The sequence below is a fragment of the Humiphilus diazotrophicus genome (genome assembly GCF_059726315.1).
Genome location: NZ_AP040870.1, coordinates 6,844,699 through 6,902,369 on the forward strand (window position 1 = coordinate 6,844,699; position 57,671 = coordinate 6,902,369).

At 54.0% G+C, this 57,671-nt stretch carries 39 protein-coding genes (2 of these 39 only partly in view); 26 read left to right on the forward strand and 13 right to left on the reverse strand.

Annotation, left to right across the window (positions count from 1 at the left end; translation table 11 throughout):
• On the reverse strand, positions 1 to 487 hold the 5' portion of the coding sequence (gene pal, locus AC6I7T_RS27460; protein WP_497791008.1) for a peptidoglycan-associated lipoprotein Pal. It extends 254 nt beyond the left edge of the window; 487 of the gene's 741 nt are visible here — the first part of the coding sequence; its start codon is at positions 485 to 487; its stop codon lies off the left edge, out of view.
• 986 nt (positions 488 to 1,473) lie between these two features.
• Here pal and AC6I7T_RS27465 point away from each other — a divergent pair.
• The 4 genes from AC6I7T_RS27465 to AC6I7T_RS27480 all read left to right on the forward strand — a co-directional run bounded on the left by AC6I7T_RS27465 (position 1,474) and on the right by AC6I7T_RS27480 (position 6,395).
• Positions 1,474 to 1,935 (forward strand): DUF2628 domain-containing protein, encoded by a 462-nt coding sequence (locus AC6I7T_RS27465; RefSeq protein ID WP_497791009.1) that lies wholly within the window; start codon positions 1,474 to 1,476, stop codon positions 1,933 to 1,935.
• A gap of 30 nt (positions 1,936 to 1,965) precedes the next feature.
• Positions 1,966 to 2,718, forward strand: coding sequence for a hypothetical protein (locus AC6I7T_RS27470; protein WP_497791010.1), 753 nt, complete (start codon positions 1,966 to 1,968; stop codon positions 2,716 to 2,718).
• A gap of 23 nt (positions 2,719 to 2,741) precedes the next feature.
• Positions 2,742 to 3,746, forward strand: a complete 1,005-nt coding sequence (locus AC6I7T_RS27475; protein WP_497791011.1) for an SPFH domain-containing protein — start codon at positions 2,742 to 2,744, stop codon at positions 3,744 to 3,746.
• Between the two features lie 921 nt (positions 3,747 to 4,667).
• On the forward strand, positions 4,668 to 6,395 hold the full coding sequence (locus AC6I7T_RS27480; RefSeq protein ID WP_497791012.1) for a methyl-accepting chemotaxis protein: 1,728 nt from the start codon (positions 4,668 to 4,670) through the stop codon (positions 6,393 to 6,395).
• Between the two features lie 183 nt (positions 6,396 to 6,578).
• Here the strand turns inward: AC6I7T_RS27480 and AC6I7T_RS27485 are convergent, their stop codons facing one another.
• On the reverse strand, positions 6,579 to 6,800 hold the full coding sequence (locus tag AC6I7T_RS27485; RefSeq protein WP_497791013.1) for a hypothetical protein: 222 nt from the start codon (positions 6,798 to 6,800) through the stop codon (positions 6,579 to 6,581).
• Positions 6,801 to 7,278: 478 nt separating this feature from the next.
• Here AC6I7T_RS27485 and AC6I7T_RS27490 point away from each other — a divergent pair, with 478 nt between their 5' ends.
• Positions 7,279 to 11,247 (forward strand): Ig-like domain repeat protein, encoded by a 3,969-nt coding sequence (locus AC6I7T_RS27490; RefSeq protein ID WP_497791014.1) that lies wholly within the window; start codon positions 7,279 to 7,281, stop codon positions 11,245 to 11,247.
• Between the two features lie 162 nt (positions 11,248 to 11,409).
• Here AC6I7T_RS27490 and AC6I7T_RS27495 read toward each other — a convergent pair whose 3' ends face one another.
• Together AC6I7T_RS27495 and AC6I7T_RS27500 are read right to left on the reverse strand one after the other, a co-directional pair.
• Positions 11,410 to 11,994: an REP-associated tyrosine transposase gene (locus AC6I7T_RS27495; protein ID WP_497791015.1), complete on the reverse strand. Its 585-nt coding sequence runs from the start codon at positions 11,992 to 11,994 to the stop codon at positions 11,410 to 11,412.
• A gap of 143 nt (positions 11,995 to 12,137) precedes the next feature.
• Entirely contained in the window at positions 12,138 to 12,266 is a 129-nt protein-coding gene (locus tag AC6I7T_RS27500) for a hypothetical protein (RefSeq protein WP_497791016.1), read from the reverse strand.
• 440 nt (positions 12,267 to 12,706) lie between these two features.
• Here AC6I7T_RS27500 and AC6I7T_RS27505 point away from each other — a divergent pair, with 440 nt between their 5' ends.
• A complete protein-coding gene (locus AC6I7T_RS27505) occupies positions 12,707 to 14,434 on the forward strand; it encodes a methyl-accepting chemotaxis protein (RefSeq protein WP_497791017.1) in 1,728 nt (575 codons plus the stop codon).
• Positions 14,435 to 14,724: 290 nt separating this feature from the next.
• Here the strand turns inward: AC6I7T_RS27505 and AC6I7T_RS27510 are convergent, their stop codons facing one another.
• On the reverse strand, positions 14,725 to 15,162 hold the full coding sequence (locus tag AC6I7T_RS27510; protein ID WP_497791018.1) for a maleylpyruvate isomerase N-terminal domain-containing protein: 438 nt from the start codon (positions 15,160 to 15,162) through the stop codon (positions 14,725 to 14,727).
• A gap of 768 nt (positions 15,163 to 15,930) precedes the next feature.
• Here AC6I7T_RS27510 and AC6I7T_RS27515 point away from each other — a divergent pair.
• Positions 15,931 to 17,409 carry a GH1 family beta-glucosidase gene (locus AC6I7T_RS27515; RefSeq protein ID WP_497791019.1) on the forward strand — a complete coding sequence of 493 codons (1,479 nt, stop codon included), beginning with the start codon at positions 15,931 to 15,933 and terminating at the stop codon, positions 17,407 to 17,409.
• Between the two features lie 665 nt (positions 17,410 to 18,074).
• Here the strand turns inward: AC6I7T_RS27515 and AC6I7T_RS27520 are convergent.
• A complete protein-coding gene (locus tag AC6I7T_RS27520) occupies positions 18,075 to 19,547 on the reverse strand; it encodes a serine hydrolase (RefSeq protein ID WP_497791021.1) in 1,473 nt (490 codons plus the stop codon).
• 202 nt (positions 19,548 to 19,749) lie between these two features.
• Positions 19,750 to 20,022: a hypothetical protein gene (locus tag AC6I7T_RS27525; RefSeq protein WP_497791022.1), complete on the reverse strand. Its 273-nt coding sequence runs from the start codon at positions 20,020 to 20,022 to the stop codon at positions 19,750 to 19,752.
• A 252-nt stretch (positions 20,023 to 20,274) separates the two neighbouring features.
• On the opposite strand from AC6I7T_RS27525, the gene AC6I7T_RS27530 reads away from it, so the two are divergent.
• The 6 genes from AC6I7T_RS27530 to AC6I7T_RS27555 all read left to right on the forward strand — a co-directional run bounded on the left by AC6I7T_RS27530 (position 20,275) and on the right by AC6I7T_RS27555 (position 33,483).
• Entirely contained in the window at positions 20,275 to 30,009 is a 9,735-nt protein-coding gene (locus tag AC6I7T_RS27530) for a choice-of-anchor D domain-containing protein (protein ID WP_497791023.1), read from the forward strand.
• Between the two features lie 23 nt (positions 30,010 to 30,032).
• On the forward strand, positions 30,033 to 30,617 hold the full coding sequence (locus AC6I7T_RS27535) for a hypothetical protein (RefSeq protein WP_497791024.1): 585 nt from the start codon (positions 30,033 to 30,035) through the stop codon (positions 30,615 to 30,617).
• Between the two features lie 956 nt (positions 30,618 to 31,573).
• Complete coding sequence (locus AC6I7T_RS27540) at positions 31,574 to 31,924, forward strand: ArsR/SmtB family transcription factor (protein ID WP_497791025.1); 351 nt, start codon at positions 31,574 to 31,576, stop codon at positions 31,922 to 31,924.
• An 80-nt stretch (positions 31,925 to 32,004) separates the two neighbouring features.
• Positions 32,005 to 32,529: an SRPBCC family protein gene (locus tag AC6I7T_RS27545; protein WP_497791026.1), complete on the forward strand. Its 525-nt coding sequence runs from the start codon at positions 32,005 to 32,007 to the stop codon at positions 32,527 to 32,529.
• A gap of 50 nt (positions 32,530 to 32,579) precedes the next feature.
• Complete coding sequence (locus AC6I7T_RS27550) at positions 32,580 to 32,996, forward strand: DoxX family protein (protein WP_497791027.1); 417 nt, start codon at positions 32,580 to 32,582, stop codon at positions 32,994 to 32,996.
• 58 nt (positions 32,997 to 33,054) lie between these two features.
• Complete coding sequence (locus AC6I7T_RS27555; protein WP_497791029.1) at positions 33,055 to 33,483, forward strand: DUF1801 domain-containing protein; 429 nt, start codon at positions 33,055 to 33,057, stop codon at positions 33,481 to 33,483.
• A 413-nt stretch (positions 33,484 to 33,896) separates the two neighbouring features.
• Here AC6I7T_RS27555 and AC6I7T_RS27560 read toward each other — a convergent pair whose 3' ends face one another.
• Entirely contained in the window at positions 33,897 to 34,487 is a 591-nt protein-coding gene (locus AC6I7T_RS27560; protein ID WP_497791030.1) for a methyltransferase family protein, read from the reverse strand.
• A gap of 393 nt (positions 34,488 to 34,880) precedes the next feature.
• On the opposite strand from AC6I7T_RS27560, the gene AC6I7T_RS27565 reads away from it, so the two are divergent.
• Positions 34,881 to 35,696 carry a YcbK family protein gene (locus tag AC6I7T_RS27565; protein WP_497791031.1) on the forward strand — a complete coding sequence of 272 codons (816 nt, stop codon included), beginning with the start codon at positions 34,881 to 34,883 and terminating at the stop codon, positions 35,694 to 35,696.
• Positions 35,697 to 35,987: 291 nt separating this feature from the next.
• Here AC6I7T_RS27565 and AC6I7T_RS27570 read toward each other — a convergent pair whose 3' ends face one another.
• Entirely contained in the window at positions 35,988 to 37,571 is a 1,584-nt protein-coding gene (locus tag AC6I7T_RS27570) for a hypothetical protein (protein ID WP_497791032.1), read from the reverse strand.
• Positions 37,572 to 38,847: 1,276 nt separating this feature from the next.
• Here AC6I7T_RS27570 and AC6I7T_RS27575 point away from each other — a divergent pair.
• From AC6I7T_RS27575 to AC6I7T_RS27595, 5 genes are all read left to right on the forward strand, one after another.
• Positions 38,848 to 39,942, forward strand: coding sequence for a hypothetical protein (locus AC6I7T_RS27575; protein WP_497791033.1), 1,095 nt, complete (start codon positions 38,848 to 38,850; stop codon positions 39,940 to 39,942).
• Positions 39,943 to 40,045: 103 nt separating this feature from the next.
• A complete protein-coding gene (locus tag AC6I7T_RS27580) occupies positions 40,046 to 42,124 on the forward strand; it encodes an NHL domain-containing protein (protein ID WP_497791034.1) in 2,079 nt (692 codons plus the stop codon).
• A gap of 795 nt (positions 42,125 to 42,919) precedes the next feature.
• Entirely contained in the window at positions 42,920 to 43,663 is a 744-nt protein-coding gene (locus AC6I7T_RS27585) for an alpha/beta hydrolase (RefSeq protein ID WP_497791035.1), read from the forward strand.
• Positions 43,664 to 43,793: 130 nt separating this feature from the next.
• A complete protein-coding gene (locus tag AC6I7T_RS27590; protein ID WP_497791036.1) occupies positions 43,794 to 44,789 on the forward strand; it encodes an AI-2E family transporter in 996 nt (331 codons plus the stop codon).
• Positions 44,790 to 45,276: 487 nt separating this feature from the next.
• Complete coding sequence (locus AC6I7T_RS27595; RefSeq protein ID WP_497791037.1) at positions 45,277 to 45,819, forward strand: hypothetical protein; 543 nt, start codon at positions 45,277 to 45,279, stop codon at positions 45,817 to 45,819.
• 358 nt (positions 45,820 to 46,177) lie between these two features.
• Here AC6I7T_RS27595 and AC6I7T_RS27600 read toward each other — a convergent pair whose 3' ends face one another.
• The 4 genes from AC6I7T_RS27600 to AC6I7T_RS27615 form a co-directional block, all read right to left on the reverse strand.
• Positions 46,178 to 49,258, reverse strand: coding sequence for an efflux RND transporter permease subunit (locus AC6I7T_RS27600; protein ID WP_497791038.1), 3,081 nt, complete (start codon positions 49,256 to 49,258; stop codon positions 46,178 to 46,180).
• 2 nt (positions 49,259 to 49,260) lie between these two features.
• Entirely contained in the window at positions 49,261 to 50,367 is a 1,107-nt protein-coding gene (locus AC6I7T_RS27605) for an efflux RND transporter periplasmic adaptor subunit (protein ID WP_497791039.1), read from the reverse strand.
• Positions 50,364 to 51,626: a TolC family protein gene (locus tag AC6I7T_RS27610; RefSeq protein ID WP_497791040.1), complete on the reverse strand. Its 1,263-nt coding sequence runs from the start codon at positions 51,624 to 51,626 to the stop codon at positions 50,364 to 50,366. Before AC6I7T_RS27610 ends, AC6I7T_RS27605 begins: the two co-directional genes overlap by 4 nt.
• A 78-nt stretch (positions 51,627 to 51,704) precedes the next feature.
• Positions 51,705 to 52,100 (reverse strand): hypothetical protein, encoded by a 396-nt coding sequence (locus AC6I7T_RS27615; RefSeq protein ID WP_497791041.1) that lies wholly within the window; start codon positions 52,098 to 52,100, stop codon positions 51,705 to 51,707.
• A gap of 618 nt (positions 52,101 to 52,718) precedes the next feature.
• Between AC6I7T_RS27615 and AC6I7T_RS27620 the strand changes: the two genes are divergently transcribed.
• The 7 genes from AC6I7T_RS27620 to AC6I7T_RS27650 all read left to right on the forward strand — a co-directional run.
• Positions 52,719 to 54,536 (forward strand): MutS-related protein, encoded by a 1,818-nt coding sequence (locus AC6I7T_RS27620; RefSeq protein ID WP_497791042.1) that lies wholly within the window; start codon positions 52,719 to 52,721, stop codon positions 54,534 to 54,536.
• 193 nt (positions 54,537 to 54,729) lie between these two features.
• A complete protein-coding gene (locus AC6I7T_RS27625) occupies positions 54,730 to 55,041 on the forward strand; it encodes a hypothetical protein (RefSeq protein WP_497791043.1) in 312 nt (103 codons plus the stop codon).
• 85 nt (positions 55,042 to 55,126) lie between these two features.
• Entirely contained in the window at positions 55,127 to 55,492 is a 366-nt protein-coding gene (locus AC6I7T_RS27630; protein WP_497791044.1) for a hypothetical protein, read from the forward strand.
• 293 nt (positions 55,493 to 55,785) lie between these two features.
• Entirely contained in the window at positions 55,786 to 56,055 is a 270-nt protein-coding gene (locus tag AC6I7T_RS27635) for a LexA family protein (protein WP_497791045.1), read from the forward strand.
• A 64-nt stretch (positions 56,056 to 56,119) separates the two neighbouring features.
• Positions 56,120 to 56,362, forward strand: coding sequence for a helix-turn-helix domain-containing protein (locus AC6I7T_RS27640; RefSeq protein ID WP_497791046.1), 243 nt, complete (start codon positions 56,120 to 56,122; stop codon positions 56,360 to 56,362).
• Between the two features lie 60 nt (positions 56,363 to 56,422).
• On the forward strand, positions 56,423 to 56,836 hold the full coding sequence (locus AC6I7T_RS27645; RefSeq protein WP_497791047.1) for a helix-turn-helix domain-containing protein: 414 nt from the start codon (positions 56,423 to 56,425) through the stop codon (positions 56,834 to 56,836).
• Positions 56,837 to 57,053: 217 nt separating this feature from the next.
• Positions 57,054 to 57,671: the 5' portion of a hypothetical protein gene (locus AC6I7T_RS27650; protein ID WP_497791048.1), read on the forward strand. It continues 387 nt past the right edge of the window; the window shows 618 of its 1,005 coding nt (coding positions 1-618); the start codon lies at positions 57,054 to 57,056; the stop codon falls past the right edge of the window.

A 57,671-nucleotide genomic window follows, 5' to 3' on the forward strand; every position in this document is an offset into this window, starting at 1 on the left:
CATCGCCCGAAACTGCGGTCTGGTTGTCTCCGGAGATCTTCGAGTCGTCGTAATCGAAGAAGACGTCCTTAACGTTCTTTGCAAACAGTTCGTCATCGGAAGGAGCAGCCTCTGCAGCGGCTGGTGCCGGCAAAGGATTTACGGTGACGCGAACGCTGGCATCCGTTGAGCCTCCAGGGCCCTTGGCTGTCAGGGTGTAGGTCGTCGAGGCATCGGGAGTCACAGTCTTCGTACCCGAGGTGGGAACGGTTCCAACTCCTTCAATGGTGACGTCTGTGGCATCGGTGGTCTTCCAGCTCAAGGTCGTGGTCTGGCCCTGCTGAATCGTTGTGGGATTCGCGGTCAGTGAAGCCGTGGGGGCTGCTGGGGCCGGGGGCGGCGGCGGCGGAGGTGCAGGTGCCACCTTCTTTTTACATGCCGCAGTCATAACAAGGATGCCAGCCAATGCGGCCAGCTGAACGTAGGACTTCAATTGTCGATTTGTCATTCCATCCTCTCTTGCGAACCAAGGACTACAAAACGGTTCGTGAATTCCTTTCTCTCTGCTCCGTTTGAGATGTGTTGATGTGCCGGAAGTAGTTTTCCTTCACTGTCCGTATATAAGAATAAACCCCACTTATGGAAGTTGACTCGTTGGGTTTTCAAAGAGTTGCGTAAGAAGAGCTCAGGGGATACACACAAGCAGTCGCCCAATGTGATTTTGGGCACAAAAAAGGTATTGTTGCTTAGCTCCCGGCTGGGCTTGCCAACAGACCTGCTCTGCACCAACACTTCTTCGTCCTGCAGGAGTGCGAAATGAAATTACACTAACAATCTCTCATTTTAACCCGGTGTTCATCAACTGTCCCCCATCGGACCACCACCAAAAGTAGGAGGAGAATAGCTGCCGAAGTGCTCTTCAGCGCCCTACACGGCGAGAAAATGACAGCGTTGGCCAAAAAAATCGCTGTCAGAAAAATTTTTTACCCCGCCGAAAATTTGGTAACCGGAAATTGTGTAATTATGCCCAAACGGAATTTTCGTTAACACAAACGCAATCCACAAAATTGATTGAAATTCGGACACGAACCGTATGCAGGAAAAGCCGAAGGTCATCTGTGTACCCGATTTTGTGTAATTGGACCAAAGTTGAAATTCCCGGTTTCGGAGTGGGCCCCCTTCTTCTGGTCGTCTCCTTGGCTAATTCCGTTAAGCGCAGCGACTCGAAGCTCTGGTAGTTACGGAATAGTTCTCATGATTAACATATAAGTTAACAGATAGCCTGAGCTATCTCTGCCACTACCATCCATAGGTGGAAAAGACAAGAGAGTGCAGCGAAGAACCTAGTCCGGTCTTGGTCCGGCACTATACCTTCGGCTTCAACTTGAGGGTGACACTTATTTCGACAAGAGTTTTTCTGACGGTAGATCTTTAGCCCTTCCTAAGCTAAGCTGGTTCTACATATTTCACCAGTGATGATGAAGGAGCGAAGGTATGGCACAGTGCCCCACGTGTGGAGCTGGATTAGAAGCCTCTGTTGGACGTTGCCGTAAATGCGGAACACTTATTCAGACCCAGGTTGCGGCAAGTCAGCCAGTCACCTACACAGCGTCTGATCCTGGTGCTTCGATACCGAATCCCGCGGCTGCTCGGCTACAGCAATTTGCACCGGTCTTTGCCAGTCTGGGACCTTATTACAACCAAGAGTTCCAACAGATCATGCAGACCAACGAAGTTTATAAAGGCCGGTGGAACTGGGCTGCCTTCTTCTTTGGTCCTATCTGGGCTATCACTAAGGGGCTGTGGGTAAATGCAATCCTCCTCTTCGTTGTGAGTGTCATTCTCGTTTTTGCGACCTTTGGTGCAGGCAGCCTGGCGATCGCTGTGCTTTACGGGCTACGTGGAAATTACTTCTACTATTCCAAGCTCGTAAACGGGAAAGAACTGGCGTTTTGAAGAGGGACGATCCCAGGGAGCTTCGTTATCATGCAAGAACATTCCGGACTTAGTGCGCGGATGTGGCAGATTATCTCTGCCGTTTTGATTTTGACGACACTGGTTGCAGGCTATTTCGTAACCATGCCTCCGCGCAGTCTTCTGACCTGGGTAGTGATCGTCTTTCTTTGTGTGATCGAACTCACTCTTGGGATCTTTCTTTCACTGCATGCCGAAGCCGGTGCTCGGGGCAAGACCTCGCATCCGATGTCTTCGATCCTGACAACCAGCGTTGTTCTTTACGCTGTGGTTGGATTCGGGACCATCTGGATCCTTACCCGTTATGTTCGGGAGGCTGTCGAGAACTTCGATAGCATTCTGATTTCGGCTCTGGCTGTCGAGACCGTGCTATTCGTGATCGCTGCTGTTCTGCTGCAGCGGACGGATCTCGCTGTTCAGCCCAAGGATGCAGTTGCGAATCAGGCGAACAGCAAGGCAGTCGATAAGGGAGTACGGATTTCGGAGTTTATCGACGTGCTTCGCTCGCTCAAGCCGAAGGATCTGGACGAATCGCAGCGTATCGAGTATCTGGTCAAGAGCTTCGAGAGCTGCGAGTTTCAGCTGCAGCGTTCCTATCAGGTGCTCTCTCCAGAGATGGAGACTGCGCTTGCCGGGGCGGTCTCGCAGTTGGACGTCCTGGCTCCGCAGTTGCTGCGCGAAGGCCTGAATACAGCCACGCTGGAAAGTGTTGAGAACCTATTGAAGGATCTGCAGTCATCCGCCCGCAGGCTTGCCCTGCGATAGAAGAGATGAGTTAGGGAAGAGCAATGGCCATTCTGGATCTGATTGAGTTTTTCGACAACACCGGTGAGATTATTGTCACTCGCGAACCGAACGGAGATGGTTCCGCGCAGATTCGCCTGGGCAGCCAGCTTATCGTTCAAGAAGGCCAGGTGGCAGTTTTCTTTAAAGACGGCCGCGCGCTGGACATCTTCCATGCGGGACGCCACAAGCTGACAACCGAGAATCTGCCCCTGCTGGGCAAACTCATCGGCCTTCCCTTCGGGCGCTCTCCTTTTCGTTCCTATGTCTACTTCATCGCGACGAAGACCTTCACGGACATGGGGTGGGGAACACCTTCTCCGGTGCTCTTCCGTGACTCCGATTTCCGCATGGTTTCGTTGCGGGCGCATGGTAGCTACTCGATTCGTGTCCGCGATCCGCATCTCTTTCTGCACACCATAGTTGGAACGAAGGGCCTGGAGACGACCTTTCATCTGGAGGAGTTTCTTCGCTCGATCATCGTTTCGCGCCTGAATGAAGTTTTGGGCGGCATGATGAAGTCGATTCTCGACCTGCCGGTTCTCTACGGAAAGATTGCGCAGGGGATCAAGGACGCTGTACGTCAGGACTTCGAGCAATACGGCATTCAGCTGGTCGATCTACTGGTGAATGCCATCACGGTTCCGCCTGAAGTTCAGGAGATGATGAATCGGGCAACAGGAATCGCCGCACAGGATGCGGAGAAGTACCGTTCGATTGCCACGTCGGACGCCATGCGCGATGCTGCCCGGAATCCCGGAACACCAGGAACGGCCACAGGTGCAGGCGTTGGACTGGGTGTCGGTCTTGGACTGGCACAACAGATGGCCGAGAGTCTTCGTCCTCAGGTGACGGCTCCGCCGCCGAGTGCTTCTACTTCTGCCGGTCAGCGTCTCACGCCGGAAGAGCTGAGAGCAAAGCTGCAAAGTCTGAAGTCGCTCCGTGATGAAGGACTCATCTCCGACTCGGACTTCGAAGAGCAGAAACACCGCCTTCTGGCCCAGCTATAAGAATTGATAACGCGGTCTGTCCCTACGCAAAGGGCATTCCGTCTGTTCAAGCTAGTGGACAGGCGTTGTGTCAGGGCAGGACTTTAGTCCTGACGCAGCCATTTTCTTGAGAGTGGCTTGACATTCTCGGTAACGAATGCAACGGAGAATTGAGCAGGCCGAATAGTTGCAAGGTACCGTTTGAGGGTATCTTCGCGCTTGGAAGCAATGACCAGAACACGCGAACTGGTATAGGTCCAATGCCTTTGTTCTTTCCTTCACATGAGTTACCGAGAATGCTGCCTCTCTCTCAAAGAAGACTGTTTTCGGCTGGCCTGAAGGCCCAGCCCTAATAAGAAACATCAAGATCCGAGCTCCCGTTTCATTTATCGCGGGTCGGCTACCCCGGTGCAGGACTGACACAGGGCAAAAGCCAATTTGCCTTTGCGATTCCAATTGTGTACACGATTTTCTACTGTTATCGGCTCAGAAAATCTAGAAACTCCAAAGGGCATCCCGTCGGGATGCCAAGAGAATAGCCCAGGGTGAAGCGTAGCGAAACCCTGGGACAGCAACGCCCACAAGATCTCCGCCCCGTATGGGGCGGAACGAACTTTCGCTGTAGGGGAAAGATTTCGCCCCGCCAACTTCCGGGGCGGGCAATATTTAGTTTGTCCGTTACCCCGGGTTCCGCTACGCTTTACCCGGGGCTAATTTCGTAGCATCCCTCCGGGATGCTTTCGCAACGCAGGAACAATGCGAGGAGAAATGGAGACTTCTTTCCTCTCTTCCGCTGCTCCTCGTTTCCTGCCTTCCTGATCGGCAAAATGAAAATACATTAACAATCTCTAATTTTAACGGTCCTTTCTTCATCTGCTCTTCGGCATAGTCGATACCGGAGACATGAGAGAAGACTCTTTTATGGAGAGCAAGTTTTTGCCTATGCAGAAGCTTGCAGCGAAGATGCGCTCTTGGAGCTTGAGTCGAAAGATTCTTGCTACTTGCAGTTTATTGATGGCCTTGAACCTGACCCTGGGAATCGTTGCTCTCGGCAGTATGACGTGGACCCGTTCGATCGTTCGTACTCTGGCTACGCAGACTGTTCCTCAGCTCTCTCGTGCCGGAGAAATGACAGCTCTAGCTAAGGATCAGCAGTCGGAGGTCCTTCTGCATCTGGCAGCCTTCGAAACCGACGAAATGAGTAAGCATTCGGAGCAGATTCAGAAGATCGAAAATCAGCTCACTGAAATGCGCAAGAGCTATCCGGCTCGGAACTCGGAAACGAAAGCTGAGATTGAGCAATTCGCCGCTGCACAGGCACAATTTCTCCAGGCCTGGGGCGAAGTAAAGCAGTTGAGCGAGACGGGACAAAAGCTGACGGCCTGGGAGGCTTACAATCAGAAGCTTCTGCCCGTCATCGATGCCCGCGACAAAATCGGAGACAGGCTTGCCAGCCGGGCCGGGAAGGAAGCGGACAGAAATGCCCTGGCCGCTCAGATCGCCTCCGGCCTCACACCCGTAATCGTTTGTATCGTTATCGCAGCTTCTCTCGTCTGCGGCATCTGGCTTGCGATTATCTTTTCGAAATCCGTCAAGAAGGGAATCGCTCCCTTGCAGGAGGCGATGGAACGTCTCGGGCGTGGAGATCTTTCGGAGCGGGTGACTGTCACATCGATGGATGAGTTTGGGCAGATGTCCATTTTGCTGAACCAGTCGCTTGAGCTTCTGGAAGGCACGCTCGGCCGTGTCCTGGCGCATACGCATCAGCTTGCCGGGACTTCCGTCGAGATGCGATCGATGTCCGAGTCGTCACTGAATCAGAGCCGAAGAGATGTCCATAGTGCAACGCAGCTTGCTGCCACCATGCAGCAGATGGTGGCAACGGTGCATGAGATAGAGAAGAGCGTCTCTTCCGCTGCTCAAGGTGCAACCTCTTCGGAGGAGACGGCGAAGCGCGGTTCCGGCGTGGTGAAAGGAACGGTTACCAAGATTACCGAGGTGGAGCACGCGACGCGCGAGGTAGCTTCGGCAATCCGTTCCTTGAATCTATATTCCGATCAGATTGGTAGCATCGTGAAACTGATTGAGGAGATTGCAGCGCAGACGAATCTGCTTGCCCTGAATGCGTCGATTGAATCGGCGCGAGCCGGAGAGCATGGCCGCGGATTTGCTGTCGTTGCCGGGGAGGTCCGGCGTTTGGCAGAACGGACGGCGCAGGCCACAGGGCAAATCCGCCAGACCATTGACCTGATTCGTTCCGAGAGCAGCAAGGCGAATGGTTCGATGCAGCAGAGCGAACGACTGGTGGAGCAGAGTGTATCGATGGCCCAAGAGGCAGGCTCTGCGCTCATCGATATTGTGGGTACTTCAACCGAGCTGCAGCAGAAGGTGGAGCAGATTGCCTCGGCCAGTGTCGAACAGGGCTCGGCCTCCGAAGAGATCCGTCAGCACATTACGGCCATTGCCGCAAATACAAAGCAGCAGTCAATAGGAATCGAGAAGGTTGCGGAGTACAGCCGCACTCTCTCTGAATTTGCGATGGAGTTGGAGCAGTCGTTACAACAATTCACCTTGAGCGAGAGCAGCCATAAAAACAGCGAAGTGGCTATGATGCCATCGGCATCGGCTGCTTCGAGAACATCTGCACTGGTGTCCGCCGCAGTCCTTTAGGCGTCGTTGCCTACTTCGGACTGCGATTAAGCAGAGATAAAGAAAAGGTGGAGAGTCATAATGTCTCTCTCTCCCGTTAGGGAGAATACGAGAATAGCCCAGGATGAAGCGAGGCGTAAGCGAGCGGAATCCTGGGTTAGTCCGCATAAACAACGTGCCCGTCCCGTAGGGTCGGGGCGAAGCTCAGTCCCATACGAATCGCGGATCGTAGTCTATGTGATGCTTCTCGAGAAAGGCCAAAAACTCTGCTTGGAAATCTCTCTTACGATGGTGGTCTCTCTGGCCGTCGATATGCTTTGCTGTTGTCATCTTCTGAGCCTGTCCGATAGAAAACGCTCCATATCCTTCTTGCCAGGCAAAGTTCGCTAATCCCATATAGGCCCATAATTTGTTCTGAAGTTCCATCGAGATGATCTTGCGGCGCCCCTGTGTCGAAAAAACACAATGAAATAGCGAAGAACAATAGGTGTGCGCCATTCGGTACTTGTATCACACCTTCGTAATCAGTCTTCGCCCCGGCCCTTACGGGACGGGCCTCTATTTCACATCGAATAACCCAGGATTCCGCTCGCTTACGCTTCGCTTCATCCTGGGCTATGGTCGCCTTCTCCCTGCCGGGAGAAGTGGGAACATATGAGCCCTAGTGTCATCATCTGCTGCTTGCCCGGAATTCTGTTTTCCTTTTGGTCTTCGAATTGTAGATATCCCCAGAACCACGTCCCCGGGCTGTCGAATCGGAACGTCGAAATTTGTCAGCCTATCTGGACATTCGTTCTACAATGCTGAAAGCACCATTATTACTATTGAACTTCTATCTCAAGCTAGATAGCTTTCTGCCTGGCCTGGTACATAGGAATCTTCAATATCTCCTTTGGATTACTGTATGGCGAGACGAATGATACGGCCTTTATCTTGGTTAGCGACGCTTTCTTTTGCATCACTTAGCTTGGTTTTTTCCTCCTCCCTGGCAATAGCTCAATCTCAGATACGGCCCAGGGTCACACAGGCTGTCCGGGAGACAGCGCTGGTCACCTTGAAGGGGAATACCCATCCTCTGGCCCTCTCTCGCTACGACCAGGGGCGAGTGCAGGAAGATTTCGCCGTCGATCGTGCTCTTCTGATGCTGAAGCGCTCCGACGAGCAACAGTCTGCTCTGGAGAAATATCTGACTGAGTCGCACACGCCCGGTTCGGAGCAATACCATAAATGGCTGACGCCTGCTCAGTTCGGAGCTCTCTACGGTCCCGCCGACTCCGATGTGCAGGCCGTTGTCGCCTGGCTGCAATCGCATGGGCTCCGCGTGAATCAGATCACAAAAGGGAAGACCGCGATTGAATTCTCCGGAACCGAGGCTCAATTCCAAAGTGCCTTTCATGCGGAGATTCACAGCTACGCCATCAATGGAGAAAGCCATCACGCCAATGCCTCCGATCCCCAGGTGCCGGCAGCTCTGGCTCCCGTAATCGCCGGGCTTGCTCCGATAAGCGATTTTCGCCCCGTTCCGCACCTGCATGTCCAGGGGCAAGCGACCTATTCGCCGGAAACGCATAGCGCAACGCCGCAGTGGACCTATCCGAAATCCGCGACCGATGTAGCCTATCTGCTTTCTCCCGCCGATTTCGCGGTTCAATACAATCTGAATCCTCTCTACTCGTCTGGAGTAGACGGCAGCGGACAGACCATTGGAATCATCAGCGCCTCTAATATCGACATCGGCGTGGCCAGTGCTTATCGCGCTCTCTTTGGCTTGTCTGCCAATCCTCCGCAGGTGGTTATCGATGGCGCTGATCCAGGACAGAATAGCGCTGCTACGGAAGCTTATCTCGATGTCGAGATCGCGGGATCGGTTGCGCCTAAGGCAACGATCAATCTCTATACAGCAGCGAATACCGCATCACAGACGGGTCTCTATCTGGCAGCAATTCGCGCGGTAGAAGATAACGCTGCTTCGGTGCTGAGTCTCAGTTATGGCGAGTGTGAGATGCGGTTGGGTCCGTACGGAAACCAGTTCTGGAATAATCTTTGGCAACAGGCTGCAGCTCAGGGGCAAACGGTTCTCGTCTCTGCCGGTGATGGAGGCGTAGCCGGATGCGATAACTTCAATCTGCTCGGACGTCCAGCCTCGGGTGGATTGGCCGTTAGCGGCTTTGCCTCAACTCCCTGGAATGTCGCCGTCGGCGGCACAGACTTCTATTACAGCTATTACAACCAGCCCGGCTCTACAGCGCTCAACAATCAACTGGCTACGTATTGGAAGACGGCGACATCAACAACCCCGTCCGCATCTCTGCAGCAGGTAATTCCCGAGCAGCCCTGGAATAACAGTAGCTATGGCCTCAATGCGACAGCTCTCTATTCGGGAGCGATAAACATTGTTGCCGGAAGCGGTGGCGCCAGCACTGCTGCCATCTCATCTGTGAGCGGTTCGACTACCTTCCCGATCTTCAGTGGCTATCCAAAGCCGAGTTGGCAGGTTGCCACAGGCGTGCCCAAGGACGGGGTGCGCGACCTGCCCGATGTCTCGCTCTTTGCGGCCAACGGAGCGAACTACAGCTTCTATCCCATTTGCGCGAATGCCGTTGATTGCGTTTCGAATATCAGTCCGAATGGAGCAGTCAAGGTTACATCCGTCGGAGGTACTTCGGCCTCTGCTCCGGCTATGGCTGGAATCATGGCTCTGGTTAATCAGAAGTACGGTGCCCAAGGGCAGGCCAATTACGTTTTGTATCCGATGGCCAGCCAGTTTCCAGCCGTCTTTCACGATGTGACAGTGGGCACGAATGACGTTCCTTGCCGCTCTAGCTCAACCGATTGTAAGTCCGATCCCAGCAATATCTCTTCCTATGGAAAGTACAGCGCGACCGTTGGATACGATTTGGCGACAGGTCTGGGCAGTGTCGATGCCAATCTCCTGGTAACGAACTGGAACAAGATCACCTTCAAGCCCACGGCTACGGCTCTGACGGTCTCTCCCTCGACTCTGACGCACGGCAGCACCGCGACTTTGACAGCTCTTGTTACCTCCACTGCTGGAGGTGCTCCTACCGGTACCGTCGGCTTTACACCTAGTGGAATTGTTCCGGGAAGTTCCACGTCGGGAACCTTCACGGATAGCAAGGGTAATCAATTTTTAGTTTTTGGGGCATCTACTCTGGCCACACTCGACTCATCGGGAAAAGCTCAACTGTCTACCAGTGCACTACCCGGAGGAACCTATCAAATCCAGGCGCAGTATGGTGGAGATGGTACTTACTCTTCCAGTAAATCTTCATCAGCTTCTGTTACTGTGAATCCGGAAAACAGTCAGGTATACCTCTTTACGAACTATTATTCGTCCGGTTTTGCTGGTTCGGAGACCCCCCAGATACGTTATGGCAGTGGTGTAACTTTTCAGGCTCAGCCTGTCAGTTCAAGCCTGTCTCTGCCGGCTAATTCACCAAATGCAATCTCGGGGACAAATGGTAGAGCAACCGGTACAGTCACTTTCTCGGAAAGCGCCAGTGGCCTTTCTGCGACAGTGCCTGTTGGGTCGGACGGCATTGCCTCCTGGAATCCTGGAGCTTTGAGTATTGGCTCACACAGCGTAACGGCCAGTTATAGTGGTGATGCGAGTTTCAATCCGTCAAAGAGCGGAGCGTTTACCTTTACTGTTGGGCAGGGCATCGCATTATTTAGGCCCTATATAACACCTTCTGTAGCTTCAACGAATGGCAGCATCTCCATAACAGCTGTATCTAGTTCTAGTGCCGGGAGCACTCCCCCGACCGGGAATATTGGATTTGAGCTGAAGCCTCTTTATTCTTCTACTTCGACGCCGTATCTTACCTCGGCTCTGTCCTCGGGCATCACTTCGACCGGGCAGCCTTATTCCTATGCTGTGGCAACTTTCCAAAGCTTGCCTGCCGGGACCTATACTCTGATGCTGCACTACGCGGGCGATACAAACTGGCTTGGAATTGTATCGACTACAACGGTAAGTAGCATTCAGGTTCTACCCTCTTCATTGCAGTCGACAACTACTTCGCTTGGTTTGAATCCGACAAGTGTTACCGGCACGGGAACGGTAACGCTGACAGCTAATGTGCAGGGTGGATTAGGTTCGAGCGCATCTCCAACGGGACAAGTGTTATTTGCCATTGATGGGGGAACCCGTACGGTGGGAACGGCGTCGCTGTCTCCTAACGGAATCGGCGCCGCTACGGCTACTCTCAATATTTCAACCAGGGGATTACCCTCGGGAATCTATTCCTTTGTAGCGCGCTATCTTGGTGACCCAACCTATACGCCATCGAGCAGTACGCCTACTACGTTACAGGTTCTGGGGAATGGAGATTTCTCGGTTAACTCGCAAGTGCCAAGCCTCACGCTGAAGTCGGGAAGCAGCGGCACCGTTACGCTGAACCTGCTTCCGTTGAGCGGCTTTGCCGGAACCGTGAATCTGAGCTGCGCACCTTCGTCGAGCAGCATCGCCTGTAAGTTGAGTTCTGCTTCGGCAAGTATCAGCGGTGCAACTACCACGACCCTCACGATCGATACACAGACCCAGGTAACTAAGACGAGCAGCAATAGTTCCAAGACTTGGCCCTTCGGCGTTGCTGCGAGTGTGGCATCGCTTCTGCTGTTAGGCATGCCCGCAAGACGTCGTAGCTGGAGAGCGATGCTGGGTGTTGTGCTATTCCTCGTAGCTATCGGAGGGATGGGGGCTTGCAGCAGTTCTTCGAAGAACTCAGGTGGAACTGGAGGCGGCACCACTACCACGCAGAACGCCCCTGCCGGAAACTATAGCGTCGTAATCACGGGTCAGGCTAACGGCATCACGCATAACGTGAAGGTGAACGTCGTCGTGCAGTAGTTGGATAGTACAACCTAAAAGGGCACACCGGAGGAGGGCCAAGATAACAGCCACGGGTGTAGCGTAGCGAAACCCGTGGTGACTAATCTTGCGAAGGGGATCAATAAAGAAAGCAAATATGGCAGCATTTTCAGTTGTTGCAGCTATTCGTCAGGCCTTGTGTTAGGGCATGACTTTAGTCGTGCCGATGACAGATCCCTTAAGTGTTTCGGGCTTTAGCCCCTGTGCCTTTTTCTTTGCCAAATAGGTATAGCAATAGGGGTATTTCTCTGCTGAATCGACTAGTCCTGCTTTTACGGGGTTTTGGGCAATATATTCTCGAACTCGTTGGTAGCTTTCCTCATCTTTGATTCTCTCGTCGGAAAAACCAGGTTGCCACACTTCCCCGCTGTATCCCAATTCGCTCTTCAGGCGAAAGGGAAAATCGCCTTTGATCAATTGCATGGCCCTCTCAATGGATATTGTTTTATCTACTTCGATGAGAAGGTGCACGTGGTCTGGCATAACTACAAAATCATGTAACAGAAATTTCCGTGCTGCCACATAGGAACGTAGCACCTCGATAAATAGCAAGGCGTTCCGTTCCGATTGCAACAAGCGCTTTGCCATAAGAGTCTTGGTGGTGGTGAAAAATATACGTCGAGAACTGAGTATGGTTTTTCCATCGGCATTTCGATTAGGTCTTGCCATTTCAGGGGCTAAAGCCCAAACCTCTTTTCGCTGTCTTTGTGGCACGGCTAAAGCCATGCCCTAACACAAACCCATATCACATGGTGCAGACCGGGCAGATAAGCAATACTTTTCTGGAGTGTTTGATGATATGCGCATGTGTGGGCGAGGACGCCCACACGACAGCAGGCGAGGACGCCAGCGGTACTCTGTCTATGGCTCTAGGAGTCGTCCCGCTCGGGCTTCCAGCGGTCGTCGGGATAGTGCTCGATCCAGTTGTCGCGGTTTTCTTTCTTTTCCCACTCGCGGCGCTGTTCCTGTTCTTCGCGCTCTTCTCTTCCGTCACTCATCGTTCTCTCCTCATTTCCATTATAAAAGAGCGCTATCGAATCTTATGGCTTCTCCTCTTTATCGCCTTTTCCAGCAAAGTGTTCAGTCGATTCTCAAATTGATACAGTCCGGGAAGACAAAGATTAGAGAATGTTGTAACCGTCTCTCATGCTGAAACTTCTATCTTGCAATGCCGCTTGCCTTCCCCCAAGATGAAAAGTCCGGTACTAAGGTACCGACCTCAGTGAATCGTTTGTCTCAAGGTGTTCCCCTCCTGTAGACACGTTGTTTGCGTGTATTGCTGTGAACCTTCCGTAAAGCGACAACTCGAGCCTGTTTATCGCAACTGAATCCGAGGTTCGGATGATCGTGCAACTTTGCATGCGATTATCCGCTAAGGGACTCAGCACGATGGATTTGTAGCCGATGCGACTGAGTACCGGGCGATAAAAGGAACTGTATGTTCAAAATTAATGATCTGAGCTTCAAAGTAAAGCTTGGCCTCATGATTGGGGCTTTTCTGGTTGGTATCTTTGTTTTCTCCCTATTTGCGTTTTCTACCTTGAAGGAAGTTGAAATCGGAAGCGAGCGTTACACGCTGATTTCTACAGATAAGGAAATGGTGGGCGAGTACACGCCTCCGACTCTGAATCTCACCGAGGTAAGACGAATTCTTCTGCAGATCGAGGGCGCGACTACGCCTTCGGAAACACAAGCTCTAATCGCCAAGGCTCGCGAGCAGGAACAGATCTTCAAAGCTCGCCATGCCTATTATGAGAATCGGGTCCATCATCCCAAGCTGAAGGCTGCTCTTAACGGAGAGGCTTACAGCGTCGGTCTTCACTTCTTCGAGTTGATGGATAACGGATATCTGCCATTGGTAGAGTCCGGACAGATGGAGGCCGCCAAAGATTTTCGCATTCACCAGCTGCGGCCTTTGTATGTTGCCGAGCAGGCCGCTGTCGATGAAGCAATCAGCACGCTAAACGAACTTGTAACCGATCGCGAAGCCGATGCAAGCAAAACAGTCGCTTCGAAGACAGTTCTTATGTTTGTTGTTCTCTTCCTTCTTGCCGGTGCGGCTACAACTCTTGGCATCGTGATGGCGCGGAGTATCACGCATGAGATTGCCCGTCTGAAGGATGCTCTGAAGGCCGTCTCCGAGGGCGATCTGACGACGACAATTAGTGATTGCTCGCAGGATGAGATCGGCCAGATTGGCATGTCGCTCAACGAAACGGTCCGCGCCATGCGCATCATGGTTTCAACGATCGGCACGCATGCAGAAAGCATCGCCAGTGCAGGCGAGGAACTTGCTTCTTCGGCCACACAGATTGCGCAATCGACCGAGACGCAGAAGGATCAGACCAGCCAGGTAGCCACGGCCATGCAGCAGATGTCGGCTGCGGTGAGAGACGTTTCCGAAAGCAGCTCGCGGACGGCGGCTCAGGCGCAGACGGCTGAGGAGCTTGCCGTTGACGGTGGTGAGGTCGTGAAGCAAACCGTCGACATGATCAAGAGCGTTGCTACGTCGACGCACGATACAGCGAAGAAGATGGAGCATCTGGGCAAGGCCAGTGACGAAATCGGCAGGATCATCGGAGTAATCCGCGAGATTGCCGATCAGACCAATCTGCTGGCTCTTAACGCAACCATTGAAGCGGCGCGAGCGGGTGAACAAGGACGCGGCTTTGCCGTGGTTGCCAGTGAGGTGCGGCGTCTTGCCGAGCGTACTTCCAGCGCGACGAAGGAAATCGAAGGAATGATCGCGACCATTCAGCGGGATACCTCCGATGCGGTTGACGCGATGCGCGAAGGAACGGCTCGTGTGAACGAGGGCGTCGATACGGCGGTCAAGGCTGGAGACTCGCTGCAGCAGATCATTGACAGCTCGAAGGGTATGCAGCAGATGATTACGCAGATTGCCTCTGCATCGAATGAAGAAGCTGCTGCAACCGAACAGGTCAACGGCAATATGGAAGAGATTGCGACGATGGTTCAGCAATCCGCCGTTGCTGCCAATGAGTCGGCCCGCGCCTGTAAGGAGCTTTCGAAGCTTGCCTTCGACCTGCAGAAGGTCGTTAGCAAGTTCAAGGTTCTCGACGAACGCAAGGTAAAGACACAGCTCCAGACGGAGAGGAGTCTTCCGGCTGTCCAATGGCAAAGAGCCCTGGGTGAACAGAGCTAGTTCCGTAAAGCAGCTTGTATCAGGGAATGGTAGTTTGCGGTTGAGAAGAGCGACGGGTGCCCCATCTTCGCGGTGCGGAACGAAGTGAAGCCCCCAGCTAAGGTGTGACGAGCGGAGGCTTCCATATCGGTAACCGTGCAATATTTTAGAACTTAGTTCTGTCCGGTTACCGATATCGAAACTTATGTTTGTCCCACCTTAACTCGCTTCGCTCGTGAAGATGGGGCACCCACAGATTCGCTGTAACGACACGTCCCTCAGCGTATTGTTGCCCGCAACAAGTCTTAGGCTTATCTACCAAGAGCTCGTTCGATTTGTTCAAGATGATGTTGCCGGTGGGCAGACCGATCCAGCCAGATTGTCTTTCCGGTGCTTTCAACCTTAGCCAGCATCTCCAGGCTAAGAGACTCGATTGCTTCATCGATCGCTTTCGCAATCTTCAAAGTTATGTTGGCCGCGACTCGTTCCGGAAGTTCGACGAGAAACACGCGTGCTACTTCGTTGACAAGATCGACGTCAAGTTCGGAAGGCCCGACTCCATGTTCCTGCCATCTACGCAGAAGAAGCAGCGCCCGCTGATCCCAAAAGGCCAGATGCGCTAAGTACCCAGCCACGGTCCACCCCTTGTCTCCTACCGCTTGTGACAATTCCTCGTTTGTGAGTTGATTTACCAATGCGGTCAAGCGCTCTCTTAGCGCTCGATTTTTCTCTGCGTATTGTGTGGGCATATTCCTCTCCTACTCAGATCAAGATTGTAACTGTAATTTCTTAGGCGTTGTTGTGCAACTCTCCGCGTTAAGGGATCAGTCATCCTAAAGTCGGATTACTTATGGAACACAGCCGTACTTAAGTTGAAGTTACAGCAACTGTCCGCATTGGCCATAAATGGACACTGCGGACAGTGAAGATAAGAGTACCGACGGCGTCTTCGCCCACACCGGGGATGCAGAGTAGGACTGAAAGCGTTACCGATGTTCCCGGTTCATGCTGTTACCAATCTGCTCGGTTCGTACCGAGGCAGGGCGGAATAAAAGATGAGTCATTGGCTTATGTTGTAGCGCTGAGTCAATGGGGCTCGCTGCGTTGGTTTCTCTCCCGTAGGGAGCAGCCGATAATAGCCCCGGGTGTAGCGAAGCGAAACCCGGGGTAACATACGAAATAAATATTGCCCGCCCCGGAGGTGGCGGGACGAATGCTTGCTTAATCCCGTGAAGTAAGATTCGTTCCACCCCATACGGGGCGGAGATTTTTGTGGGGTAAGCTATCCCCGCGCTCCCGTCCGCGAAGCGGACTCCGCACGGGGCTATTGTATTGGCATCCCTACCGGGACGCCCTTTGCGTGTGGACGCCGGCGGTACAAGGGGAGTCTGCTGTAAGTTACTTTTACTTTGAACATCTCTATGGTTACAAAAAATCGACTAATTGTACTTATTACGGTGCCATTTCTCTTAGTTGCTCTGATATGATTTGTTGCAATTTTGAGGGAGGGTTCTCAGATGGATCGCAGAAAGTTCCTGCGCCGTTCCGTTCTGGCCGCAGGGGGTGCGTGGGCGGCTCGTAATGGCATGGCTCAGCTGGCCTCACCGGCCGCAACAACTAAGATGACAACGGCACCAGCTTTTCCAAAAGACTTTCTCTGGGGAGCAGCCACTTCGGCTTATCAAGTAGAGGGAGCCTGGAATGTCGATGGCAAAGGCGAATCGATCTGGGATCGTTGGGCGCACACGCCCGGCAAGATCAAGGACGGAACCACGGGCGATGTAGCCTGTGACCAATATCATCGTTACAAAGAAGACATCGCGCTGCTCAAGCAGCTCAATCTGAAGACCTATCGCTTTTCCATCAGCTGGCCGCGTGTATTGCCCAAAGGCACCGGTTCGCTGAACGAGAAAGGATTGGACTACTACAAGAGGCTGACGGATGCTTTACACGATGCCGGAGTCCGTCCTTTCTGCACCTTGTATCATTGGGATCTGCCGCAGGTTCTCGAAGACAAGGGAGGCTGGCCGAATCGCGATCTAGCCTCCTATTACGCCGACTATGTTGGTTTGATGGCAAAGCATCTCGGCGACCGCATCCAAGTCTGGGCTCCTTTCAACATGCCCTCCTGGTTTACAGAATTCGGCTACGGACGCGGCTGGACTGCTCCGGGACGCGCTAATACCGGCGATTATCTTCGTGCCATGCACACGGTAGCCTTGGCTCAAGGCATGGGCTATCGAGCCATCAAGGCTGCTTCTTCACGCGCTACCGTGGGCAGTGCCTATGAGATGGAGCCCTGTTATCCGCTTACAGATAGTGAAGCGGATCGTCGCGCAACGGAACGCTTTGATGCGTTACACAATGTCCTCTTCCTTTATGCCTCTCGTCATGGCGACTACCCGAAGGCCTTTCCCGGTGAGATTCCGTATGAGGCAATGGGCTTTCGCTCCGGAGACGAGAAGACGCTCAAGGTCCCGCTTGACTGGTTGGGTGTCCACTATTATGTGCGTCTCTCGGTTGCTGCGGCTGAAGCTGCGGCCCCTGTTGCAGGACAGCCTGTCAATCCAATGTCACAATTCCGTGTGAGCGATTACAAGGAAGGTGCTCGCACGGACACCGGTTCCGAGATATGGCCACAGGCTTTCTACGATATGCTGATGCGTCTGACACGCGACTATGACCGGCCGATTATCGAGATCACCGAAACGGGTGGTGTTTTCAATGACCAGCCGGATAAGGATGGCCGCATCCACGACGAACGTCGTATCGATTTCTACCGCACACATCTTGCGGCGATGTCGCGTGCTATCGCGGACGGTGCCCGCGTGCGTGCCTATCATGCCTGGAGCTTGCTTGATAACTTCGAGTGGGACTCAGGCCTCTCTAGTCGTTACGGCTTGACTTGGGTGGATCATGCGACCCAAAAGCGCATCATCAAGGATTCGGGACACTGGTACAGCAAAGTAGCCGCAACCGGACGCCTGGATACTTAGTGTGTAAGAGTACCGCCGGACTCCAGGCCGGGGTCCCCGGCACGCGCGGTTTTCGCGTGTTGGGGTGGAGGACCGGCTGTCGTGTGGGCGTCCTCGCCCACACAGGCGATGGAGCGTAGGACTGGAATCGTTACCGATGTTCCCGGTTCATTCTGTTACCAATCTGCCCGGTCCGTACCGAGTTAGATTTTCTCCCGGAGGGAGCAGCCGATAATAGCCCCGGGTGAAGCGAAGCGAAACCCGGGGTAACATACAAAATAAATATTGCCCGCCCCATAGGAGCGGGACGAACGATTGCGTAATTCAGTGAAGTGAGATTCGTTCCGCCCCATACGGGGCTGAGGTCTATTAAGATTGGGATACCCCGGGTTTCGCTTCGCTACACCCGGGGCTAGTGTATTGGCATCCCTACCGGGACGCCCTTTGCGTGATGTCGGCCAATTCTCATGATCTATCGAAAACTATCGAAGCCCGATTGTTGCAGAGATATTCTCTGATATCTATCTCTGCAATGTAGAAACTTCAGGGGTGGGCGTCCTCGCCCACACAGGCGATGCAGCATGGGAAACGAGAAGTATAGTTCTATTACTGTCATCCCCGGTGGAGGGCCTGGAGACCCTCCACGACAGCCGGCGAGGACGCCGGCGGTACAAGGGGGAAGTGCCTTACTGACGAATTCCTTTGTGCTCCTGACCGCCTTGATGCAGGATGATGTAACTCGCCTGTTCTTTGCCATCGAAGAAGAACTCTACTTCGGCATCCACTACTTTGAGAAAGAACTTCGTCTGCGACTCCGGATAGACAGGAAACTTTGGCTGGTTAGTCGTCTGAGTCATCAGCTGATCGCCTTCTAGGGTAAAGGTAACTTTGAAGTTAGGGCTGAGCTGGTATGTTCCCACGTACTTCGCCAGAGTTGCGGAGTCTACCTTTACTTGTGTTCGAAGAGTTGGCTGCCAGCCAGGCCAGTTGTACGTCATAGCAATTGCGTGCATCACCTCCGCGGCCAGACGTCCTCCGCCTTGTGTATTCGTCATTACGGCAGCGCCGCTGCCATTGTGATCGAATCCGACGAAGAGGCTCTCATAGCCTGCATTGGAGCCTCCATGGGAGAACCATGCATCGGCAGCTTCTCCACCGAGTTGAAGTCCCAAGCCCCAGTTACCTTTTCCCGGAGTCAACATCTGCTGGGTCATGGACTGGGAAAGCACGTGATTTGCCTTGCCGTCCAACGAATTCTGCACTTCGACAATGTATCGGCAAAGATCTGAAGGTGTAGTCCATAGACCGGCAGCAGCCATTTCCGGATAAGTGTGCGGCCCACCCTTCACGGGAGTTCCATCGTGTTCGTAGGGCATGGCCGCATTTGCGAGAAGCGCCTTCGGAAGAGGCTGTTGATAGGTGCTATGGCTCATTCCACTGGGCGCCAGCACCTCGTCATGAAGAAATAGCGGATATGGCTTCTTAACTGTATCGATCACCAGTTGCTGCATCACAGTGTATCCGCCGCCGGAATATCTCCACTCTTTTCCCGGAGGAGTGTCCAGCCGGATCGGGTCTGTATTTGTGGGAGCTTCTCCATTCAATACCTGAACAAGAGTGGGCACCGGAGCTCCCGAGGCATATCCGGGAAAGCCATGCACGGTAAGTCCCGCGGTGTGAGTAAGTAATTGCCGCAGCGTGACAACTGCGCCCGGCGCGGCTGTGCTCGCGGGAAGCTTCCAGCTTGTGAGGTTTGTATTGATGTCCGTGTCGAGCGAAAGCTTCTTTTCCTGCACCAGCCGAAGCGCACCCATGGCCGCAACCGGTTTGCTGATGGAACCAGCCTGGAAAAGTGTGTCGGGATTGACAGTTTCTCCGCCACTTTGGCGAAGGCCATATCCTTTGGCCCACTCGATTTTGCCGTTATGGAGAACGGCAATGCTAATTCCGACAATGTGCAGATCCGCCATTCGTTTGAATAGGGAAGTGCATTCCTTGGGCTCGCCTTTGACCACAACAGCAGGCGGCAGGCAAGATTCCACCGCTTCTATGTGTTTTTCTATCTCTGAAGCAGTTCCAGCGGTCGTGGCTTGACCATAAATGAGTGCCGGGCTCAAAACTAGCAAGACCGTAAAGACCTTTAACGTTGCTGCTCTCACGCTAGCCTCCATGTGGAGAGCAGTATACGCGGAAATCGCTGCACCTATTAAGGCGCCCTCCTTTATGGTTTGAAGCGAAGTTGAGCAGCCGTTTAGGTGGGACGAGTGAAGACTTCCATAGCGGTAGCCGAACAACATTTGACAAGGATAACTATGTCGGGTTACGGGGTCTAACACTTTCGTGTTATCCAATTTATTTCTCCTAATACCGATATAGCAATATCGATATATCTTCAACGATTTGGGACTTTCGCTGTTGTCGTTGGAGCATCTTGCGGTAATGCATTAACGCGGATGAACCTGCTATCTGCTTGTAAGTACACGAGGTAAGTACGGCATTGCTCGCAGAGTGCGAGACCAATGCTGTTCCGGATCTTTCTTTTCCCATCTTTGAAAAGTGGTTCGCTTCAGGCTGGATGTTTATGCTGCGCTCCCAATCCGGGAATTGCAGATTATCGAAATTTTTACGTTTCATAAGAATGTCTTCACTTTGACCCGATTATGGAAATTGTGATCGTCGACACAATATGAGTCGGATATAGTCCGGAGTGTCTAACTCCAGGACAAGCCTCTCCTGTTGGTTTTGTTTGCAGTAAGTCATAAGCCCCGGCGACACGAGTGATTTTTCTTTGTCCACGCAGATGCAAAGCGAACGATAGCTATGTGCGTGAATCGGTTATCGCAAAGCAATTCTCTGTCAGCTGGATGCTGCCAAATGGAGTTTGTCATGATAAGAAAAGCTGCGGCCCTTGGACTGATGGCGATCTTGTGGTTGGTACTGCCGACTTGTAGCAGCGCGCATACTCTTACCCCGAATCTTGGCGGCAACGTCCATCCATATGTTTTGGGCGGGTCTGCCACCCAAAATAACATCACGATCACGCAGAACTTCAGCAGCGTTTATTACGTCGATACGAAGACGTCGCCCTATCCTACGGGGTTCTATGCGGTTTACAACATTACCAACAATTCCAGTTCCGATCTTTCGGATGTATGGGTAACGTTGGGAAGTTTCACCGGTACCACCATCTATCTCTCGCTGGGTGGGAACGATACGGGAGTTGCGCATCTTGGAACACTTGCTGCCGGAGCCAGTAAGCCCGCTTATTTCTATCTGTCTGTGGATTGTTCCGCCTATACGAGCGGCAATTGCAATATCTCCACGGCGCAAGGCTTCACCGTTGATGTTTATTTAGGACCTCCCGTTGACAACCTGCTTGCATCTCTGACGACGAACGATATCACGGTTTCCGAAACGATCGCCGCGAGTGCCAACAAGGTGACCAGCGGCAGCATTTCTACTACGACGCCGACGGTTGGCAGCACCTTTACCGTAACCGTGAATGGTTCGACGGGAACGATTGGCGGCAGCAATATCTTTGCTTTGAGCCCTGAGACAGACTCTTCGTTTCCAGCGGACAGCTTCCAGCTCATCAATACCAGTCTCACCTTCAGCAATGGCGGGAGTGGGACATATACCAATTATCTGCAGATACCCACTTCGGTAATGTCGGGAATCTCCAGTGCCGACTACTCGGTGACCTATACCTACCGGGTGACGGGGACGACTTCGAGTAACACAACAATACAGCCGATCGCCTATATCAATAGCGGCTCGGCGATCAAACACACAACCGTTTCGTCTCTTGGAAATATTCCAGCCATTCAGCCTGCCAGCAACTCACTGCTGTTATCGATGTCCGCTTCACCAACCTCTCTCGGCTTGAGCGGCGGTACGGTTACCTATACCGTGCATGTGACGAATTCGGGTTCGACGGCAGCTTCCTTGGACGAGTTCATCGATGCTTTGGCGAGCTCTCCCGACGCGGAAAACTACATTACCGGCAGCTCAACATTTGCGGGGCAGAGCATCAACGATCCGACGATCAATGGAAATACGTTGATCTGGGCCGGAACCTTTACAGTTCCCGCCGGTGGTTCTGCCAATCTGGTCTTCCAGACCACAATTCCCGAGACCGTGGGAACCTATACGGATTTCTTTTATGGGCTGGTATCTGCTTCCCAGATAGACACGACTGCGAATACTTCGGACGATGCCGAAGCAACTACCTCCGTCACTGTATCTTCGCAGCAGTCGACAACCATTTCTATATCGAATATTCCTTCAAGTGCCTCGTATGGCGGCAGCTTTACTCCTACCTATACCTACATCGGCGACGGCACCAAGTCGGTAAGTTCGAACTCGACAAGTGTATGTACCGTGACAAGCGGTGTAGTGCACTACGTGGGAGTTGGAACTTGCTCCTTGAAGGCGAGTGCAACAGCTGGGACTAACTACTCGGCGACAACCGGCTCGACGCAGACCTTCTCTGTAGGTCAGGCGACCCCGACCGTCAGCGTTTCGAATCTGCCCAGCAGTGGTACGTATGGAGGCAGTTTCACTCCGACATTCAGCTATACCGGTGACGGTACAGCTTCTGCCAGTTCGAACTCGACAAGCATCTGCACGATTACCAGCGGCGTGGTGCACTACGTGGGAGTCGGGACCTGTTCCTTGACAGCAAGCGCAACGGCAGGAACCAACTACGGATCTGTGACCGGTTCGGCGCAGACATTTTCAGTAGGCCAGGCCACGACGACCATCGGTATTTCGAACCTGCCCGCCAGTGGAACATACGGTGGCAGCTTTACTCCGACGTTCAGCTATAGCGGTGATGGCAGCATGTCGGTTAGCTCGAATTCCACGAGCATCTGTACCGTAACCAGTGGAGTGGTACATTACGTGGGAGTAGGAACCTGCTCGTTGACAGCAAGCGCAGCTGCAGGAACCAACTACGCGGCGGCGACGGGGACAGCCCAGACCTTTTCGGTAGGTAAGGCGACACCAACGATTAGTGTTTTGAATCTACCTGCCAGCGGAGCCTATGGAGGCAGCTTTACTCCAACGTTCAGCTATACGGGCGATGGGACGACTTCTGTAAGTTCGAACTCGACAAGCATTTGCACGGTAACGAGCGGCGTGGTGCATTACGTAGGAATCGGAACCTGTTCTCTGACAGCGAGTGCAACGGCAGGAACCAACTACACCTCAGTAACGGGTAGCGCTCAGACCTTCTCAGTAGGTCAGGCAACACCGACAATTAGTGTTTCGAATCTTCCGGCTAGTGGGACATACGGCGGTAGCTTTACGCCGACGTTCAGCTACACGGGAGACGGCACAACTTCTGTTAGCTCGAACTCGACGAGCATCTGCACGGTAACGAGTGGAGTAGTGCATTATGTAGGAGTCGGAACTTGCTCTCTGACGGCGAGTGCAACGGCGGGAACGAACTATACCTCAGTAACGGGGACAGCCCAGACGTTCTCGGTAGGTAAGGCGACGCCGACGATTAGTACTTCAAATCTTCCGGCAAGTGGGACATACGGCGGAAGTTTCACTCCAACCTTCAGCTACACGGGAGACGGCACAACTTCTATTAGCTCAAACTCGACAAGCATCTGCACGGTAACGAGTGGAGTGGCGCATTACGTAGGAGTTGGGACATGCTCTCTGACCGCGAGTGCAACGGCAGGAACAAACTACAATTCAGTGACGGGCACGGCGCAGACATTCTCAGTAGGCCAAGCGACACCGACAATCAGTGTTTCGAACTTACCTGCCAGTGGAACATACGGCGGTAGCTTTACGCCGACATTCAGCTACACGGGAGACGGCACAACTTCTATTAGTTCGAACACGACGAGCATTTGCACAGTGACGAGTGGAGTGGTGCATTATGTTGGAGTCGGAACTTGCTCTTTGACAGCGAGTGCAACGGCAGGAACAAACTACAGCTCGGTGACGGGTACAGCGCAGACCTTCTCGGTGGGCCAGGCGACACCGACAATCAGTGTTTCGAATCTTCCGGCCAGCGGTACATACGGCGGAAGCTTCACCCCGACGTTCAGCTACACGGGAGACAGCACGACGTCTATTAGCTCGAACTCGACGAGCATTTGCACTGTAACAAGTGGAGTGGTGCATTACGTTGGAATCGGAACCTGCTCACTGACAGCGAGTGCAACGGCAGGAACAAACTACAGCTCGGTGACGGGTACAGCGCAGACGTTCTCGGTCGGCCAGGCGACGCCGACAATCAGTGTCTCGAATCTACCAGCCAGTGGGACATACGGCGGGAGCTTTACGCCGACGTTCAGCTATACGGGAGACGGCACAACTTCTATTAGCTCGAACTCGACAAGCATCTGCACGGTAACGAGCGGAGTGGTGCATTACGTAGGAGTAGGGACCTGCTCGTTGACAGCGAGTGCAACAGCAGGCACGAATTACGCGTCAGTGACGGGGACGGCGCAGACGTTCTCGGTAGGTCAGGCGACGCCGACAATCAGTGTTTCGAATCTACCAGCCAGCGGAACGTACGGCGGGAGCTTTACGCCGACGTTCAGCTATACGGGAGACGGCACAACTTCTATTAGTTCGAACTCGACGAGCATTTGCACGGTGACAAGCGGAGTAGTGCATTACGTAGGAGTAGGGACCTGCTCGTTGACAGCGAGTGCAACAGCAGGCACGAATTACGCGTCAGTGACGGGGACGGCGCAGACGTTCTCGGTAGGTCAGGCGACGCCGACGATCAGTGTTTCGAATTTGCCAGCCAGCGGAACGTATGGCGGGAGCTTTACGCCGACGTTCAGCTATACGGGAGACGGCACAACTTCTATTAGTTCGAACTCGACGAGCATTTGCACGGTGACAAGCGGAGTAGTGCATTACGTAGGAGTAGGGACCTGCTCGTTGACAGCGAGTGCAACAGCAGGCACGAATTACGCGTCAGTGACGGGGACGGCGCAGACGTTCTCGGTAGGTCAGGCGACGCCGACGATCAGTGTTTCGAATTTGCCAGCCAGCGGAACGTATGGCGGGAGCTTTACGCCGACGTTCAGCTATACGGGAGACGGCACAACTTCTATTAGTTCGAACTCGACGAGCATTTGCACGGTGACAAGCGGAGTAGTGCATTACGTAGGAGTAGGGACCTGCTCGTTGACAGCGAGTGCAACAGCAGGCACGAATTACGCGTCAGTGACGGGGACGGCGCAGACGTTCTCGGTAGGTCAGGCGACGCCGACGATCAGTGTTTCGAATTTGCCAGCCAGCGGAACGTATGGCGGCAGCTTCACGCCGACGTTCAGCTATACGGGAGACGGCACAACTTCTATTAGTTCGAACTCGACAAGCATTTGCACGGTAACGAGTGGAGTGGTGCATTACGTAGGAGTAGGGACCTGCTCGTTGACAGCGAGTGCAACAGCAGGCACGAATTACGCGTCAGTGACGGGGACGGCGCAGACGTTCTCGGTAGGTCAGGCGACGCCGACGATCAGTGTTTCGAATTTGCCAGCCAGCGGAACGTATGGCGGCAGCTTCACGCCGACGTTCAGCTATACGGGAGACGGCACAACTTCTATTAGTTCGAACTCGACAAGCATTTGCACGGTAACGAGTGGAGTGGTGCATTACGTAGGAGTAGGGACCTGCTCGTTGACAGCGAGTGCAACAGCAGGAACAAACTATGCGTCAGTAACGGGCACAGCACAGACCTTCTCGGTAGGCCAGGCGACACCGACGATTGCAATTTCAAATCTGCCGGGCAATGAGCCTTATGGTGGAAGCTTCACCCCGACGTTTAGCTACACGGGAGACGGCACAACTTCTATTAGCTCGAACTCGACGAGCGTCTGCACGGTAACGAGTGGAGTGGTGCATTACGTGGGAGTCGGTACCTGTTCCTTGACCGCAAGTGCAACGGCAGGAACCAACTATGCAGCGGTAACGGGCACAGCACAGACCTTCACCGTTCATCAAGCAACACCGACGATCAGTATTTCGAATCTGCCTGCCAGTGGTATCTATGGAGGCAGCTTTACACCAGCATTCAGCTACACGGGCGATGGCATTGCCTCCTTAAGTTCGAACTCGACCAGCGTCTGCACGGTTGCTGGCGGCGTGGTGAACTATATAGGAGTTGGAATCTGCTCGCTGACGGCAAGTGCAACGGCGGGAACTAACTATGCGTCAGTAACAGGCACAGCTCAGACCTTCACTGTAAGTAAACAGACCGCGACCGTAACTCTGGGCAGCTTGAACCAGACCTTCAACGGATCACCCAGAGCGGCAGTCGTGACGACTTCGCCAGCCAGCTTGGCCGTAACAGTTACATATAACGGCAGCACTACCGTACCGACCTCGGCTGGTACCTATACGGTTGTAGTGACGATCAACGATCCCAACTACAGCGGCACAACCACTCAGACTCTGGTAATTGCTCCGGCGAGCCAGACAATCAACTTCGCTGTTCTGCCTTCACCGGTATTCAGCAGCGTTGCTCCTCTTCAGTTGTCGGCTGAGGGCGGGGCCTCGGGCAATCCCGTGGTCTTCAGCCTCCTCTCGGGCCCGGCGACGGTCAACGGCAGTGTTCTGACGATTACCGGAGCCGGAGTCGTGACGGTCGCGGCAAATCAGGCAGGAAACAGCAACTATCTTGCAGCAGCGCAGGCGACACAGAGCATCAGCGTTGTTGGCGCGACGCTTAGCCTGAATACGGCGGCGCTGAACTTCCTGAATCAGCCGGTGAGAACTACCAGTCCGACACAGACACTGATTCTCAGCAACACGAACACCTTCCCCATCACCATTACGGGGATTCAAACCTCTGGCGACTTCACCGCAGCCAACAGTTGCGCAGTCATTGCAGCCCAGGCCAATTGCAGTGTGAACGTCACGTTCACGCCTGCTGTGACCGGCTCGCGTACAGGCACTCTGACCATTGCCAATGCACAATCGAATACAGTGCAGACGGTCTCATTGGCAGGTGTCGGTACAGAGGCGAGCATCCATACTTCTCCTGCGTCTCTCGGCTTTGGCAGCCAGCTTGTAGGCAGCACCAGCACCGGACAGGCGATTACCATCCAGAACACAGGATCGGCTACCCTGGCAATTTCAAATGTAGCTACTGCGGGCGATTTTGCTACTACGGGGAACTGCGCAAGCGTACCTGCCGGAAGCAATTGCAGCCTGACGGTGACCTTCAGCCCGACAACATCGGGAGGCCGTACCGGTACCTTGACCCTGTCAAGCAACACGGGCAGCGGCACGCAGAGCCAGATAATCAATCTCTCCGGTGTCGGCACTCAGGCGGGAGCGACTCTGAGCCCCGGAGTGCAGACCTTCCCGGCGACTCTGGTCGGTTCGCGCAGCCGTTCATTAACGGCTACCCTGACCAACACAGGCAGCGCCGCGCTGACCGGAATATCTGTTTCGATCCTGGGAGATTTCACTGAGACCGATAATTGCCCGGCAGCACTCGCGCCTCAAGCTAGCTGCTCGCTGCAAATCGTCTATGCTCCAAGTGTCGCCGGTGCCGAAACTGGAACTATAACGGTTACTAATAATCTCGGCTCGCAGACGGTCTCTCTGGTCGGAACCGGGTTGGTTCCGGGCGCGACGCTAAGCAACTCGCAACTCGTCTTCGGAAATCAGTTGGTAAATACCTCATCGCAGGCCCAGACCGTCGTCTTCACGAATACGGGAACCGGTGCGGTCACTATCAACTCTGTAAGCGCAACCGATAATTTCACCTACACAACGAACTGCACCGGCCAGATTGCGGCAGGAGCAAGTTGCAGCGTGAACGTCATCTTTACTCCGTCGGCGGCAGGCTCGCTGAATGGCACTGTCACCATTACCGATTCCGCCGGGACACAGACGTTTACGGCGCAAGGGCAGGGCGTAAATCCTGGTGTGTCGATTACGCCTTCGTTCGTCATCTTCGGAGCCCAGTCCGTAAACACTGCCAGCCCGGAGCAGACGCTGACGGTTACCAATACCAGTACGGTTCCTCTGACGCTCAATCCAATCGCGGTCTCCAATAACTTCGTGGAGTCCGATCAGTGTCCGGCAGTTCTGCCTGCAGGTGGCACCTGCCTGATCAGCGTGAGCTTTGCCCCGACGGCGACAGGAAGCTTGTACGGTTCTTTGCGCTTCAGCGATACCTCCGGGTCCGTTTCGACAGTGGTAACACTGAGCGGGCAAGGAACCGTTGCCGGTATCTCCATCTCGCCTGCATTGCTCTCCTTTGGAAGCCTGCCGGTAGGCACTACCAGCCAGGCACAGACGGTCACGGTGCGTAATACAGGATCTGCACCGCTCTCGATCAGTTCGGTAAGCGGAACGGGAGACTTCTCCGAAGTCGATACCTGTACCGCTAACGCCATTGCTCCGGGCGGCTATTGCGTTATCAACATTACGATGACGCCGACCACGATGGGCACACGTACGGGAACGATTCAGCTTATCGATAACGCCGACGGCGTTCGTCTGATATCGCTCAGCGGCGTAGGTCAGCAGGCCGGTGTCAGCGTCTATCCCACTACGCTCTCCTTCGGCAGTACGCCTTACGTCAGTGCAGCTCAGGCCTCGCAGGCCACAGGAACAGCGCTGAGCGTGACGATTGCGAACAAGGGCAATGTGCCGCTGGAACTTGGCGGCTTCGCGACTCGGGGCGACTTCAACGAAAGCGACAACTGCGGATCGACGGTTGCGGTTGGCAGTGTCTGCACCTTGACGGTTCGCTTCGTGCCGACGGGGCTGGGACATCGTACCGGTGTCTTGACCATCAAGGACAACGCCGGAGGCGGTGCACAGGAAGTTTCTCTAGAGGGAGATGGCAGTCCGTATGGCTTGATCCTCTCTCCGCCGGTGATTAACTTCGGCGTGCAGACAGTAGGGAAGACGTCGCATGACCAAACGGCCACGCTGACGAATAATACCGGGCGTGCGCTTGCTAACCTGGCGATTACACCCAGCGGCGAGTTCAGCGAGACCGACAATTGCGGATCGACGCTCGCCAACGGTGCTACCTGCACACTGAACATTACGGTTACTCCGGAAACTACCGGAGCAATCACCGGTTCCGTGGCAATCACCACCGGGTCGACTACAAACGCAAGCGCCAATGCGGTTCATAGTTACGGAGTCACTGCGAATAGAGTTACAGCGAATGCTGCGTCAACTTCCGATTCCAAGGTCGGGGTGGTAGCAGTCTCTGCTTCTGCGATTCCTCCTGGCGTCGGTCTCTCGATTCCGCAACTGAGCTTTGCCGTCACCTCGGTGGGAACACCTAGCACCGGACAGACGATTACTCTGACCAATACCGGCACGGCACTTTCGTTAACAAACCTCAGCATTAGCGAATCCAATGCTGCCGAATTTCCGTTTACCACTACCTGCCCGGCCACGCTGGCGGCGCAGGCTACTTGCAGCATCACCGTACGTTTTGTTCCCAGTGGATATGGACTGCGCTCCGGTGTTATGAACATCACGGCCGATGGTGGAATCTCTGCGGTGTTGCCGGAGAGCGGAACGGCTTCCAAGGGTACACCTTCGATCACCTGGACAACTCCTGCTGCGATCAGCTACGGAACTCCACTGAGTGCAGCTCAGCTCAACGCCGTTATCGGTGGAGGATTGACCGGAAGCCTGACGTACTCGCCTGCTGCGGGTACAGTGCTCAATGCCGGTACGCAGACGCTTTCTGTAACCTTCACGCCGACAAATGCGGTCGATCAGAGCGTGTCGACACAGAATGTGATTCTCCAGGTGAATCCCGCTCAGTCTGTTGTAGGGCTGACCGTGGATCACCCGACGATCATGGCGCAGACACCTATAACCTTTACCGCTTCAATCAGCTCCGGTGCAGGAGTGCCTGCAGGCAATATCGTCTTTACCGATGGAGCGGCAACGCTGGCGACGGTGCCCTTGCAGAGTGGTGTGGCCACTTACACAACCAGTGCTTTGGCAATTGGCCAGCATCCGATCACAGCTGTATATAGCGGTGCTCCGAATTACGCGGCAGCAGTTAGCAGTGTATTGCCTGAGAGCATTCTGGACTTCACCTTGAGCCCCAGCTCAGGTGCCGGCTCCTCGCAATCCGTAGTACCAGGCAGTAATGCTGCCTATCCGCTGGATATCGTGCCTAGCAGCGGAATTAGCTTCCCGACAGTAGCTACACTGACGGTGACCGGATTACCTGCGGGAGCTACAGCGACACTGAGCGATTCCCGGTGGACCCAGGTAAGTGCTGCTTCATGGCAAATTCCTGCTGCCACTAAGTTGACCAATCTTTCGCTCAACATCAAGGTACCAGGGCAGACAGTAACTTCCCGTTCGGCAGACGGACCAATGGGCAAAGTACCTCCTGTGGCATGGGGCATCTTGTTACTGCCCTTTGTCGGAAGACTTCGCCGGGCTGGAAAGCGCTTTGCCGGAAAAGTCGCCCTGTTGCTTGTTCTGGCTGCGGGCGTAGCGGCAACAGCCGGTTTGACCGGATGCGGTGCGCAGAACGGCTTCAACGGACAGGCGCAGAAACAATACACCATCACCGTGACACTGACGGCTGGTTCGTTGTCTCACTCGACTGAACTGACTCTCACGGTGCAATAGCAAGGAGAAAGGAGATGCATTTCATGATGTTTCGTAGAAAGGTGCTCCTTGCTGGAGCCTGCTTGGCAAGTACGCTATGCTCCTTGGGGCAAGTGCGCAATGCTCAGAAGAGTTTTACCGGTCCCGTCGAGGTGGCAGTTACCTTTGACGCTATGCACTCCAACACTGTCTCCGGTTATAACTTCTGGATGCAGGGTGGAGCGGTCCAGATAGCCGGACGTATTACTCGTAACTGGGAGATAGCTGGAGATGTCTCCGGTGTGCACACCGGAAATATTGCCCAATCGGGAGTGGGGCTGGATCTGATTACGGCTGTCTTTGGTCCTCGATATACCATGACCGCGCCGAACGGTCGTTTGCGAGTGTACGGTCAGGCGATGGGCGGAGTTGCCCACGGACAGAACAGCCTCTTCCCGAATCCGAAGGGGGCAACATCCAGCGCTACTGGATCTGCCCTACTGGTAGGCGGAGGAGTGGATTATCCAGTTTCGCATCGCATGGCAATTCGTGTGATCGATGCCTCCTGGATAAGAACAGCGCTGTCCAACGGAACCACGACGGTCCAGAATAACCTGCGGCTCGGCTCGGGAGTTGTCCTGCGATTCTGATTTCTTCATGTTCGGTAATCGGACGAAGTCTTCGTACGAGAAGAATGGTCTGGAGTTCCGAAGAAATGTGCAAATGTGCGAGCGGGGACATAGGTAACACCTTGAATCGGGCATCCCGGAGGGATGCCTAGAGTTTCTACATTTTTCGCGAAGGATAGCAACAAAGAACAACGAATATAACAGCAATTTCGGTCGTTCCAACCATTGGCCAGGTTGTGTGTCAGGGATGGCCTTCAGGCCATCCGAAAACAGTCTTCGTTAAGAGAGCAGAAACACTTTCGGTAACATCTGCACCGGGAAGAACAGAGGCACTAAACCTATACCAGTTTGAGCGTTTTGGTCATTGCTTCCACAAGCGAAGATACTCTCAAACAGTACCTTGCAGCTATTCGGCCTGCTCAATTTCCCGTAGTATTCGTTACCGAGAATGTTAAGCCACTCTTAGGAAGACGGCTTTCGGATGGCCTGAAGGCCATCCCTGACACATGACCAAAGCCACTTCGCTTTGGGGACTCTGGTTATGTCCAAAGATTTCCTGCAATTTCAATTCGAAGAATGTAGAAACTCATTGCGTCCCGGAGGGATGCAATGAGAATAGCCACGGGTGTAGCGTAGCGAAACCCGGGGATAGCTACGCAAATAAGTCCTCCGCCCCGTATGGGGCGGAACGAATCGTACTATCGCTGGATTGGGCAAGATTTCGTCCCGCCACCATATTGGGGTGCGTTACCCCGGGTTCCGCTACGCTACACCCGGGGCTAATATCTCGGCATCCCTCCAGGATGCCATCTGCGCATCGTCTGCGGCCTTCCATGGTCTATCGGACATAACCTATCGCAACTTTGTCCCTTCAGGGATATCCCTTCTTACCCGGTAAGCCCACGCCCACAAATTTTATATGCCTCCTCTGGAATATGCCTTGACAGGTATATGCACGATTAGGTATGTAATGAGATGTGGAATCTGTCTTCGAAATCATTGCGGAGCCGAATCGCCGCGCTATCTTGAGTCTCCTGGCCTCGTCGGAGCAGTCGGTTGGAGAGATTGAGCGTCAACTTCGTATGTCGCAACCGGCTGTGTCAAAGCATCTGCGGGTGCTGCGGGAGGCCGGATTTGTGGAATCGACCGTGGATGCGCAACGCCGTCTCTATCGGCTAAGGCCTGAACCTCTCCAGGAGGTGGACGACTGGCTGTCGCAATTCCGACAGTTCTGGTCGGCTCATGTGGATGCTCTCGAGCGCCATCTCGACCACATGGAGCGATTAGCTCAAACAAAAAAGAAGAAGACAAAGCCTAAGTCCAAGTAACTCAGTAAGTGCTCTCGTAAGACCAGCTCGACCGGATAGTTCCATCCACGCCAAACGAAAAGTAAGACGAGGAGAAGAAGATGACCGATCGCGATCAATACACGCCGGGTCCCGCCTCTGGGGCTCAGGTACGAAAAGATGGAGAGAAGTGGACGCTCATCCTTGTGCGGGAGCTGCGTCACTCACCGGAGAAGGTCTGGCAGGCTCTCATCGATCCGGAACAACTGCGCGAGTGGGCTCCCTTTGAAGTGAATGGGAGCCTGGGCACGGTTGGCCCGGTGAATCTTACCTGGACAGGGACAGCGCAGGTTTCCGAAACAAAGGTGACGCGGGCCGAGGCGCCTAAAGTGCTTGAATACAGCGACCTCCGCTGGGAGCTTGAGCCGCTGGGCAAGGGAACTCGCCTTACGCTCTGGCACAGTATCGATCGCCGTTACATCTCCTGGGGCGCTGCGGGATGGCATATCTGCTTCGACGTTCTCGACCGGCTTCTCTCTGGGGAGCCGATCGGGCGCATCGCTGGCCCCGATGCCATGAAGTTCAAGGGCTGGCAACGCCTGAGCGCCGAGTATGCAAAACAATTCGCTGTCGAGACTCACGGCTAAGCGCCCAGCACTCACACGTGTTGAAGAACAGCAGCAGGAGGAGGATTTCCATGGAATCGACCATGCAGAAGACGGCCTTCGTCGCCGCCAAAACTACCCCGAAAGCCATCAATATTGCCTATTGGACCGTTACCGCGCTCTTCTGCTTGCAGATGAGCTTTACCGCCTACGCACAACTGCGTCTGCCGGAAGTGGCGCAGGCGTTTGTTCATCTCGGCTTTCCCGCCTACTTCCGGGTAGAACTCTCCTTGGCTAAGCTTCTCGGAGTAGTGCTGCTGCTCGCTCCGCTTCCGGCGAGGCTCAAGGAATGGGCTTACGCAGGCTTTGCCATCAACCTTGTCTCGGCTGTCATCGCTCATCTTGCCGTGGGCGATGGCCCTGAGGCTTGGGGCTGGGCAGTGGGCACCAGCGTACTTTGGGTGCTCTCGTACTTCTGCTGGCGTCGTTTGCATGCAGCATCGTTCTAGACGTGTTTACAGGTTGTGCCGCGCATCGCTAAATTAATTGCGAAAACTGGAGCCATATATGAAGAAGCCCGTAGCGGAGGGATCGGCCTCCGCCCTGATCGACGAAAGGATCAAGGAACTTGGAGACTGGCGTGGGAAGATGCTGGCCAAGGTGCGCCAGATCGTGCACGAGGCAGATCCAGAGGTTGTCGAAGAGTGGAAGTGGATGGGGACTCCCGTCTGGTCTCATGGCGGCATCATCTGCACGGGAGAGACCTACAAGAGCGTCGTCAAATTGACCTTTGCCAAGGGTGCTGCGTTGGAAGATCCTGCGGGTCTCTTCAACTCCAGCCTCGAAGGGAACGTCCGGCGCGCTATCGACATTCACGAAGGCGAGAAGGTCAAGGAAGCGGCCTTGAAGGAGCTTATCCGCGCCGCTGTAGCCCTCAATCTAGAGAGCAAAAGCAAGCCGAAGCCAAGGCGAACAAGCAGCAAACGTGCCAGCTAGAGCAAAGGCAGCGTGGATGTATTCGAACCACAAGGAATTCCTAAATCTTGCGAAGGATATCAATAAAGAACAGAGAAATATAACAACAATTTCGGTCGTTCCAAGCATTGGTCAGGCGTTGTGTCAGGGCATGACTTCAGTCATGCCGCAGGTCGAGTTCTTAAAAGTTTTGGGCTTTAGCCCCTGTGCCTTTTCTTCGCTAGATAGGTATAGCTATAGGGGGATTTCTCTGCCGGATCGATCAGTCCTGCTTTTACATCAGCATTTGGGCTAGGTCTTGCCAGAACAGGGGCTAAAGCCCGAACCACTTTTCGCTGCCTTTGCGGCATGGCTAAAGCCCATGCCCTGACACAAAACCGATATCTCATCTTCAAGACAGTTTCTCCACCTATTCGGGCAGGACACGGAACACATCACCAGAGAAGCGGCACCAGTCTGTATCTCACCCTGTGCGCATAGTCGGCATAGCCATCCAGTTCGTTCCGGAGGGTGCGGTCTTCGAGCGCCGTTCGCAGCACTCCGACGGCAGCTGTTATAGCCGCAGGAATAAAGGCCCAGCGGGAATTCAGGATTAGCGGTGTGACGAGCGTAAAGAGGACCATGCCCGTGTATCCCGGATGCCGTATGAAGCGATAAGGCCCGCTTGAGACGACCACGTGACCGCGATCCTTCTGAATGCGAACGATAGCAGAGAAGAATCTGTTGGTGCCCATGGACCAGGTGACCAGGGCGATGGCCAATGCAGCTAGGACGACACCTGCGAGAACAGACAGCGGTCCCATAGTTTTCGAGGAGTGAAACCGGGTATCGAGTCCCGCCGTGATCCATGTTGCCACGGGGCCTAGAAGAACCATGACGAAGACAATTGGCTTGTCCCAGTTCTTGCCAGCCTTGGTGTTGCTGCGTTCCGCCTTTAATTCGGGGTTGTTCCACAGCAGAATCATGCTTACTACGCTGGCGGCGGAGTTTAATCCCAGCAGCAGCCACGCATTCGACCAGTACAAGTTTCCTGAGGACAGGAAAAGGCAAGATGAAGTTATAGCGAGACTGAAAACATAAGGGATAAACTGCTTCAGAATCGGAGCTTGCATTATCCCATCGAAACTACGCTTGAGCCGTTACATCGTAATGTGACTCTAGGCACAAAGTGGAGTGAGCAAGAATACCCTCGCTGAGCAACTTATCTTCTCAAGTCCAAGATTCTGCTAAAGCTAGCTAAATCAGATCTGGCGCGGCTTCCCGTTATAGGCTCGTGTAGATTCAGGCTTGGCCCGTAATGAATCTTTCCGCCGCAGGTTGCCAGCATCGATTTCAATCCGTAAGATAGAAAAATGTTTCGCTGCCGATAGGCAGAGTAGAAGCATTCCGCATTGCTAAATACATACGACTAGGGAGAAGTGAGAACCTTGGCGCTGCAAACCAAACGACGGAGCTATGCTGCTTGGCCGATACCACGGCTTGGATTTCTTAAGTCCCTCGTTTCTACCCGCGCCCTTCCGCTTTTCGTCCTCGTCGCTTTGATGTGTGTAGCTGTTCCTCCGGCACATGCCCGCAAATCGGCTCTCCGCAGACATCCCAGGCTTCGGGCTCTTGCTCATGCCTTCGTCGATGCTGCTCTACCGACAGAGGGCTTCCTTCCGGATACCGATGATGCCGTGCCCGCCGATGGAAAGAAATACGAGTTGACGCTGGTTCGCAAATATTCGGGCGATATCGTCAATGTTGTGTACCGGATCGGCGATACCTACATCCCCGGGGCTCTGGACAGGCTCAATCAGTTTCTGCGCGACAGCCATAATGAAGAAGTAAGCCACTTCGACCCACGTACCTTCGACGTCCTCCATACCGTGCTCGCGAAGGTGGGAAGACCCAGCGGACAGGTCGATATTGTTTCCGGCTACCGCTCGCAGGAGACCAACGACCTGCTGGTTGAGAGTAGAACCACCAATGCCGCCAGATTTTCGCAGCATATCTACGCCAAGGCTGTAGATGTCCGGGTTCCCGGCGTTCCTGCTGCGGAATTGCGCGATGCGGCGCTGTCACTCGGAGCAGGTGGCGTAGGATACTATCCTCGCGGTCAGTTTGTACATATCGATGTAGGTCCGGTCCGTCAGTGGACCTTCGCACCCCACGCGGCACATGCGACCCGCGCATCTGCCAAGAAGCACGCTCACAAGCATGCTGCTGTAAAGCACCACAATAGACGCGCCTAACAAAGCGTCGTTCCTTCGTCCTCATCTACATTCCGGGTGCCCCATTTTCACGCTGCGAAACGAAGTGAAGCAGCAGTTAAAGTGGGGGGAACAGATGTGTCGTCCTCGGTAACCGGGCGATGCTTGGGATTTTGCGACGATGCTTGGGATTTAGCTTTGTTCGGCTACCGATATGAAAACTTTTGTGGGTCCCACTTTAACTCGCTTCGCTCGTGAAAATGGGGCACCCGGATATCTCTTGCAGGCAGAAAAATCCTCCGGCTACCGCTATTGAAGCCGCATTCCTTCCTATTAGCGTGCGTGTTGATAGATGTCGTAGCACTCGTACTCTGCTACCTTGCCCATCCAGAACTGTGCTCCGCAAAACTCGTGCGTCTTATGGAAATGGTGTTTTGCCAGATGTACAGAAGCATCGCTCGACCTTGGAGGCTTAGGCGACGACATACCTCCGGTAGGAACAACAACGATAGCGTTGTTCGACAGAGGCTCATTGAGAATCCGCTTGGCATCTACAGATCTTTTCGTTGACCATGTCCAGAAGGTGTCGTTCCAATTGTCGAAGACATTGTGATCGAAGTACGGCAGCACTGCCTCACCATAGAAGTTTGTGCAGTAGATATGCCTCTGACCAACGTAAGGAGCAAGAAATTCGGCCGTCGCCTTCGATCCGGAATAAGGTCCGCGAATCTCGTCATAGATGCTCTTCGCTGTTCCAGGCATCTGCGCAATTACCAACACCGCCAGGATAGCTGCAAGCGTCAGCGTGGCCGATTCTCTCTTTGTATCCTCCGTAGGCCAGGCTCCCCATACTGAGACGAGAAAGGCCGTCAGAGCCATTCCGTAATGCCAGGGACGCGACCAGACAAAGCCCATCGCAAGCACCGTGAACAGAAAAGGAAGAGCACAGGTAAGCCGCCTGACCGCGATAAACCAGGACAGAACCAGCAGCAGTAGGACCACACTCTGAATCAATCCAAAGGATTGATTCACCGATCCTACCGGATAGAGCAGAAGCAGGCAGGAGGCCAGCGCCGGATAGAACCACGAACCCTTTCTGGCGGCGAAGATCCAGATTGCGAGGACCAGCACAAGGCTCAATGTCCAGGAGGGAGTCAGCCCGATTGCCTTGCTGAATTGCGAAAAGCCATCGAGGGCCCTGGTAATCGCATCTATTATCGAGCCCTGATGCAGCTGAACCGCCGGTTTGGAACTGCAGTCCGGCGCGGGCATGGCCAGCTTTCGGGCAATCAGCCCCGAGGCTGCGATCAAACCACCGCCGAGTACTATGTGAGATGTCTTGATGCCGGAGGCCCGGTTACTCCAGACACCGCAAACCCATTGCCAGCCAAAGGCGCAGGTGACTCCCGCGGCGATCATGCAGCCGTGCATATTGCTCTGTGCCAGCAAGGCGAGCATGACGGCAAAGGGCAGTACGGGAACAGGCCTCATCTTCCAGAGCGCAGCGGCAGTAAAGGCCAGGAGCGTCGAGAGAGCATAGCTTCGCGATACCACCGCATACTGATACTGATAGTAAAAAGCGAAGGGAATAAGAAGACGCGCCGGAGCAGGCAGCGGGCTCTTGCTCAGCCAGACATACATCCCCGCGACGACCAGTACGACGGAGACCACCTCCATCGTTCGGTAGGGCATCCCGGTGCGAGTAAAGATCTCAAGCAGGAAATGCCAAAGCGGGGGACTGCCCTCGTAGCCCATCTGATGCAGAAGACGGGGAAGGTTCGCATCTCGGGCCAGAATCCAGGCTTGCGCCTCATCGCACCAGGGCTCGTGAAAGAAGGCTGCTACGCCTGCAATCGTCGTGAACAGAAGCAGCACCAGGCTTTCGGCCAGAGACGTGGTTCCGAACCAGCGTCTCATGATTCCCTCATTGGCCAGCTGCGGATTCGCCTGAAGCTTAACCCTTACCAAAACTCTACGTACTCCTATTTCAGATCTTCTACATAGTGTAAATTAGTCGTCTATAGTAACTGTATCGATTGCATATTGTGCTAACTACAATATGGGGAGTTCACAGACGTTACGCAAAGGGTATGCGGAGGTATGCTATTGGAGTTTCTCCATCCCCTAGATTAGGATTCCCGACTCGTGTGCGACTGAGCTTCGTACCGTCCCCACGGGACGGGGGCATCCTGTAGGGATGCCAAGAGAATAGCCACGGGTGAAGCGTAGCGAAACCCGTGGACCCAATGCCAACAAGATCTCCGCCCCGTATGGGGCGGAACGAATTTACTTCGCTGGATTGGGGTAAGCGTTCGCCCCGCCACCTGCCGGGGCGGGAAATTATTTGGGATACGTTACCCTGTGTTTCGCTGCGCTTCACCCGGGGCTAGTTTGGTAGCATCCCTCCGGGATGCTTTCTGGAACGTGGCCAATTTTCGAGCAAGTGAGCCAGCAAAGGTAGCATCTCCCGGGATGCTTTGCCGACGGAGGCACAATGCAAGGAGAAGCGGAGACTTTTCTTCCACTGTTTCCTTTCCTACTTCCTGATTGGAATTGTAGAAACTCCAGAATGGCGTTCCATTCTGTTGCTAAGCCGGAGTCCCAGGACACGTGTTCTTGTGTTCCAGGGTGCGAATAAGAGACCCCCACTTACTCTCAACCCCAGACTAAAATGCACCTATTAATGATTTCCATGTTATAAGGTCCGGATACTCAGCGACAAATGGGATCATGCGCATTGCATATTTCTGAATAAATGTGGCCATCCCGGAATTACCGAAGAGTCAACTTTTTCTTTGTCTGTTAACGGTAATGTTAGCATGTATGCTTTGTTGTATTACTATGCTTTGTATACAGTCTTAGCTATATCCATATATAGTCGAAGAAGTTGTGGCATTTGGGCCGACGAGTTGCCTTAGTGGTTGGCTGCTAATAGGTCTGTGATAAATTCTGGGTAATGTGGCGAACAGCTGATTGAATCAAGGATTATTGCAGGCTAAACAATAGAGAACCTATGGCATGCAGTTGGTCTTTTCTAGATAGTTCTACAACGATAATTCGATCATCAATGAATCAGGTACAAGCATCGGGATTAGCAGTCGAATCTTCATCTCCGGCAAAAGGTCCTGAATTGGTGACGAGATCCAATTATCAGAACACAAGACATGGTTAGGAGCGACAAGAAATGAGAAATATGCGGAAACGAATTCTTGGTTTGGCATTTTGCATCGTACCGTTTGCGATGAGCGCTGGGGCACAGAACACATATCCATGGCCCGCCAGTGGTAGTGTCGGGATTGGCACGACGGGACCGGGAGGAAAGCTTGAAGTTCTGCAAGACGGAGGGACAGGTGGATGGACCAACGCGACGCCTGCATTACGGATTACGGGAAGCGCAGGAGATCCTGTAAACTACCACCTCGATATATTGCCTGAAGTGCCGACAGGTGGCGGAGTTGATTACGAGTTTTCAATGAAAAATATCTCCGTAACAACCATACCTTTGTACCTTCAAGGCAGCACCGGCAATGTGGGCATCGGCACGATAAATCCCGGCGCACAACTTGATATCACCAACATTAATACTGCTTCGCTGCTCAGACTCACTTCAGGTGGACCGCTCGGGACGTTTCATCTGGATGCTCGTTCTTACATCCCTGATTCTGGTATTGTTTCCTACGCATTTGATGTATTGAACAACGGCCATACTTATTCCAATTCGTTAACGTTTTCTGGTTACAACGGCAACGTAGGCATCGGTACGCCAAATCCTGGTTATAAGCTCGATGTGAACGGAGTTGTTAATGCTTCAGGCATTCGTTTCCCTGATGGCAGCGTCCAAACAGTCGGATTCAATCCTGCCAACTGTGGCGCCGATTATGCCGAATCTGTAGATGTAACAGGTGATCGCACGAAATATGAACCGGGCGATATTTTGGTCATTGACCCCACTGCACCTGGAAAATTCCTCAAATCCAATCAAGCATATTCGACACTGGTGGCGGGTGTGTATTCCACCAAGCCAGGTTTCGTCGGCAGGAAGCAGCCAGCAACTGATCCCGCAAGTGCGAATGAAGTTCCTATGGCGATGGTGGGGCGGGTTCCAACCAAAGTGACGACAGAGAACGGACCCATCAAAGTCGGTGATTTGTTGGTAACTTCCTCTCAAATGGGCTATGCAATGAAAGGTACAGATCGTGGTCAGATGCTTGGTGCTGTAGTCGGCAAAGCTCTCGGTTCGCTTGATTCCGGTACCGGTGTTATCGAGATATTGGTCACTTTGCAGTAGTTGCCGTAAATGACCTTTGGCACGCTGATGCTCTGCAGGTCAGTGTTGCTCTTATCTCCCGTCATAGACGGATGTATAACCAACTATTAGCATAGAGGATTTAATGAGATCACCAACTCGGGTGTCTTCAATTGTCGCGGTTCTGCTGCTCTACTTGGCAGGCTGTGCAAGAATTGTGTGTGCTCAGGTCACCCTGCCTGCTGAGGGTACGATTAGTACCGTGGTGGGAGCCGGGACGCCGGGCTACTCTGGGGATAATGGACCAGCTGTCAATGCTGAGATATACGGCCCACAAGGAGTAGCAGTAGACCTAGATCGGAACATCTATATTGCAGATTGTTTAAACAATCGTGTTCGCAAGGTTGCAGCTAAAACTGGCATTATTACGACAGTGGCTGGAATCGGTACAGCAGGTTACTCCGGTGACGATGCTGCGGCAACTAGCGCTGAGCTAAATGGCCCATGCGGAGTGGCGGTAGATGCGAGCGGTAACATCTATATCGCGGATTCCCAAAACAATCGTATTCGCAAGGTTGCAGCTAAAACCGGCATCATTACAACGGTCGCCGGAAACGGCATTGCGGGTATCTTTGGTGATGGCAGGTTAGCGACCGATGCCGAGCTAAACGATCCCACGAGTGTTGCTGTGGACGCAAAGGGCGACATCTACATTGCAGATTCCCGGAATAACAGCATTCGTAAAATAACGCAATCAACAGGTATTATCACAACCTTTGCCGGAAACAGCATTGCAGGCTATAGTGGGGACGCTGAAAAGGCGATTAGCGCAGAACTGAATGGCCCCCAAAGCCTTGTGGTCGATAAATATGGAAATGTCTACATCGCAGATACGCTGAACAATCGTATTCGTCAGGTAGGGCTAGACGGAGAGATTACAACAGTGGCTGGAACGGGAGAGGCGGGCTTCTCCGGAGACGGGGGACAAGCCAACGCTGCCCAGCTAAGCAAGCCTACAGGTTTGGCAATGGACGCGAGTGGGAATTTGTATTTTGTGGATGCAGGGAATGTACGCATTCGCAAGATTGTAATTTTTACCGGTGTTATAACCACAATCGCAGGCAATGGCACCGCGGATTTCTCCGGAGACAATGGAGCAGCGACTGGAGCTGAATTTACTAAGCCCAGCAGCATTGCCGTGGATACAACCCATAGTCTGTATATAGCTGATGCAGGGAATCATCGTGTTCGTGTGATTAGTGGTGGCAAAACCATAGCTTCTGCTGACGATGCTTCGCCGATGTCCGATTCGTCCTGTGTTCCCGGACCAGTAATCGCATACACGAATCTCCCAAGTGCTGGCGGAACATGGACAGTTGAGTATTCCTACACTATTCTTAGCGCCTTTGGTTGTACGCTTTGGTCGCCCCCATTATCATCCGATGTCAACTGGTTGACCTTCAACTGGAATTCACAAACGTGCAATCCAAACCCTGTGATGGTTGGTCAGACAGCTACTTGTAAAACCACTTACAACGTGGCACAGAACACAGGCCCGAGTCGGCAGGCTACTATAACAGCTGGCTATGGATCAGCGGGTACAAGAAGTGCGAACATTCTGCAATATGGGCCAATGCAGACGCTTTTGTTGAGTGTTAGTGGGAACGGCACTGTAACTAGTAATCCTTCCGGTATCTCTTGCCCGGGTACTTGTACTACCGGATTTTCCTATGGGACGACCGTTACCCTTACAGCCTCGCCATCGACAGGATACCGTTTTTCGGGTTGGTCGGGGGCTTGCTCTGGTACGGGTGCCTGCACATTGACGATGTACAGCCCTGCCAACATTACGGCTACTTTTACCCCGCTTACTCCATCATTTACAGTGATGTTAACTTACCCAAGCCAGACGACACCTTTGTCGTTAGGTCATTCGATGCGCTATTATGTTGCCGTCTCTCCGCTTTACGGTTTTAGTGGGACGGTAGCTCTCTCGGTGAGCGGATTACCTCCTGGCGTGACCGCTCAGCTTTCCAGCCCAGTGGTATACGTCAGTACACCAAGTAGTATGTTTTTGACGTTTTCCTCAGCGTATAGCAGTTCTACCTTTATTGGAGATTCCGTAATAACCGTAACTGGAACAAGCGGCAGTCAGGTGAAGTCTGCAAGCTTTGTCCTCAGGACACAGCCCTTGCAATATAAGGGTAGCTGCGGCGTTCAATAGAGGGCCAATAGCGACGTAAGGCTAGTGCGAGAGCGTACTAGCCTTACGCTGCTTTTTGTCACGCAGAGTCTCCAATCAGTCTAGTTGGTACCAAGCAAAGGGCATCCTGGTGGGATGTCAAGAGAATAGCCACGGGTGAAGCGTAGCGAAACCCGTGGTCCCAATGCCAACAAGATCTCCGCCCCGTATGGGGCGGAACTAATTTACTTCGATGGATGGGGCAAGAGTTCGCCCCGCCACCTCCGGGGCGGGAAAATATTTGGGATACGTTACCCCGGGTTTCGCTACGCTTCACCCGGGGCTAGTTTGGTAGCATCCCTCCGGGATGCTTTCTGGATTTCTACATTTTTCGAGCTGGTAATTGCAGAAAGTCATGAACATATCCAGAATCTCAAAGGCAAATTGGCTTTTGCCCTGTGTCAGGGCTGGTCTTCAGGCCAGCCGAAAACAGCCTTCTTTGAGAGAGAAACATTTTCGGTAACATACCTGACGGAAAGAACAAAGGCCTTGAACCTATACCGGTTTGCGCGTTCTGGTCATTGCTTCCACGCGCGAAGATACTCTCAAACAGTACCTTGCAACTATTCGGCCTACTCGATTCCACGCTGCATTTGTTACCGAGCAGGAAGGTGGCGGTTTCTGACCGCCGCCGCTTCGCAGGTTGTTCCTCTTTCCTTGCCGCAACGCGCCTATCATGAATATTGAGGGCTTCTATGTTACAAAGTCAGGGTACTCGGAAACGTATGTGATCATGTGTATTGCGTTTCTGAATCTTGGCAAAGGTATGCAAAGACGATGCTGAAACGAATCATCACGAATGCGGTCGTATTAGGAGTATCGACAATGTTGAGTGCTCAAACGCACCCTGCGCCGCTGAATTTGAAGGCGAGCGACGGTGTGTCCATCTCAGGACTCCTCTATAAGGCGGAACATCCTAAAGCTGTAGTTCTGCTCTTCCATCAGGCGAGATCGAGCAAGGCTGAATACGAGACGATTGCACCGCGTCTGGTGGCTGCCGGATTTACCGCTCTGGCAATCGATCAACGCTCGGGCGGTTCCTTGTATGGGCCAAACGAAACTGCGGCGAAGCTGGGGAAGCCAGCCAGCTATGACGAGGCAGAGCCGGATCTGGTTGCCGCTCTTCAATGGGGTGCCGATCAGCATCTGCCGGTCATTGTGTGGGGCAGCAGCTACTCTGCTGCTTTGGTCTTCAAGGTTGCGGCCGAGCATCCGGCTCAGGTCAGTGCCGTGGTGGCCTTTTCGCCGGGTGAGTACCTTGCCGAAGCGGGCTCTGTTGCAAAGGCTGCGGCGCGGGTGCATGTCCCGATCTACGTAACCTCTTCGTCGGATGCCAAGGAAATCAGCGCTGCACGGACAATCCTGGCTGCTTCGCCTGCCAAGGTCAAGACGCAATATGTCCCACAAAACGGTGTACACGGCTCCTCGACGCTGATTGAGGCTCGTGATCCAAAAGGAGCGGCGGAAAACTGGACTCACGTCCTTGCATTTTTGAATACTCTGCCGCACGGGCGAAGCTGAAGCTGGACAGAGGGGGACAAGCGGAACACATTTTATTCTATTTCCCGTGCGAGAGCAGGCGTTTCGTCCGATCTTTGTAATTCTTGTCCCCAAGCTTCTGGAATTCGGGAGCTGAAACTATGATAGCTACATGAAGCAACCGGTCCGCGTTTCATACCTCATTCTTTTCGTTTTAGCCGTTTTGGTTGTAGGGCTGCATCTTGGTACATTCCTGCTGACCTCCTTGTTCGGTTATCTGGCCCTGAGGGCATTCAACTTTCGCCGGAACAAGTCGTTGAGCGTCTCGCTCTACCTGCTTACGGTGGCCGTTATCGGCGTCGGACTGGTTTACTTCTCGAACCTTGCGTATCACACCCTGCCGCGGATCGCGGGAACGTCGATCCCTGCGATGGCAGAGTTTTGCGAGAAAAACGGAATCGAACTGCCCTTTACGGATTATGAGAGCCTAAAGAGTACTGCACTGGATGCGGCAAAACAGGGAGCCGTTATTATCGGCAAGTCCGCTCAGGTTGCTTCCTTTCAGCTGGTACTCGTCATCGCAGGGTTGGTTGTGCCTCTGAGTGTCTTCCTTAGTTCCGGTTGGACGGTATACGACTGTAAGCCGGATGCGCCTGACAATTTCTATTGTGCGGTAACACGGGAACTTACAAAGCGCTTTTCGATCTTATATAAGAGCTTTTCCAAAGTAATAAGTGCGCAGATTGTCATCTCGGCGATTAACACAGGATTGACGGCAGCCTTTCTCCTTCTCAATGGCTATCCGTATGCAGGTTTGCTTATTCCCTTGGTGTTTCTCTGCGGGTTGCTTCCGATTGTGGGAAACATCATCAGCAACGTTGTGATTGTCGGCGTTGGCTTTACGCTCTCGGCCAGAACCGGAATCTATGCGCTGATCTTTCTGGTGGTGATACACAAGCTCGAGTATTTTCTCAATAGCAAGATTATTGGCAGAAGGATTGACAGCCCTGTGTGGCTTACCTTAATCGGGCTAGTGATTGGTGAGCGATTGATGGGAATTTCAGGGATGGTGCTGGCGCCGGTTGTGCTGCATGCTCTCAAGATGGAGGCTTCGGCCTATTCTGTTTCACCGGAAGAGAAGCCTGACAAACCAACGGGGAGTCTATAGACCTATTCTCAGATATCCCAATGCCGAGGAATAGGCCCAGGGGGCCGGTACAAAACGTCAGCCCAGTCCGTCAGGACTGGGGCGACAGGCAACAACAGATCTGAGCGCCAGCGGCGCGGCACCCATTTCGAACCTATCGAGTGCGTGTCGCGCCTCCAGCGCTCGGATATCGTTTTGTACCTCCCACCCAGTCCTGGCGGACTGGGCTGACGTTTAGCTATCGGCCCTCCAGGCCGATAGGACTGCTTTTCTCTCTTCTCTCTTCTCTCTTCTCTCTTCTCTCTTCTCTCTTCTCTTTTCGCTCTTGGCTCTTCTTCTATTCTGCGATGTTGGCCTGTTTCGCCTGCTCTAGGAAGATATAAAACTTGCTTGATATGACTGTGGTAGGCCAATTAAGGGGCTCTTATATTCCGGCTGTAAGAGTGGCCGAGTTATTGCTTAACTGCATGGCCAGGCAGCACATTTTGCCTGTAAGGAGACCTCCCCCATGTCAATATCCTCTGTAACATCACTTAGCTCGAATTTATACACTTCAGCCTCAGCCGGTAACACCTCCTCTTCCAAAGATTCAATAGGCGCTAATCTCACAACATTTGACTGGGATTATCTGAAGATGCGGTATGGAAAATCCAGTATTGAAGAGGTTGTGGCAGATCCACATGCTACCGCGGAGATCCAAAATCTGGAAAGGGCAGCCGAATCGAATTCGGTGCCCGGAAATCCAAGAGCATTCGATCCTACTGAATACCTTACCGCCAGCGATGCCGCGATGTTGGAGAGCATGACGGGAACAACTACACTCGATGATGCTTTGGCTCACGATGAGAATACTCGTTCGATGGCCGACCTTATCGGTATCGAACGTGAATCCGGTGACCTCACTGGAGACATCAGCACATCGTTTCTTCAGACATATATCTCTGCTAATGTCGGGTGGGCGCCTGCATCAACCTTTCAAAAGGCCTTGAGTTATGTCGAACAGAAGGCTCAAGATGGCAAATCAGGAGCAAAGATCAATCAGATGGCATAGGTATCGAGCAGTTGTTCCTATCGTCTCTTCTCTCGAGTGCTAGGCAGAGAGGGAATAGGCCCAGGGGGCCGGTACGAAACGTCAGCCCAGTCCGTCAGGATTGGGTCGACAGGCAACAACAGATCTGAGCGCCAGCGGCGCGGCACCCATTTCGAACCTATCGAGTGCGTGTCGCGCCTCCAGCGCTCGGATATCGTTTTGTACCTCCCACCCAGTCCTGGCGGACTGGGCTGACGTTTAGCTATCGGCCCTCCAGGCCGATAGGACTGCTCTTCTCTCTTCTCTCTGCTCTTTTCTCTCTTGGCTCTTCTTCTATTCTGCGATGTTAGCTATCTCGCCTACATCGCAGAATCATGTTCTAGTGTGCCTCGTGGTGCTCGACTTTGGGTTCGCCGAATTTGCGGGCCAGAAGTGGGACCAGGAAGAGAATCGAAACAAGTGTGGTTACAGTTCCGCCTACCACGACACGTGCCAGCGGTTGCTGCGTCTGTGCGCCGATACCGGTGGCGATAGCTGCCGGTAGTAGGCCCAGTCCTGCTGCAAACGTCGCCATCACGATGGGGCGCATCTCGTCGAGAGCGCCTTGCATCAGGCCTTGTCTTACGCCTAACGCGTGTTGTGCGTGGCGGATACCCGTCAGGAAGACGACAGCACTTAGCGTGTTCAATCCCAGCAGAGAGGTAAAGCCGACGGCTGCCGAGATGCTGAACGGCGTATGGGTGAGGAAGAGCGCCAGTATTCCTCCGATGGCCCCAAAGGGCAGAACCGCAAGGACGATAAGCGCATCATGGATGTTATTGAAGAGCAGATAGAGCACCAGCAGGATGATCAGCAGACTGATTGGAACGATGACCATCAGGCGGCGCAGTTCTTTCTGCAGGTCGTCGTATTGTCCGGCCCAGGTGTATTCATAGCCGGTCGGAAGTGTCGGCTTAACCTCCGTATCGACACGCTTTTGTAACTCCTGGATAGCGGTTTGCATATCGCGATTACGGACGCTGAACTTAATCGGGATATAGCGCTTACCGGCTTCACGATAGATCTCGAAGGCTCCGTTCTTGATCTCTACCGTGGCTACCTGATTCAGGGGAACACTGTTTCCATCCGGGGTGGGAACCTGTATGGCAGAGATTGCCTCCGGAGTGCTGCGATACTCCTTTGCATAGCGAACGGCAAAGTTAAAGCGCCGGTCGCCGTCCATGATCTGGGTAACGGGAGCACCGCCGACGGCGCTTTGCACGACGGCATTGATATCCTGCGGCTGCAGTCCGTAGCGGGCGGCCTTCTGCCGGTCGATGGAGATCATCAGGCTAGGCTGTCCGGTGACATTGAAGACGCCGATATCGGTAATGCCCTGGACGCTTTGCATGATCTTCTCGATCTTGTCAGCCGTCTTGCTCAGCTGTTCGAGATCCTGACCGAAGAGCTTCAGCGAGTTTTCGCCCTTGACGCCGGACATTGCTTCTTCAACGTTGTCCTGAATGTTTTGCGAAAAGTTGAAGTCGATTCCCGGGTACTGGTTGAACTGCTTCTGGATGGATTCGATCAGCTCGTCCTTATTGTGATGGAATTGCGGACGCCAGGTAGAAGCATCGTTCAAGGAGGCAAGCAGTTCGACATTGTTGAAGGTTGAAACGTCGGTTCCATCGTCGGGGCGTCCCATCTGAGAGATCACGTTCGTGACTTCGGGATAGGAGCGCAGGATGTCGCGCAGCTTGTCGGCAATGATTTCGGATTGCTGGAAGCTGGTGTCCTGGTGCATGGTGGCGCGAATCCAGAGGTTGCCTTCTTCCAGCGCGGGCATGAATTCTCCGCCGACGTGAACAAAGGCGAGGATTCCAACCAGCATTGCAACTGCTGCGGTTACCCATACGACGGAGGTCCGATGCAAGGCATGCCGCAAGGACCAGCGATAGACCTTGTAGATGTTCGTCATCAGGCGAGTTCCTTTGCCCGGCTTCGGATCTTTGGGCAAGGAGAGAAAGCTGATGACGGGAGCAAGCAGAACGGCGTACATCAGTGCGCCGATGAGCGCTAGTCCGTAGGTCTCCGACATTGGTGCAAAGATCTTGCCCGGAACTCCCTGCATGGTGAAGAGGGGAATGAACGAGATCAGGATGATGGCGGTCGAGAAGAGCACCGGCTTCGATGCACGGGAGACGGCATCGACGATCAGGTCGGTATTCGACTCGTCCGGCCTGCGATTCGAGATGTTGCGATAGATATTCTCGAGCACCACGATGGAGGCATCGATGAGGATTCCGAAGTCGATGGCTCCAATTGAGATCAGGTTTGCCGAGGCTTCCGTAAAGACCATGATCGTGAAGGCAAAGAGCACGGCGACGGGAATGGTGAAGGCTGCAATCGACGTAATACGCAGATCGCCGATGGTGACCAGCAGAACCAGGGTGACGAAGAGCAGACCCATGAAGATGACGTGCCGGACCGTGTGCGTGGTGACTCCGATTAGCTTTGTCCGGTCGTAGAGCGTCTTGATGTGCATGCCCTTGGGAAGGATGTTCCCGTGGTTCAATTCGTCGATTTTCTTATGCAGGGAATCGAGAGCGGGCAGAGACTTTTCGCCCTTCTGTAGAAGGACGATGGCCTCGACGATGTCGCGCTTCTCGTTCAGGCCCACTTTGCCCAGACGCGGCTGATAGCCTTCGCGAACGTCGGCGATGTCGCTCAGCTTGACGGGCGTGCCGTTGCGTTCGACGACGACGATGTTCTGCATATCGCTGATGGTGTGCAGCAATCCTATGCCGCGTACGTTCACGCTCTGGCTGCCGAGCGTGAGATAGTTGCCGCCCGCATTGGCGTTCGAGTTCTGGACGGCGTTGAGCACCTGCGTCATGGTGATGCCGTAGGCGCGCAGCTTGTTGGGATCGACATCGGCCTGATATTGGCGTGTGGTTCCGCCGAAGCTGGCTACGTCGATGATGCCGGGGACCTCTTTGATCTCGCGCAGCAGCAGCCAGTCCTGAGTGGCCTTCAACTCATTCAGCGAGTAAGGCCCGGCAAGCTCGTAACGATAGATTTCGCCAACGGGCGATTCCGGTGAGAGCTGCGGTTGCAGTCCGCCGGGGAGCGTGAGCGATTGCAGACGGTTCAGCGCTTCCTGACGATCGTTGAAGTAGCTTGAGTCAAAGCTGAAGTAGAGCTTTACATCGCTGAGCCCAAAGATGCTGATACTGCGGATCTGGTCGAGATGCGGCGTACCGTTCAGTGCTGCTTCGATAGGAACGGTAACCTGCTGCTCCATCTCTTCTGCAGACCAGGCCGGATTCTGCGTAATGAATTCGACCATCGGCGGCGCGGGATCGGGATAAGCCTCGATGTCGAGTTCGGTGAAGGCATAGATGCCAACCGCAATCGCTCCTACCAGAAGGATGACGACGATGCCACGGAAGCGGATGAGTGCGCGGACAATGCTCTGCATGGCTAATTTCCCTTGGCGTCGCGCACCAGTTCGGTGCCGGTGATTACGATGGCTTCGCCGTCGTTCAAGCCTGAGCGAATCTCAATCTTGTCGCCGTGGGTCGGCCCCAGTGTTACATCGCGACGGTGATATTCGCCGCCATTGTCTTTCACAAAGACGAAGTTCGTCGTACCGTCGTGGATGACTGCGGTTCCAGGTGCAAGGATGGCGCGGCTGACGGCATTCTGTACGGAGATGTTCGCGTAGAGCTGCGGCTTGAAGGTGTGGTGCGGATTCGTGAGCACAACGCGAGCCTTGACGGTGAGCGAGTTGGGGTCGAGGGCATCGGAGAGATTGCTGATGACGCCGGGGTAGACTTGTCCAGGATAGGCTGGGAAGGTCACTTCGACATGCGTGCCGACCTTGATGTTGCTCAGGTCATGTTCGTAAACATCGCCCAGGAGCCAGACCGAATCCAGATTGGCGATGGTGGCAATTGCTGTTGCGGCATCGAGCGAGCGCTGCATCTCTCCGCCTGCCGTGCCGATGTCCAGAACTTCTCCGCTAATGGGTGAGCGCAGTGGTACAAGGTCCGAGGTTCCGTCGGGGGAGAAGCCGAGCATACGGATTGTCTGCTTGGTTCTCTGCAATTCGGAGTCGGCGGTTCTGGCGATGGCCGCCAGATCGTCGTACTCGCGTTGCGACATTACTTGATGATCGAGCAGATCTTTGGCGCGGCGCAATTGTGCGTTGGCCCGCTGGTCTTCGATGACGGCTTTTTCATAATCGGAGCGAGCCTGCGCAATCGAGCTGCTCTGAATTGTTCCGATGACCTGCCCCTTGGAGACCTGATCGCCGGGGCGGATGCTCAGATTCAGCAGTCGTCCCGAGACCTGGGGAAAGAGGTGAATCACGCGCGAAGGATCGGGAGTGACGCGGGCCGGAAGCTCCAGATGGTCTGAAACCTCCTCCATGTGAACGGTAGCAATCTGGACGACCGGAGTTCCCTGTGCCTGTTGCACGGGTTGCGGCGCGGCCTTCTCCTTGCATCCTGCCGTGAAGAGGGTAAGTCCGAGCAGGCAGGAGCTGTAACCGGCTATGAGCAACGGATAAGCCAAGTTCTTCTTCATTGCACGACCTCCGTAGCGGTGGCATAGCTCAGCTGATGGATGGCTAGCCAGACTTGTGCATTCGCATTCAAGGCGTCCTGATGCGTTTGCCTGTAATTCCGTAATGCGTCGAGATAATCCAGCAGAGTGGCGGCTCCGTGCTGGTAGCTGTATTCCATGTTGGCTCGCACTTCTTCCGATTCCTTGAGGTAATGGGTGTTGTAGCGGCGCGCTTGCGTAAGGGCAGAGGTGTAACCGGCCCAGGCCTGATCGACATCGCTGGCCACCTGGTTGCGGGCTGCCTGCTCGGCAAGCTGGTTCGATTGAACTTCAAAACGTGTACGCTGGCGTTCGCCCTGATTGCGGTCAAAGATGCGCAAGGGAATGTTGATGCTTCCGCCTACGGTATGATCGGGTCCGCTCTTTTCGTATTCGGCGGCCAGCGTGGGATCGGTGGTGGAATAGGCGTCGGCCAGCTTGACGTTGGCCTTGGCGAGATCCACGCTCTGCCGGGCGGCGATATAGTCGGGACGCGCCGTGAGTGCTTGTTGCTGCAGTTGCTCGAGAGTCTGCGGAAGCTCGGGTGTGGAGAGCGAGCCGGAGATGTCGAAGGCGGGGTTAGGCCGGTCGTAGCCGAGCAGAACTTGCAGGGCATCGCTTGCCTGAGTTACGGCTAGCTTGGCATTCTCGTAGTCGCTTTCGAAGCTGGCCAGTTGCAGGTCGATGCGCTTGAAGTCGGTTGCGGCAATGTCTCCGGCGCGAAGGCGTTCCTGATTCAGATCCACTTGCTTCTTGTACTCGGTCAGGTTGCTTTCCGAGAGATGGAGCAATTCCTTCGCCAGCAGCATGTCGGTAAAGGCTTGCTTTACAGCGAGATTGAGTCCTCGCTTCAGATCTTCCAATTGGCTGGCGGTGACGTTGGTTGTATCCGTGGCTATCTCCATGCGGATGCCGCGCTTGTTGCCTCGTTCAAAGAGGCGCGAGACATTGGCGGAGTAGAAATAAGGATTGCCACCGTAATTGTTCTTCTTGGGAAGGGTGATGCCCTGACCCAGAAGCTGGAAGTTTGGATTCTGGCGAAGTGAAGCCGTAATCTCGCTGGCTTTGGTGGCCTGGAGGTGCTGCTCGGCGGATAAGAGCGTCGGATTGCGCGTTGCGGCAATCTTCAATACATCCTGAAGCGAGTAAGCGGCCGGCTGTTGAGCATATAGATGTGAGCAGGTGCCGGTGCAGAAATACACGAAGGCAAACATACTCAAATAACGAGTGAGTCGTTTCATAAACTCTCTTGGGCGCGTGTCTGCGCATGATTACAGAAAAGACAGAATTAGAACTGAGGAAAAATCAGGGGCCCGGAATCAGGCTTGCGGTGGAGGACGATTATCGATCGCGGGAATATATGAGTCTGCAAGGTACCTTAGCCCGGCTATAGGTTCCAGCCAGGTAGCTTGACTTGCAGCTGTTGGCGGTAATCCGATGGTGTGCGGAAGTAGTAGAGCTGTCGTCAGCAGAATTGTGTCGAGGGCACACCCATCCTGAAGTCGTCGAATCCGACAATCGTTTTCCAATGCGCCTTGTGTTACGAGAATGTCATCCGTCATCGAGATGCACGGCAACAACAACGCAACTACCAGAAGGAGGGCGGCAACCTGAAATACCCGGACAGAACGTTCGCGGGAGCGCGCAAATCTGAACCAGAGGCACAGAAGCGTCAGGGAGATACCCACCCACAGCGAATTGAGTAGCAGTTCCACTTGGAATTGATTCTACCCTATAGGTGTCTCACACTCCGAACGGGATAAAGCTTTGCTGTTCCGATTGATACAGTTACGTTTCATATTGCCACTGAAGTATGTAGAGGTACCGCCGGTCTCCAGTCCGGCTGTCGTGTGGGCGTCCTCGCCCACACCAGGGGCACATTTGGGGGAAGCAAGCAAAGTTGCGATAGCGCAGGGAAGTTTACAGAGGATACGCAGAGGGCATCCCGTCGGGATGCCAAGAGAATAGCCACGGGTGAAGCGTAGCGAAACCCGTGGTAACGATGCCAACACGACCTCCGCCCCGTATGGGGCGGAACGAATTTGCTTTGTCGGATAGGGGGAAGATTTCGTCCCGCCACCTACCGGGGCGGGAAATATTCGGTGATGCGTTACCCCGGGTTTCGCTACGCTACACCCGGGGCTAGTTTGGTAGCATCCCTCCGGGATGCTTTCTGAACAAGGCGCGAAGAGACCGGAGATAGCTCTGCTATCCACAGCCTCAATTCCCAACGTGGCTTCGCCTGTGCGGGCGAGGACGCCCCCACGACAGCCGGCCTGGAGACCGGCGGTACTTTTCTGTTCACAATCCACGATCCTTGAGAGAATGGCACAATGGGTCAGAATAAGAAGGATCCGGGCCGGGAATATACGCTTCAACTTGAACGACTTCGGACAGCGCAAGCACGTTATCACATAGCAGATCGCAGATTTGTTACTGCCAAGTTAACTCTCGTAGCTATCTCTGTTATCGCCGCAATCTGGTTGTTGAAGTTCTATCGTCCGGGGCTTGGATATCTTCTGCTCCCCGCGGTGCTCTTCATCGTCTTACTTGTCTTTCATGAACGGGTGCTCCGAGCCTTACGCCAAACCGTCCGCCTGATCGCCTATTACGAGCATGGAATGGAACGCCTGCGCGGTGAGTGGATGGGCAAGGGCAATAGCGGCGAGCAATTTCTGGACTTTGCTCATCCCTATGCCCGCGATCTGGATATCTTCGGAAAGGGAAGTCTCTTCGAACTCCTCTGCCTGGCAAGAACTCACGCTGGCGAAAAGCTTCTGGCCGACTGGCTGCTGAAGAGCGCTTCTCCAGCCGAGATTCTGGCGCGGCAGGAGTCTGTTCGGGATCTTGAAGACCATCTGGCCCTTCGCGAAGTGCTCGCGACTGCCGGAGAAGATGCTCGCGTTGGCGTTCATCACGATGAGCTGATTGCCTGGGGTGAGACAGAGTCCTTTTCTAACTCCGTTCCGATGCGGATCGGAATGTTGGTTCTAGGTGCGCTGTGGGCTGTCAGTGCCACGTTGTGGCTTATCAGTTTTATGGTCGGTCAGGTATGGGGGGTGGGATGGGTTGCTCTGCTTATGAGCGCGATCAATCTGCTGATTACCTATCGCCTCCGTCATCGCGTTGAGGCGGCGGTCGGTGCTATCGAACAAGCCGGGCACGATCTGGAGATCCTGTCAGGCGTGCTCTCCGGGATTGAAGCCGAGAAGTTTTCCTCCTCCAAGCTCATGGCGCTGCAAAAGGCACTCGAAACCCGGGGGCTTGCTCCATCGCAGGCAATTACCAAGTTAGAAAAGAAAGTCTATTGGCTGCAATCTCGCGATAACTTCTTTGCCCGGCTCCTGGACTTGTTTATTTTCTGGACCCCGCACTGCCTCTTCACGATCGAGAATTGGCGGGCCACCTATGGCCGCTCGATTCGCGTCTGGCTGGATTCCGTCGCCGAGATTGAGGCTCTATCTTCACTGGCCAGCTATGCCTTTGAGAATCCCGACGATGTGATGCCTTCTCTGGCAGAAGGCGGTCCGGTGTTGGAGGCCGAGGGGCTTGCACATCCTCTGTTGCAGAGTGCGAAGGCTATCAGCAACGATATCCGCTTGAGCCGCGATGGACTGCGGATGATTATGATCAGCGGCCCGAACATGGCAGGGAAGAGTACCTTCCTGCGCGGTATCGGCGTGAACGTCGTTCTGGCTCTTGCCGGTGCTCCGGTGCGCGCCACTCGCATGGAGCTTTCGCCGCTGGCGGTTACCGCCTCGATCTGCGTTCTGGATTCGCTGCAAGGCGGGCTTTCGCGCTTCTATGCGGAGATCAAGAGGTTGAAGCAAATCTCCGATCTGAGCGGTCAGCAGCCTCCCGTGCTCTTCCTCTTTGACGAATTGCTGTCTGGCACGAACTCCTATGACCGGCGCGTCGGCACCGAATCCATCCTGCGCAGCTTGCTGGAGAACGGCGCAATCGGATTGGTAACAACGCACGATCTCGCGCTGACCAAGATCGCCGAAAGCATCGGAGAGCATACAGCTAACTTCCACTTCAGCGATAGCTTCGAAAACGGCGAGCTGCACTTCGACTACAAGCTCCATCGCGGCATCGTGCAAACCACGAACGCGCTAACCTTGATGCGCTCGATTGGGCTGAAGATATGAGAAAGGCAGCTAAGAAGCGGGCAGCTGATAAAGCGGACAGCTAAGGTCCGGGTAGCTAAGAACCGGGCAGCCGGTTACCGCTACTGAAACAGCTGCTGCTTTCTTGCTAAAGCATGCCGAGGTACCGCCGGTCTCCAAGCCGGGGTCCCCAGCTCGCGCGGTTTTCGCGTGCTGGGGTGGAGGACCGGCTGTCGTGTGGGCGTCCCCGCCCACACATGTCTTGCTGCGGTATCATGTGACGATGAATCGTCGTCGGCAATGGATAGGGTGGAAGACGCTCGCGGTCTTTGCTGTGATCGCAGCGATGATCCTGCTTTTGCTGCCTCATCTGGCCGACACGTCCAGCTCTTCCGCAGCTTGCTTTGTACTGATTCCCGTTCTGCTCTTTGGTGTCGTCGCGATTCCTCGCTCTTTATGGCCTCCGGCCTTTGCGGAACACGCGCTGCTCCCTCAGGCTCCCTCCTTACCTACCCTCTTTCAACGGCCTCCTCCTAACTTCGCCTAAGTTTTACAGCCATACGGCACGGCCTGTGTCCTCTCTGCGACTCGGCCTTACTTAATTGCGAATAACCGATGGATCGAGGTGTGTCATGGACATGGGCGCCTATCTGACGCCGTTTGTGCCTTTATTCTTGCTCGTATTGGGCATCGTGTACTTTCAAAAGCTTCGCTGGAAGCGGAGAAAGGCGCGTGGAAAGCGGAATCCGGGTTTCTGCCCCAACATCGTTGCGCTTGGAATCGCTCTCCAAATTCTGCAAACTCTCTGCGAGCCACAAACAGATTACGTCCTTGAAGAAAGAGAGAAGGACGACGCAGACGAAGACGCCGACGGAGATGAAGACGATTCCGACCGCTTCCTGCAGCAACAACTACGAAGAATCAGGAGGGGAGAACGGCTTGACTCTCTGGCGATCAAGTTGGCAGCTAAGAACCGGGCAGCCGGTTACCGCTACTGAAACAGCTGCTGCTTTCTTGCTGAAGCATGCCGAGGTACCGCCGGTCTCCAGGCCGGGGTCCCCAGCACGCGCGGTTTTCGCGTGCTGGGGTGGAGGACCGGCTGTCGTGTGGGCCTCCCCGCCCACACTTGCCTTATGTATCGCAAACCCCTTCTACATGTGACATGTACATGTCATCCGACAGGGACAACCTGTTCCGGAATGAATCACCCGAGATGCAAGAAAATACATTGAAAAATTGAGATTTGTGCTACCCCTTGACCGCGTGGGGAAACTGCTCGTATGTTCTCTACATGTCACATGTAGATCGAATACGTAATCCACAGGGGCAGGAGCTGGAGAGAGGTTATACCCGGCCTTTACTCACTCCTCGGCAGGTCGAGTTCTTGGATGCCTTCCGCTATCTGGTCGAACGGAGCGAGGGTATCTCACCTACTTTGAAGGAGTTAGCCGAGCAGCTGCACGTTAGGCAATCGACGGTCCGCTATTTTGTCCGGCGCATGGTCGCCAAGGGATACCTGACAGGGCAGAAGGGAAAGTTCCGGACCCTTCGTGCTCTGTAGTTGTCGTTGTCCACACCCGAGTCAGAAGAACCACCCAGCAGGAAGGAACGGAGAGGCCTTGCACATGTCGAAGCGTAGCTCAGCGGAAATCGTCCTAACCCTTACACTCGCCGACGTGATTACCACGCTGCGCTTCGAGCGGGCGATGACGGGTATGCGCGTAGAGGAGCAGGCCCGACGGATCGGCGTTTCGCCATCGACCTTAAGCCGGGTGATGCATGGAAGGCTCCGTCCAGGTCGCGCTATCTGCCGCCACCTGGCGCTCGAACCCGCAGATACGAACTATCTCTCCCGCGTGGGTTGCTAGCTATAGACGACCGCGAAAGACAAAACACATTAACGGGATAAGTAACAAAGTGAGGAACAAATGACGACTGAGGGAACGGCCACGGGCCATGTCTGCCGCGGTATCGATAAGGTTAGGAATGAAGGGGAAGAGCGGAAGGTCTGGTGTCTGGCTTGCGGGCTGTGTCAGTTTCCGCGCCGAAATTGCCGTCGCTGCGGAGCGGTGCTACCGACGCCCGATCCGCTGCCGGTAGAGACCTCTGCCACAGAACCGAAGGTGATTCGGGAGCGTGTGCAGGTGGCGTGTCCCCGGTGCGGACTCTTTGCCGAAGAGGCGCAGCTGCCGACTTTGCGCGAGGCCGAACGATTGCTGATCCAAGAAGCTATGCGTCGTGCCCACGGACAACCGTCGGAGGCATCCCGGCTGCTCGGTATCGGCAGGACGACACTCTATCGGCGTCTTCATCCGCGAAAGGGCAGGATGAAATCTGCTTAAGACTGGAATCGTGTCCTGCAAACATCGCGTTCACAAGAGTTGGAGAAAGAACAAAGGCGTGAAGTCCTTCGATCTGGCGGCTTGAGAAATACAGCCAGGAGGGAGACTTCGCGTCCTTGCTGCTTGCGTGGCATGACTGAATTTATCGAGTCCTGAAGAAGCAGCAGAGAAGGACAAACAAGCGCCGGTAGGGTATCGACGCTTTCAACGGAGCAGTATGGCAATTATCAATCCCGAGGGGCTGTTTGAGGGGGAGCGGCTGGCGCGTTGCAGCGATCTTACGCAGCTCTACTGGCCGCGATTATTTACCGCGGCCAATGGCTATGGACGCCTGGAACTCTCCTACCCTTCGATCTGTTCGAAGGTCTTTCGCTATTTCAAAAATCCACCCACGGAAGAGCAGCTATGGACCATCTTCGAAGAACTGGCGGAGAACTATCTGGCCATCGTCTACGAAGTCGAAGGTGTGTGGTGGGCGCAATTCGTTACCAACGATAAGTATTTGCCGCGCTACAAGACGGTGCGGGACGAGGAGTCACCGGCACCGGCAACGGAATTAGTCGAACAGCTACGCAACGATTATGTTGAATGGAAGCGGGCTAGGTCTTCTCGTCATCCCAAATTTCGAAAATTTTCGGAAAGTTTAGAAAAGTTTCCGAAAGTTTCGGAAGGAGAGGAGACGAGTGGTGTTGGTGTTGGGGAAGGTGATGGAGACGGTGTTGGGGAGGAGAGGCGTGGAGTGGTGTTGGAAGCTCCTGCGTCGTCTGCCGCAGCATCTGCACCACCACCTCCCACGAAGCGTGAGCTAGCGGAGCTGGTTGACAGGGTCGTATGC

Excerpts from the sequence above, each read along its gene's own strand:
- AC6I7T_RS27485 (WP_497791013.1), bottom strand. The coding sequence starts at position 6,800 with ATGGAACTTCAGAACAAATTATGGGCCTATATGGGATTAGCGAACTTT.
- AC6I7T_RS27645 (WP_497791047.1), top strand. The coding sequence starts at position 56,423 with ATGACGACTGAGGGAACGGCCACGGGCCATGTCTGCCGCGGTATCGAT.
- AC6I7T_RS27575 (WP_497791033.1), top strand. The coding sequence starts at position 38,848 with ATGCGGAAACGAATTCTTGGTTTGGCATTTTGCATCGTACCGTTTGCG.
- AC6I7T_RS27635 (WP_497791045.1), top strand. The coding sequence starts at position 55,786 with ATGTCACATGTAGATCGAATACGTAATCCACAGGGGCAGGAGCTGGAG.
- AC6I7T_RS27505 (WP_497791017.1), top strand. The coding sequence starts at position 12,707 with ATGTTCAAAATTAATGATCTGAGCTTCAAAGTAAAGCTTGGCCTCATG.
- AC6I7T_RS27470 (WP_497791010.1), top strand. The coding sequence starts at position 1,966 with ATGCAAGAACATTCCGGACTTAGTGCGCGGATGTGGCAGATTATCTCT.
- AC6I7T_RS27630 (WP_497791044.1), top strand. The coding sequence starts at position 55,127 with ATGGACATGGGCGCCTATCTGACGCCGTTTGTGCCTTTATTCTTGCTC.
- AC6I7T_RS27640 (WP_497791046.1), top strand. The coding sequence starts at position 56,120 with ATGTCGAAGCGTAGCTCAGCGGAAATCGTCCTAACCCTTACACTCGCC.
- AC6I7T_RS27585 (WP_497791035.1), top strand. The coding sequence starts at position 42,920 with ATGCTGAAACGAATCATCACGAATGCGGTCGTATTAGGAGTATCGACA.
- AC6I7T_RS27550 (WP_497791027.1), top strand. The coding sequence starts at position 32,580 with ATGGAATCGACCATGCAGAAGACGGCCTTCGTCGCCGCCAAAACTACC.
- AC6I7T_RS27535 (WP_497791024.1), top strand. The coding sequence starts at position 30,033 with ATGATGTTTCGTAGAAAGGTGCTCCTTGCTGGAGCCTGCTTGGCAAGT.
- AC6I7T_RS27475 (WP_497791011.1), top strand. The coding sequence starts at position 2,742 with ATGGCCATTCTGGATCTGATTGAGTTTTTCGACAACACCGGTGAGATT.
- AC6I7T_RS27515 (WP_497791019.1), top strand. The coding sequence starts at position 15,931 with ATGGATCGCAGAAAGTTCCTGCGCCGTTCCGTTCTGGCCGCAGGGGGT.
- AC6I7T_RS27610 (WP_497791040.1), bottom strand. The coding sequence starts at position 51,626 with ATGAAACGACTCACTCGTTATTTGAGTATGTTTGCCTTCGTGTATTTC.
- AC6I7T_RS27600 (WP_497791038.1), bottom strand. The coding sequence starts at position 49,258 with ATGCAGAGCATTGTCCGCGCACTCATCCGCTTCCGTGGCATCGTCGTC.
- AC6I7T_RS27490 (WP_497791014.1), top strand. The coding sequence starts at position 7,279 with ATGGCGAGACGAATGATACGGCCTTTATCTTGGTTAGCGACGCTTTCT.
- AC6I7T_RS27465 (WP_497791009.1), top strand. The coding sequence starts at position 1,474 with ATGGCACAGTGCCCCACGTGTGGAGCTGGATTAGAAGCCTCTGTTGGA.
- AC6I7T_RS27530 (WP_497791023.1), top strand. The coding sequence starts at position 20,275 with ATGATAAGAAAAGCTGCGGCCCTTGGACTGATGGCGATCTTGTGGTTG.
- AC6I7T_RS27510 (WP_497791018.1), bottom strand. The coding sequence starts at position 15,162 with ATGCCCACACAATACGCAGAGAAAAATCGAGCGCTAAGAGAGCGCTTG.
- AC6I7T_RS27590 (WP_497791036.1), top strand. The coding sequence starts at position 43,794 with ATGAAGCAACCGGTCCGCGTTTCATACCTCATTCTTTTCGTTTTAGCC.
- AC6I7T_RS27525 (WP_497791022.1), bottom strand. The coding sequence starts at position 20,022 with ATGAAACGTAAAAATTTCGATAATCTGCAATTCCCGGATTGGGAGCGC.
- AC6I7T_RS27620 (WP_497791042.1), top strand. The coding sequence starts at position 52,719 with ATGGGTCAGAATAAGAAGGATCCGGGCCGGGAATATACGCTTCAACTT.
- AC6I7T_RS27570 (WP_497791032.1), bottom strand. The coding sequence starts at position 37,571 with ATGAGACGCTGGTTCGGAACCACGTCTCTGGCCGAAAGCCTGGTGCTG.
- AC6I7T_RS27495 (WP_497791015.1), bottom strand. The coding sequence starts at position 11,994 with ATGGCTTTAGCCGTGCCACAAAGACAGCGAAAAGAGGTTTGGGCTTTA.
- AC6I7T_RS27500 (WP_497791016.1), bottom strand. The coding sequence starts at position 12,266 with ATGAGTGACGGAAGAGAAGAGCGCGAAGAACAGGAACAGCGCCGCGAG.
- AC6I7T_RS27480 (WP_497791012.1), top strand. The coding sequence starts at position 4,668 with ATGCAGAAGCTTGCAGCGAAGATGCGCTCTTGGAGCTTGAGTCGAAAG.
- AC6I7T_RS27595 (WP_497791037.1), top strand. The coding sequence starts at position 45,277 with ATGTCAATATCCTCTGTAACATCACTTAGCTCGAATTTATACACTTCA.
- AC6I7T_RS27605 (WP_497791039.1), bottom strand. The coding sequence starts at position 50,367 with ATGAAGAAGAACTTGGCTTATCCGTTGCTCATAGCCGGTTACAGCTCC.
- AC6I7T_RS27545 (WP_497791026.1), top strand. The coding sequence starts at position 32,005 with ATGACCGATCGCGATCAATACACGCCGGGTCCCGCCTCTGGGGCTCAG.
- AC6I7T_RS27555 (WP_497791029.1), top strand. The coding sequence starts at position 33,055 with ATGAAGAAGCCCGTAGCGGAGGGATCGGCCTCCGCCCTGATCGACGAA.
- AC6I7T_RS27580 (WP_497791034.1), top strand. The coding sequence starts at position 40,046 with ATGAGATCACCAACTCGGGTGTCTTCAATTGTCGCGGTTCTGCTGCTC.